Origin of the sequence: Novosphingobium sp., from assembly GCF_031417815.1 — a bacterium.
In the GTDB taxonomy this organism is placed as follows: domain Bacteria; phylum Pseudomonadota; class Alphaproteobacteria; order Sphingomonadales; family Sphingomonadaceae; genus Novosphingobium.
Genome location: NZ_JANOWI010000023.1, coordinates 1 through 55,973, shown reverse-complemented (window position 1 = coordinate 55,973; position 55,973 = coordinate 1). Strand labels below are relative to the sequence as shown.

Annotated in this window: 57 protein-coding genes and 1 other RNA gene (1 of these 58 running past the window's edge); 31 read left to right on the top strand and 27 right to left on the bottom strand. The window is 63.5% G+C overall.

Annotated features, from left to right (window positions below; genetic code table 11):
* Positions 1-333, top strand: partial view of a phosphoribosylformylglycinamidine synthase subunit PurQ gene (gene purQ, locus RMN99_RS06220; RefSeq protein ID WP_309622435.1) — the final stretch only. Its footprint begins 345 nt before the window's first position; 333 of the gene's 678 nt are visible here — the last part of the coding sequence; its start codon lies beyond the left edge, outside the window; it ends in the stop codon at positions 331-333.
* Here purQ and RMN99_RS06215 read toward each other — a convergent pair.
* From RMN99_RS06215 to glmU, 7 genes are all read right to left on the bottom strand, one after another.
* Positions 330-2,678 carry an EAL domain-containing protein gene (locus RMN99_RS06215; protein WP_309622434.1) on the bottom strand — a complete coding sequence of 783 codons (2,349 nt, stop codon included), beginning with the start codon at positions 2,676-2,678 and terminating at the stop codon, positions 330-332. The genes purQ and RMN99_RS06215 overlap by 4 nt on opposite strands.
* A gap of 107 nt (positions 2,679-2,785) precedes the next feature.
* Positions 2,786-3,064, bottom strand: a complete 279-nt coding sequence (locus RMN99_RS06210; protein WP_309622433.1) for a hypothetical protein — start codon at positions 3,062-3,064, stop codon at positions 2,786-2,788.
* A 25-nt stretch (positions 3,065-3,089) separates the two neighbouring features.
* The gene (gene glmS, locus RMN99_RS06205; protein WP_309622432.1) at positions 3,090-4,913 is read right to left on the bottom strand and encodes a glutamine--fructose-6-phosphate transaminase (isomerizing); all 1,824 of its coding nucleotides are present in this window, start codon (positions 4,911-4,913) and stop codon (positions 3,090-3,092) included.
* Positions 4,914-4,926: 13 nt separating this feature from the next.
* Positions 4,927-5,295, bottom strand: a complete 369-nt coding sequence (locus tag RMN99_RS06200; RefSeq protein ID WP_309622431.1) for a type II toxin-antitoxin system VapC family toxin — start codon at positions 5,293-5,295, stop codon at positions 4,927-4,929.
* A 3-nt stretch (positions 5,296-5,298) separates the two neighbouring features.
* On the bottom strand, positions 5,299-5,553 hold the full coding sequence (locus RMN99_RS06195) for a ribbon-helix-helix domain-containing protein (RefSeq protein WP_309622430.1): 255 nt from the start codon (positions 5,551-5,553) through the stop codon (positions 5,299-5,301).
* A 26-nt stretch (positions 5,554-5,579) separates the two neighbouring features.
* Positions 5,580-6,521 (bottom strand): hypothetical protein, encoded by a 942-nt coding sequence (locus tag RMN99_RS06190; protein ID WP_309622429.1) that lies wholly within the window; start codon positions 6,519-6,521, stop codon positions 5,580-5,582.
* Between the two features lie 5 nt (positions 6,522-6,526).
* Entirely contained in the window at positions 6,527-7,888 is a 1,362-nt protein-coding gene (gene glmU, locus RMN99_RS06185) for a bifunctional UDP-N-acetylglucosamine diphosphorylase/glucosamine-1-phosphate N-acetyltransferase GlmU (protein WP_309622428.1), read from the bottom strand.
* Between the two features lie 62 nt (positions 7,889-7,950).
* Between glmU and RMN99_RS06180 the strand changes: the two genes are divergently transcribed.
* The 4 genes from RMN99_RS06180 to RMN99_RS06165 all read left to right on the top strand — a co-directional run bounded on the left by RMN99_RS06180 (position 7,951) and on the right by RMN99_RS06165 (position 11,716).
* Positions 7,951-8,607, top strand: a complete 657-nt coding sequence (locus tag RMN99_RS06180; RefSeq protein ID WP_309622427.1) for an HAD-IA family hydrolase — start codon at positions 7,951-7,953, stop codon at positions 8,605-8,607.
* Between the two features lie 179 nt (positions 8,608-8,786).
* The gene (locus RMN99_RS06175) at positions 8,787-9,701 is read left to right on the top strand and encodes an SDR family NAD(P)-dependent oxidoreductase (protein WP_309622426.1); all 915 of its coding nucleotides are present in this window, start codon (positions 8,787-8,789) and stop codon (positions 9,699-9,701) included.
* Positions 9,702-9,942: 241 nt separating this feature from the next.
* Positions 9,943-10,995: a hypothetical protein gene (locus RMN99_RS06170; RefSeq protein ID WP_309622425.1), complete on the top strand. Its 1,053-nt coding sequence runs from the start codon at positions 9,943-9,945 to the stop codon at positions 10,993-10,995.
* Between the two features lie 64 nt (positions 10,996-11,059).
* A complete protein-coding gene (locus tag RMN99_RS06165; protein ID WP_309622424.1) occupies positions 11,060-11,716 on the top strand; it encodes a DUF4328 domain-containing protein in 657 nt (218 codons plus the stop codon).
* Here RMN99_RS06165 and RMN99_RS06160 read toward each other — a convergent pair.
* From RMN99_RS06160 to RMN99_RS06145, 4 genes are read right to left on the bottom strand one after another with little or no spacing between them, the layout of a single operon-like run.
* Positions 11,713-12,060, bottom strand: a complete 348-nt coding sequence (locus RMN99_RS06160; protein ID WP_309622423.1) for a DUF2794 domain-containing protein — start codon at positions 12,058-12,060, stop codon at positions 11,713-11,715. The two genes, RMN99_RS06165 and RMN99_RS06160, sit on opposite strands and share 4 nt — an antisense overlap.
* Positions 12,057-12,773 carry a serine O-acetyltransferase EpsC gene (gene epsC, locus RMN99_RS06155; protein ID WP_309622422.1) on the bottom strand — a complete coding sequence of 239 codons (717 nt, stop codon included), beginning with the start codon at positions 12,771-12,773 and terminating at the stop codon, positions 12,057-12,059. Before epsC ends, RMN99_RS06160 begins: the two co-directional genes overlap by 4 nt.
* A gap of 29 nt (positions 12,774-12,802) precedes the next feature.
* On the bottom strand, positions 12,803-13,417 hold the full coding sequence (locus RMN99_RS06150; protein ID WP_309622421.1) for an ATPase: 615 nt from the start codon (positions 13,415-13,417) through the stop codon (positions 12,803-12,805).
* A 1-nt stretch (position 13,418) separates the two neighbouring features.
* Positions 13,419-14,750 carry a heavy-metal-associated domain-containing protein gene (locus RMN99_RS06145; RefSeq protein WP_309622420.1) on the bottom strand — a complete coding sequence of 444 codons (1,332 nt, stop codon included), beginning with the start codon at positions 14,748-14,750 and terminating at the stop codon, positions 13,419-13,421.
* A 35-nt stretch (positions 14,751-14,785) separates the two neighbouring features.
* On the opposite strand from RMN99_RS06145, the gene purM reads away from it, so the two are divergent.
* Both purM and purN read left to right on the top strand, forming a co-directional pair.
* Positions 14,786-15,889, top strand: coding sequence for a phosphoribosylformylglycinamidine cyclo-ligase (gene purM / locus RMN99_RS06140; RefSeq protein ID WP_309622419.1), 1,104 nt, complete (start codon positions 14,786-14,788; stop codon positions 15,887-15,889).
* A 159-nt stretch (positions 15,890-16,048) separates the two neighbouring features.
* Positions 16,049-17,002, top strand: coding sequence for a phosphoribosylglycinamide formyltransferase (gene purN / locus RMN99_RS06135; protein WP_309622418.1), 954 nt, complete (start codon positions 16,049-16,051; stop codon positions 17,000-17,002).
* Here purN and mddA read toward each other — a convergent pair.
* A complete protein-coding gene (gene mddA / locus RMN99_RS06130) occupies positions 16,999-17,730 on the bottom strand; it encodes a methanethiol S-methyltransferase (protein WP_309622417.1) in 732 nt (243 codons plus the stop codon). The two genes, purN and mddA, sit on opposite strands and share 4 nt — an antisense overlap.
* A 341-nt stretch (positions 17,731-18,071) precedes the next feature.
* Here mddA and RMN99_RS06125 point away from each other — a divergent pair, with 341 nt between their 5' ends.
* Positions 18,072-18,248: a Flp family type IVb pilin gene (locus tag RMN99_RS06125; RefSeq protein ID WP_309622416.1), complete on the top strand. Its 177-nt coding sequence runs from the start codon at positions 18,072-18,074 to the stop codon at positions 18,246-18,248.
* Positions 18,249-18,251: 3 nt separating this feature from the next.
* Here RMN99_RS06125 and RMN99_RS06120 read toward each other — a convergent pair whose 3' ends face one another.
* From RMN99_RS06120 to RMN99_RS06105, 4 genes are all read right to left on the bottom strand, one after another.
* On the bottom strand, positions 18,252-18,497 hold the full coding sequence (locus tag RMN99_RS06120; RefSeq protein WP_309622415.1) for a hypothetical protein: 246 nt from the start codon (positions 18,495-18,497) through the stop codon (positions 18,252-18,254).
* A gap of 96 nt (positions 18,498-18,593) precedes the next feature.
* Positions 18,594-19,016: a nucleoside-diphosphate kinase gene (ndk, locus tag RMN99_RS06115; RefSeq protein ID WP_309622414.1), complete on the bottom strand. Its 423-nt coding sequence runs from the start codon at positions 19,014-19,016 to the stop codon at positions 18,594-18,596.
* Between the two features lie 169 nt (positions 19,017-19,185).
* A complete protein-coding gene (locus RMN99_RS06110; protein WP_309622413.1) occupies positions 19,186-19,620 on the bottom strand; it encodes a DNA polymerase III subunit chi in 435 nt (144 codons plus the stop codon).
* Positions 19,610-21,061 carry a leucyl aminopeptidase gene (locus tag RMN99_RS06105; RefSeq protein ID WP_309622412.1) on the bottom strand — a complete coding sequence of 484 codons (1,452 nt, stop codon included), beginning with the start codon at positions 21,059-21,061 and terminating at the stop codon, positions 19,610-19,612. The genes RMN99_RS06110 and RMN99_RS06105 overlap by 11 nt, the downstream gene beginning before the upstream one ends.
* A gap of 98 nt (positions 21,062-21,159) precedes the next feature.
* On the opposite strand from RMN99_RS06105, the gene RMN99_RS06100 reads away from it, so the two are divergent.
* The 5 genes from RMN99_RS06100 to RMN99_RS06080 all read left to right on the top strand — a co-directional run bounded on the left by RMN99_RS06100 (position 21,160) and on the right by RMN99_RS06080 (position 27,558).
* Entirely contained in the window at positions 21,160-23,481 is a 2,322-nt protein-coding gene (locus RMN99_RS06100; RefSeq protein ID WP_309622411.1) for an LPS assembly protein LptD, read from the top strand.
* Positions 23,482-23,635: 154 nt separating this feature from the next.
* Entirely contained in the window at positions 23,636-25,000 is a 1,365-nt protein-coding gene (locus RMN99_RS06095; RefSeq protein WP_309622410.1) for a peptidylprolyl isomerase, read from the top strand.
* Between the two features lie 8 nt (positions 25,001-25,008).
* Positions 25,009-26,022 carry a 4-hydroxythreonine-4-phosphate dehydrogenase PdxA gene (pdxA, locus tag RMN99_RS06090; RefSeq protein WP_309622409.1) on the top strand — a complete coding sequence of 338 codons (1,014 nt, stop codon included), beginning with the start codon at positions 25,009-25,011 and terminating at the stop codon, positions 26,020-26,022.
* A complete protein-coding gene (gene rsmA / locus RMN99_RS06085; RefSeq protein WP_309622408.1) occupies positions 26,012-26,860 on the top strand; it encodes a 16S rRNA (adenine(1518)-N(6)/adenine(1519)-N(6))-dimethyltransferase RsmA in 849 nt (282 codons plus the stop codon). Before pdxA ends, rsmA begins: the two co-directional genes overlap by 11 nt.
* Before the next feature lie 8 nt (positions 26,861-26,868).
* The gene (locus RMN99_RS06080; RefSeq protein ID WP_309622407.1) at positions 26,869-27,558 is read left to right on the top strand and encodes a CDP-alcohol phosphatidyltransferase family protein; all 690 of its coding nucleotides are present in this window, start codon (positions 26,869-26,871) and stop codon (positions 27,556-27,558) included.
* 55 nt (positions 27,559-27,613) lie between these two features.
* Here RMN99_RS06080 and RMN99_RS06075 read toward each other — a convergent pair whose 3' ends face one another.
* On the bottom strand, positions 27,614-29,671 hold the full coding sequence (locus tag RMN99_RS06075; protein WP_309622406.1) for a malate synthase G: 2,058 nt from the start codon (positions 29,669-29,671) through the stop codon (positions 27,614-27,616).
* Positions 29,672-30,234: 563 nt separating this feature from the next.
* Between RMN99_RS06075 and RMN99_RS06070 the strand changes: the two genes are divergently transcribed.
* The 5 genes from RMN99_RS06070 to RMN99_RS06050 all read left to right on the top strand — a co-directional run bounded on the left by RMN99_RS06070 (position 30,235) and on the right by RMN99_RS06050 (position 34,474).
* Entirely contained in the window at positions 30,235-31,446 is a 1,212-nt protein-coding gene (locus RMN99_RS06070) for a hydrolase (RefSeq protein ID WP_309622405.1), read from the top strand.
* Positions 31,443-32,474, top strand: a complete 1,032-nt coding sequence (locus RMN99_RS06065; protein ID WP_309622404.1) for an arginine N-succinyltransferase — start codon at positions 31,443-31,445, stop codon at positions 32,472-32,474. Before RMN99_RS06070 ends, RMN99_RS06065 begins: the two co-directional genes overlap by 4 nt.
* A gap of 2 nt (positions 32,475-32,476) precedes the next feature.
* On the top strand, positions 32,477-32,869 hold the full coding sequence (locus tag RMN99_RS06060; RefSeq protein ID WP_309622403.1) for a GFA family protein: 393 nt from the start codon (positions 32,477-32,479) through the stop codon (positions 32,867-32,869).
* A complete protein-coding gene (locus RMN99_RS06055; protein WP_309622402.1) occupies positions 32,869-34,119 on the top strand; it encodes an N-succinylarginine dihydrolase in 1,251 nt (416 codons plus the stop codon). The genes RMN99_RS06060 and RMN99_RS06055 overlap by 1 nt, the downstream gene beginning before the upstream one ends.
* Before the next feature lie 112 nt (positions 34,120-34,231).
* Positions 34,232-34,474, top strand: a complete 243-nt coding sequence (locus RMN99_RS06050) for a hypothetical protein (RefSeq protein ID WP_309622401.1) — start codon at positions 34,232-34,234, stop codon at positions 34,472-34,474.
* A gap of 192 nt (positions 34,475-34,666) precedes the next feature.
* On the opposite strand, the gene ssrA is transcribed toward RMN99_RS06050, so the two are convergent.
* Both ssrA and mscL read right to left on the bottom strand, forming a co-directional pair.
* Positions 34,667-35,013, bottom strand: a transfer-messenger RNA (tmRNA) gene (gene ssrA / locus RMN99_RS06045).
* A gap of 48 nt (positions 35,014-35,061) precedes the next feature.
* Entirely contained in the window at positions 35,062-35,463 is a 402-nt protein-coding gene (gene mscL, locus RMN99_RS06040) for a large conductance mechanosensitive channel protein MscL (RefSeq protein ID WP_309622400.1), read from the bottom strand.
* Positions 35,464-35,643: 180 nt separating this feature from the next.
* Here mscL and RMN99_RS06035 point away from each other — a divergent pair, with 180 nt between their 5' ends.
* The 8 genes from RMN99_RS06035 (at position 35,644) to RMN99_RS06000 (ending at position 41,086) form a co-directional block, all read left to right on the top strand.
* Positions 35,644-36,261: a LemA family protein gene (locus RMN99_RS06035; RefSeq protein ID WP_309622399.1), complete on the top strand. Its 618-nt coding sequence runs from the start codon at positions 35,644-35,646 to the stop codon at positions 36,259-36,261.
* 15 nt (positions 36,262-36,276) lie between these two features.
* Positions 36,277-37,101 carry a TPM domain-containing protein gene (locus tag RMN99_RS06030; protein WP_405029547.1) on the top strand — a complete coding sequence of 275 codons (825 nt, stop codon included), beginning with the start codon at positions 36,277-36,279 and terminating at the stop codon, positions 37,099-37,101.
* Between the two features lie 9 nt (positions 37,102-37,110).
* The gene (locus RMN99_RS06025; protein WP_309622398.1) at positions 37,111-37,794 is read left to right on the top strand and encodes a hypothetical protein; all 684 of its coding nucleotides are present in this window, start codon (positions 37,111-37,113) and stop codon (positions 37,792-37,794) included.
* A 191-nt stretch (positions 37,795-37,985) separates the two neighbouring features.
* Entirely contained in the window at positions 37,986-38,522 is a 537-nt protein-coding gene (locus RMN99_RS06020; RefSeq protein ID WP_409035236.1) for an NUDIX hydrolase, read from the top strand.
* A gap of 1 nt (position 38,523) precedes the next feature.
* A complete protein-coding gene (locus tag RMN99_RS06015; protein WP_309622396.1) occupies positions 38,524-39,306 on the top strand; it encodes an SDR family oxidoreductase in 783 nt (260 codons plus the stop codon).
* A 9-nt stretch (positions 39,307-39,315) separates the two neighbouring features.
* Positions 39,316-40,365 (top strand): substrate-binding domain-containing protein, encoded by a 1,050-nt coding sequence (locus tag RMN99_RS06010; protein ID WP_309622395.1) that lies wholly within the window; start codon positions 39,316-39,318, stop codon positions 40,363-40,365.
* Between the two features lie 65 nt (positions 40,366-40,430).
* Positions 40,431-40,691, top strand: a complete 261-nt coding sequence (locus RMN99_RS06005) for a type II toxin-antitoxin system prevent-host-death family antitoxin (RefSeq protein ID WP_309622394.1) — start codon at positions 40,431-40,433, stop codon at positions 40,689-40,691.
* On the top strand, positions 40,688-41,086 hold the full coding sequence (locus tag RMN99_RS06000; RefSeq protein ID WP_309622393.1) for a PIN domain-containing protein: 399 nt from the start codon (positions 40,688-40,690) through the stop codon (positions 41,084-41,086). The genes RMN99_RS06005 and RMN99_RS06000 overlap by 4 nt, the downstream gene beginning before the upstream one ends.
* 18 nt (positions 41,087-41,104) lie before the next feature.
* Here RMN99_RS06000 and ahcY read toward each other — a convergent pair whose 3' ends face one another.
* Complete coding sequence (gene ahcY, locus RMN99_RS05995; protein ID WP_309622392.1) at positions 41,105-42,511, bottom strand: adenosylhomocysteinase; 1,407 nt, start codon at positions 42,509-42,511, stop codon at positions 41,105-41,107.
* A 120-nt stretch (positions 42,512-42,631) separates the two neighbouring features.
* On the bottom strand, positions 42,632-43,084 hold the full coding sequence (locus RMN99_RS05990; RefSeq protein WP_309622391.1) for an S-adenosyl-L-homocysteine hydrolase: 453 nt from the start codon (positions 43,082-43,084) through the stop codon (positions 42,632-42,634).
* 180 nt (positions 43,085-43,264) lie between these two features.
* Here RMN99_RS05990 and RMN99_RS05985 point away from each other — a divergent pair, with 180 nt between their 5' ends.
* On the top strand, positions 43,265-43,744 hold the full coding sequence (locus RMN99_RS05985; RefSeq protein ID WP_309622390.1) for a peroxiredoxin: 480 nt from the start codon (positions 43,265-43,267) through the stop codon (positions 43,742-43,744).
* A 145-nt stretch (positions 43,745-43,889) separates the two neighbouring features.
* Here the strand turns inward: RMN99_RS05985 and RMN99_RS05980 are convergent, their stop codons facing one another.
* Genes RMN99_RS05980 through RMN99_RS05970 form a run of 3 tightly spaced genes read right to left on the bottom strand, consistent with a single transcriptional unit; the run spans position 43,890 to position 46,431 of the window.
* Entirely contained in the window at positions 43,890-44,300 is a 411-nt protein-coding gene (locus RMN99_RS05980) for a PaaI family thioesterase (RefSeq protein WP_309622389.1), read from the bottom strand.
* 26 nt (positions 44,301-44,326) lie between these two features.
* Entirely contained in the window at positions 44,327-44,935 is a 609-nt protein-coding gene (gene folE / locus RMN99_RS05975) for a GTP cyclohydrolase I FolE (protein WP_309622388.1), read from the bottom strand.
* On the bottom strand, positions 44,932-46,431 hold the full coding sequence (locus RMN99_RS05970; RefSeq protein ID WP_309622387.1) for a phospholipase D-like domain-containing protein: 1,500 nt from the start codon (positions 46,429-46,431) through the stop codon (positions 44,932-44,934). Before RMN99_RS05970 ends, folE begins: the two co-directional genes overlap by 4 nt.
* A gap of 128 nt (positions 46,432-46,559) precedes the next feature.
* Between RMN99_RS05970 and RMN99_RS05965 the strand changes: the two genes are divergently transcribed.
* Genes RMN99_RS05965 through RMN99_RS05950 form a run of 4 tightly spaced genes read left to right on the top strand, consistent with a single transcriptional unit; the run spans position 46,560 to position 51,831 of the window.
* A complete protein-coding gene (locus tag RMN99_RS05965; protein WP_309622386.1) occupies positions 46,560-47,729 on the top strand; it encodes an acyl-CoA dehydrogenase family protein in 1,170 nt (389 codons plus the stop codon).
* The gene (locus RMN99_RS05960; protein WP_309622385.1) at positions 47,726-49,327 is read left to right on the top strand and encodes a carboxyl transferase domain-containing protein; all 1,602 of its coding nucleotides are present in this window, start codon (positions 47,726-47,728) and stop codon (positions 49,325-49,327) included. Before RMN99_RS05965 ends, RMN99_RS05960 begins: the two co-directional genes overlap by 4 nt.
* An 8-nt stretch (positions 49,328-49,335) precedes the next feature.
* Entirely contained in the window at positions 49,336-49,917 is a 582-nt protein-coding gene (locus tag RMN99_RS05955) for a hypothetical protein (protein ID WP_309622384.1), read from the top strand.
* Positions 49,918-51,831, top strand: a complete 1,914-nt coding sequence (locus RMN99_RS05950; protein WP_309622383.1) for an acetyl/propionyl/methylcrotonyl-CoA carboxylase subunit alpha — start codon at positions 49,918-49,920, stop codon at positions 51,829-51,831. It abuts the gene before it with no gap.
* 135 nt (positions 51,832-51,966) lie between these two features.
* On the opposite strand, the gene RMN99_RS05945 is transcribed toward RMN99_RS05950, so the two are convergent.
* The 3 genes from RMN99_RS05945 to RMN99_RS05935 all read right to left on the bottom strand — a co-directional run.
* Positions 51,967-52,662, bottom strand: a complete 696-nt coding sequence (locus RMN99_RS05945) for a DUF3142 domain-containing protein (RefSeq protein ID WP_309622382.1) — start codon at positions 52,660-52,662, stop codon at positions 51,967-51,969.
* A complete protein-coding gene (locus RMN99_RS05940) occupies positions 52,659-54,788 on the bottom strand; it encodes a hypothetical protein (protein WP_309622381.1) in 2,130 nt (709 codons plus the stop codon). Before RMN99_RS05940 ends, RMN99_RS05945 begins: the two co-directional genes overlap by 4 nt.
* 153 nt (positions 54,789-54,941) lie before the next feature.
* The coding region (locus RMN99_RS05935; RefSeq protein WP_309622380.1) for a S1 RNA-binding domain-containing protein at positions 54,942-55,973 on the bottom strand (1,032 nt) is incomplete at its 5' end.

Genomic DNA, 55,973 nt, shown 5'->3' with positions numbered 1-55,973 from the left:
CGCGAGGTGGCGCTGACGGTCGAAAACAACCAGAGCCTGTTTACCGCAGGCTATGAAGCCGGCCAGCAGATCACGATCCCGGTAGCGCACCATGATGGCAACTATTTCGCCGATAATGCCACGCTCGACCGGCTTGAAAGCGAAGGCCGGGTGGCGTTCCGCTATGCCGGTGAAATCAACGGATCGGCGCGCCGGATCGCCGGCGTCCTGAATCAGGCGGGCAACGTGCTGGGCATGATGCCTCACCCCGAGCGGATGATCGAAACCGCGCATGGCGGCAGCGACGGCCGCGCGCTATTTCAAAGCGTGGTAAAAGGGCTGGTGTCGGTTTAAGCCGAGGCGCGGTTCAGGTTGGCGTGCTGGAACAGCGCGCGGGCTTCGGCAGACGGCATCGGGCGCCCGAAGTAATAGCCCTGGATCTTGCGGCAACCAAGCTGGCGGATCACTTCAAGCTCGTGCTCGGTTTCAACGCCTTCGGCCGTGGTCGACATCTCAAGGCTTTCCGCCATTGCAACCACGGCGCGGATGATCGCCAGGCTTTCGGGCGCGCCGGTGGCCGCCCCTTGGACGAAGCTGCGATCAACCTTGATCGTCGAGAAGCGCAGGTTGCGGATATAGGCCAGGCTGGAATAGCCGGTGCCGAAATCGTCAAGCGCAATCCCGCAGCCCAGCGCCATGATCTGCTCCAGCGCGTTGCGCGCGGTGGTGGCATCGCGCACGAAAATTGACTCGGTCACTTCGATTTCAAGCCGGTGCGCCGACAGCCCGCTATCGCTCAGCGCTTCGACCACGGTTGCAACGAAGCCGGGATCAAGCAGCTGTTCGCCCGAAGCGTTGACGGCCACCTTGACGTTATTGGGCCAGCGGGTCGCCTCGCGGCAGGCTTCGCGCAGCACCCATTTGCCGATCGGCACGATCAGGCGGGTATCTTCGGCCAGCGGAATAAACTTGGCCGGGCTGACCAGGCCGTGGTCGGCACTGTTCCAGCGCAGCAGCGCTTCGAAGCTGACGATCGTTTCGTCCTTGGCATCGACGACCGGCTGGTAATGCAGCACGAATTCGTTGCGTTCCAGCGCCTGGCGCAGTGAAAACTCCAGCTTGCGGCGTTCCTCGGCCAGGGCATGGAGCGCCGGCTCATAGCCAAAGTGCTGGCCGCCGCCTTCTTCCTTGGACCGGTAGAGCGCAAGATCGGCATTGCGCATCAGCGTTTCCACAGTCGTACCATCGCGCGGGCCGATCGCCGAACCGACCGAGGCACCGATATACAGCGTGTGGTGATCAACCTCATAGGGCCGCGAGAGCAGCTCGATCACCAGTTCGGCGACACGGATGACCCGGTTGTGATCGGACGCATCGCGGATCACCACGGCGAATTCGTCGCCGCCCAGACGGCCGCACAATTCGTTGTCGGTGACCAGGCTCTTGAGCCGTTCCGAGACGCGCGCCAGTAGCTGATCGCCGACCAGATGCCCCAGCGTATCGTTGATCGCCTTGAACCGGTCGAGATCAATCATCAGGAAGGCACAGCGGGTGCGCCATTGATCGGCATAGCGCATGGCTTCGCCCAGCGCTTCGGTGACCATCATGCGGTTGGGCAGGCCGGTCAGCGTATCGAAGCGCGCCATGTGCGCGATCTTTTCGCTCGATTCGCGCTGTTCGGTAACATCCGAACCGACCCCGCGGAAGCCATCGAAGGAACCGCTGTCGGTCAGCTTGGGGGTGCCCGAAATTTCCCACCAGCGCTGCTGGTTGTTGATGTTGACGCGCACCAGCAGGTTGGAAAAGCTCTCGCGGCGCTTCAACCGTTCGGCCAGATCGTGGAGGCTCGACGGGAACTGCCCGGTTTCCCACGCCGGGCCGGCAATCAGCTGGATAAACGGCTTGCCATCGATATCTTCGGGCGCAACGCCCAGCGCATAAGCAAAGCGCGGGCTGATCGCGCGGACCCGCCGCGCTGTATCGATCTGCCACAGCCAATCGGCTTCGTTTTCCTCGAATTCGCGCAGCAGCATCGACACCACTTCGTTCTTTTCAGCCATCGCGCTTTCGGCGATCCGCGCGATCAGGAACGAGCGGGCATTGCCGATCACGCCCATCGCCACCACCCCGCCAAACAGCGTGGCCAGCAGCGCCATCACGTAGTTCCCGGCAAAGGCGAAGCTGGCAAGCGAGCCCGAACCAACGATCCCGGCGAAGACCAGGTTGGCCAGCGGGACCGCCGGCAGCATTACCGCACCAGCTGCCATCACCACGCCGACCACGGCCCACAGTTCCAGGCTCTGGGTCGAATCGCCGAACGGCAGGAAGCCGGCCAGCGGCACGACCCAGACCAACGCGTTGATCACCGCCGACATTGTCTGCTTGTTGACCTCGTCGCGCGAAATGCGCCGCCGGTCCACGTCGATCAGGGCCTTGTCGATCGTCGCCCCGTAATAGAGGCTGCCGCACATCGCGATGAACCAGCCGGCCAGCGCGGCCGGATGGATCGCGCTAAAATAGATCCCGATTGTTGCCAGGGCGGCGACGACATGCGCCACGATCCGCGTTATCGTCACGCGTGCCAGGCTGGAATACTGCAATCCGCGCAGCCGTTCCCATTCGCCGTTGGCCGCGGGCTCTGCAAGGCCCAGCACCGCCATTACGGGCAATGCCTTGGGCAAGATGGTGGATTGTTGCATTGGATCGGTCACCCGCCGGGACATAACGGGCAAACGTTAGCAGCGCGTAAAGCACGCCGGGGCTATCTGGACTGGAGCCCTGTTCTTTGGGCCTTTGGCGGGGATCGTCAGCGCTTGCCCTGCAGCGTCTGATTGATATCGGGCAGTTCCGCCGCGCGCTTGTCGGCCGAGGACAAGCTGGGATCGAAATCCATGGATTTGGCGTAAATCAGCCCGTCCTGGCCGCGAACTTCGTCAACATAAGGCGTGAATGTCGGCACCGGTTCGGGATCGGTTTCAAGCCGCGACTGTGTCCCATCACGCACCGCGATCATGCGGTGATAAAACAGCGGCAACAGCAGAACGAGCGGCAACACGAACAGGACCACAAAGACAACCACCAGCATCGTTCATCTCCCACCCGGCGAGAGGTTACTCGACCGTCACCGACTTGGCCAGATTGCGCGGCTGGTCAACGTCAGTGCCTTTGACGCAGGCGACGTGATAGGCCAGCAGCTGCACCGGTACGGCATAGACCAGCGGCGCGATCAGCGGGTGGACCTTGGGCATCTCGATCGTCGCAAGGCAGCCCTCGCCCGCTTCATCGAGCCCGGCCTTGTCGCTGATCAGCACCACCTTGCCGCCGCGCGCGCGCACTTCCTGCATGTTCGATACGGTCTTTTCAAACAGCGGCCCAGAAGGCGCCAGAACGATCACCGGCACCGCTTCGTCGATCAGCGCAATCGGCCCGTGCTTCATTTCACCCGAAGCATAACCTTCTGCGTGTATGTAGCTTATTTCTTTCAGTTTTAGCGCGCCTTCCAACGCCAGCGGATAGTCCTGCCCGCGGCCCAGATAGAGCACATCGCGGGCCGGTGCGATCAAGTGCGCCATCGCCGCGATCTCGTCATCGTGGGCCAGCGCAGCGTTGAGGCTGGCGGGCGCTTCGAGCAGGTGCTTGACCACCTCGGCTTCCTCGGCCCGGTCCATCAGCCCGCGCTTCACCGCCATGTGCGCGGCAAGTGCAGCCAGCACAGCCAACTGGCAAGTGAAGGCCTTGGTGCTGGCCACACCGATTTCGGGACCGGCGTGGGTGGGCAGCAGCAGATCGGCCTCGCGCGCCATCGAACTTGTCGGCACGTTGACCACCACCGCAATCGTCTGCCCCTGCGTTTTGCAGTGCCGCAGCGCGGCCAGGGTATCGGCAGTCTCGCCGCTTTGCGAGATGAACAGCGAGAGGCCGCCCGCTTCCATCACCGGTTCGCGGTAACGGAACTCGGAAGCGAAATCGATGTCGGCCGGCAGCCGCGCGAACTGTTCGAACCAGTACTTGGCGACCATCCCGGCGTAATAACTGGTCCCGCAGGCGACGATGGTGACGCGGTTGATGCTGGAGAGATCAAAATCGAACTGCGGCAACGCAACGGTCTGATCGACCTGGCGGATGTAGCTGCGCAAAGTTTGCGCCACCACGGTCGGCTGCTCGAAAATCTCCTTCTGCATGAAGTGGCGGTAATTGCCCTTCTCGATCTCGGCGGCGGATGCGCCCGAGGTGGTGATCTCGCGCGTGACGGGATTGTTGTCCTTATCGAAAATCTTTGCGCCATCGCGGGTGATCACCACCCAGTCGCCTTCATCGAGATAGGCGATCTGCTGGGTCAGCGGCGCGAGCGCCAGCGCATCGGACCCAAGGTAGGTTTCCCCCTCCCCATAGCCCACCACCAGCGGCGAGCCGAGCCGCGCGCCGATCAGCATATCGGGATAGTCCTTGAACGCGATCGCCAGCGCGAACGCTCCGCGCAGCTGCGGTAGCGTAGCCTTGACCGCCTCTTCCGGGCTTTTGCCGGCCTCAACCTGTTCGGACAGCAAGTGGGCGACCACCTCGCTATCGGTATCGCTTTCAAAAGTCCGCCCGCGTGCGGACAGCGCATCCTTCAACTGGCGAAAATTCTCGATGATCCCGTTGTGGACCAGCGCCAGCTTTGCGGTGGCATGCGGGTGAGCATTGGCCGCGGTTGGCGCACCGTGGGTGGCCCAGCGGGTGTGGGCGATCCCGGTGGTGCCGGGCGCCGGATCGCGCGCCAGTTCGCGCACCAGCCCGATCAGCTTGCCCGGCGCGCGGCGGCGGATCAGCTGGCCTTCATGAACGGTGCAAACCCCGGCGCTGTCATAGCCGCGATACTCCATCCGCCGAAGCCCATCGACCAGACGGTCCGCGACCTCTTCCTTGCCGACGATGCCGATAATGCCGCACATCCGTTTCTTCTTTCTAAGGAGTTATGTAAGGGACCCTGATCCCCGGCATTTGCGCCGGGAAATCCTTTGTGTTTCGGGTTACGAGAATCGAGCCGTTTACCTGCGCAGTCGCAAAGATGTACGCGTCGAGCAATTTGATCCGCATCCGATAGCGAATGTCTGCCGCAGCCATTGCGATCCGCGTATCGAGTTCAACGACCTCGAATGGCGCGATCAGGCGTTGAACCTTGTCGCGGCTTTCGAGCGGTTCGCCCGCCAGAACTTCGGTCCAGACGATCCGGCTGATGCGGTGGCGCGGATAACGCTCAAGCTCACTCGTCGCGGCCTGAGAATCGTTCAGCCAGTCGATCACGATGTTGGAATCGAAAAACGGATCGGACACCTCTTACAGGTCTTCGTAGGGTGTGCGATCCTCACGGATTGCCTGCTGAAATTCGAGACCGTCGCCGATATCCTTGCGATCTTTCCAATAGCCCCGCCCGCGCTGGATCCAGCTCTTGTTGCCCTGCGCCGGCGACTGCGCCTTGTAAGCGCTCACCGCCTCACGCAACACCGAGGCGCGCGACTTGCCCTGCTCATTGGCAAGCTGGTCAAGCCACTTGACGTCTTCTTCGGGCAGATCGGCGAGAATGCGAGTCATTGATATACTGATATCATATCATGATATCATGTCAAGCACATTGCTCGGGCTGCAGCAAAATCGGAGCCAAAGTAGCAGGGTCGGCCCAGACCGGCATTGAGCGCAGGTTGAAGGATTGCAGCATGACTTCCTCCGAACACCACAACCACCGATTTGGCCTCGAACAGTTGACCCTCAATCACTTTCAGCAAATGCGAATCCCGGGCTTTGGAGATCGACCAGGCAATACGGTTGCTTGGCCACGGGCCATCGGACAGTGGGCCAACTTCCTCGATATCCAGGCCATCGCCGATTAGCTTTCCGTTGGTCCTGCGATACCATTCGGCCCAGCCGCCAAAATCGGAAAATGGCGCGGCAGCCATACCGAGACCGCGCAGGCTACGCGCGAGTTGCCGATCGACAAGTCCCGGTAGCTTGGCATCGCGAACTCCGGAAAGCGTTCCATCGCGCAACCATTGTGGAATCACCCGCAACACATAGAAGCCCAGGACATCTGCCTGCTCGATGCCATTTGCCTGTGCCAGTCGTAACACATCCGTGTCATTCGCTTCGCCGCCCCAAACCTTGGCCCCAACCCGCCTAGCGCCTTGTATGGCGGGGACGGTCTCGCCCCCGGGCTGTTGCTTTTCGGCATTAAGCGGTTCGTCGGCCAGTGCCATGAGCGATAGCGAATTGGGGCCTGCATCGCTTGCCGCACCTTCGACAATCACACTGTCGACTGGCCATATGTCGAAGGCCGAACGAACCAGTCTGAAGGTCGCGCCAGCAGGATCGTTGTCGTGCTGCGCCGCGACCAAGATCAGACGGCGATTACCTTTATGGTATACCAGAAGATACGGCTCATCATTTTGGCTGTCGCGCAAGCTCTGAGTCCAATCCGCCAGACGCGCAGGTTCAAGCCGGATGGTGCTAGACGTCGCGCAGCTGCCAAGCGCGATTGCTGCAAAAAGCAAGATCCGTTTGGCCAAGTGGATTACCCCTTCTTCTCCGCTTTCTTCTTCTTCATCGCGTCGTGGAACCGGTCAGCCCAGCCGGGCTTGACCAGCTGCTCTCCGCGCACGATCCTGAGCTCACCTGCGGCGACATCGCGGGTCACGGTGCTGCCTGCGCCGACAATCGCGTCCGCGCCGATCTTGACCGGGGCGACCAGTGCGGAGTTGCTGCCGATGAAGGCGCGTTCGCCGATCACCGTTTTGTATTTGAAGTAGCCGTCATAATTGCAGGTGATCGTGCCCGCGCCGATGTTGGCCCCGGCGCCAACTTCGGCATCGCCGATGTAGGTCAGGTGATTGGCCTTGGCGCCATCGCCGAGCACCGATTTCTTGACCTCGACGAAATTGCCGATCTTGGCCTTCTTGCCCAGCACTGTGCCGGGCCGCAGCCGGGCGAAGGGGCCGACTTCGCAGCCCTCCCCCACCACAGAACCTTCGAGATGGCAGTTGGCGCGAATCTTTACGCCATCGGCAAGTGATACACCGGGGCCGAAAAACACGTTGGGTTCGATCAGCACATCGCAGCCCAGCTTGGTATCCCAGGCGAACCACACCGTTTCGGGCGCGATCAGGCTGGCGCCCTCGTCCATTGCGGCCTTGCGGCGGCGGCTTTGCCAGCGGTGTTCGGCACTGGCCAGTTCGGCGCGGGAATTGATCCCTTCCACTTCGTGCGGATCGGGCGTGACCACCACCGCGCAGGTCCGGCCATCGGCATTGGCAATGTTGACCACGTCGACGAGGTAGAATTCGCTCTGGCTGTTATCATTGGTGACGCGCGCCAACAGGCCGAACAGATCGGTGCTGCTCACCGCCATCAAGCCTGAATTGCACAGGCGACAGGCGCGTTCAGCCTCGCTGGCGTCCTTGTGCTCGACCATCTTCGCGATCCGGCCGTTTTCGGCAATCACCCGGCCATAGCTGAGCGTGTCGGCGGGTTCGAAGCCCAAAACAACCACCGCGGGATTGTCTGCACCGTGGAGCCGCTCGATCATCGAACGCAGCGTTGCCGCGCTGACGAACGGCACGTCGCCATAAAGGATCAGGACATCACCATCAAAGCCTGCCAGCGCGGCTTCGGCCTGTTGCACCGCATGGCCGGTGCCGTGCTGCGGGTCCTGTACTGCGATCACCGCACGGCCGTGCAACTGCGCTTCAAGCTGCTCGCGCCCGTGTCCTGCCACCACCACCGACCTTGCCGGGTTCAGCGCGGCTGCGCTGGCCAGCAAATGCTCGATCATCGGCCGCCCGGCGATCGGGTGAAGGACCTTGTGCAGGTCGCTTTTCATGCGGGTGCCCTTGCCGGCAGCAAGCGTGACGATGGCGAGAGGTGTAGAAGCGCTCATGGTTAATGCCCATGCCACCAAATGCTTGCCGATTCCACAACGTGCGTGCGATGGGCGCGGCAATGACCATTCCTTTTGATATCGTCGGCTTCGATCTTGACGGCACCCTGCTCGATACTTCGGGCGATCTGGGTGCCGCGGTGAACCATGCGCTGGGATTGGCCGGGCGCGCAGCAGTGCCGCATTCCGCCGTCTCCGGGCTGATCGGCGGCGGCGCGCGGATCATGCTGGCCCGCGCTCTCGATCTGACCGGCGGCGCTGACGGGGTCGATCAAGACGGGCTGTTCGGCGAACTGCTGGCCTATTATGATGCCAACATCGCGGTCCACACCGCGCTCTATCCCGGCGCGGCAGAGATGCTGAATGCGCTGGCCGCCGCCGGGGTCAAGCTGGCGGTGGTGACCAACAAGCGCGAGCCGATGGCACGCAAGCTGTTTGGCGAACTGGGGCTGAGCGGCCGCTTCACCAGCATCATCGGCGCGGGCCGCTTTGCGCTCAAGCCCGATCCGCAGGCCCTGCACGCGATGGTGGCGGCATGCGGCGGCGGGCGCGCGGCCTTTGTTGGCGATACCACTTTCGATATCGGCGCGGCGCGGGCGGCAGGGCTGCCGTGCGTTGCGGTCAGCTTTGGCTTTTGCGATGCACCGCCACAGGAATTGGGCGCGGATGCGGTGATCGATCATTTTGATGCGCTGATACCCGCGCTGCGCCGGCTCTGACCAGCCCGAGTCGCGCGCAGCCCCGCGCATTTGTCCCCAAGCCTGGCCCCGCCTGACGCTAGGGAACAGGCCGCTGCACGCCCGCATATTGCCAGCCCCCGCGCCCCGTGCCATGCCGCGCCCGCTTCCCGCCCGATAACACATGGCGGGATCAACCTTTTTCAGCGGAGTAAACGCGCATGACCATTTCGTTCAAAGATCGCGTCGCGATTGTCACCGGGGCCGGCGGCGGCCTCGGCCGCGCCTATGCGCTCGAACTGGCGGCGCGCGGTGCCAAGGTTGTCGTCAACGATCTGGGCGGCAGCCGCGATGGCACCGGCCATTCGGATGCCGCGCTGAAGGTGGTCGAGGAAATCAAGACGGCCGGCGGCGAAGCGATGTCGAACGGCGGCTCGGTGACCGAATACGAACAGATGACCGAAATGGTCGCCAAGACCAAGGAAGCCTGGGGCGGGGTCCACGTGCTGATCAACAACGCCGGGATCCTGCGCGACAAGAGCTTTGCCAAGATGGACATGACCGATTGGAAGCTGGTGATCGACGTTCACCTCAACGGCAGCGCCAACTGCACCAAGGCGGTATGGGACATGATGCGCGAGCAGACCTATGGCCGGATCCTCAACACCGCCAGTTCGACCGGGCTGTTCGGCAACTTCGGCCAGGCCAATTATGGCGCGGCCAAGCTGGGCCTGGCCGGCTTTACCAAGACGCTGGCGCTCGAAGGCGCGAAGTACAACGTCCGGGTCAACACGCTGGCCCCGGTCGCCGGCACCCGGATGACCGAAGATCTGGGCATGCCCGATGCGCTGTTCCATGCGCTCAGCCCTGAAAACGTCGCCCCGATGGCGCTGTATCTGGTCAGCGAAGACGCGCCGACCAACATGATCTGCGGCGCCGGCGCGGGCGCCTATCACGCCGCCTACATCACGCTGACCCCGGGCGTCGCCCTGCCTGCGGACGAGCGCACCCCCGAAGGGATCGCCGCGGTGTGGGATCAGATCATCGACCGCACCGGCGAGATCGTCCCCCAATCGGGCGGTGAGCAGAGCCAGGTGGTGATGGCGGCGCTGGCCAAGATCGGCGGTCTGGGCTGACAGCAAAGGTCCTCTCCATTTTTGGCGAATGCCACAAATGGGGAGGTGGCATTCGCGCCCGCGATTGTCGGCGGGGTATCAAGGCCTGCCCAGAAACCCCTTCGTCAGCCGCTTCGCGTCTGCCACCTCCCCATTTGGCTTCGCAAAATGGAGCGGACCTCGCGGATTGTGTCGCTACACCGTATTGACACACTAATACACTTCAGGCATTCTCCTCACCATTCGAAGGGGAGAATGCCCGATGTATTCCGAAAACGACTTGCAAAGCGCGGTCAGCGCCGGGGCGATCAGCCACGAAGCGGCCGAAGCTTTTCGTGCCCATGCTGCTGGCATGCGCAGTGCCCCGGTGGCGGATGAAGAACATTTCCGCCTGATTACCGGCTTCAACGACATCTTCGTGACCATCGCTGCCGTCCTGCTGCTGGCCGCCGCTGCGGGCATCGGCGATGCGATCGGCCCGGGCGTGCCGGGTTTGCTGGTAGCAGGCGCGGCCTGGCTGCTGGCTGAATTCTTTACCCGGCAGCGGCGCATGGCTCTGCCTTCGATCGTGCTGCTGCTCGCCTTCATCGGCGGCGTGGCAGCGGTGCCGATCCACTTCCTGGCGGAGACCGAACCGCAGATGTCAGAGGCCACGGCCAGCCTGATCGGCGCCGGCATCGGGCTGCTGGCGGCGATAGCTGCCTGGATTCACTGGCGCCGCTTCATGGTGCCGATCACCGTTGCGGCCGGTGCGGCCGGCGTTGCCGGAACGGTCCTCGCGCTGGTCCTATCGGGCTGGATGTCGGTTACCGGCAACACCGATCCGGAGCCGCTGATCCTGCCGCTGGTGTTTATCGCAGGCCTCGCGATCTTCGCCTTCGCAATGCGCTGGGACATGACCGATCCCAAGCGCGAAACCCGCCGCAGCGACGTGGCCTTCTGGCTGCATCTGCTGGCCGCGCCGATGATCGCCCACCCGCTGTTTGGCTGGCTGGGCGTCAGCGAGGGTGAGAACATCGGCGCTGCATCGGCGCTGGGCGTGCTGGCGATCTATATCGGCATGGGGATGGTGGCGCTGGCGGTTGATCGCCGCGCGTTGCTGGTTTCGGCGCTGGCCTATGTGCTGATCGCGCTCAGCCTGCTGTTCCGCCAGTTCGGCGCGGTAGAGCTCAACGTGGCACTGACGGGCCTTGTGATCGGATCGGCGCTGCTCGCGCTGTCGGCCTTCTGGACCCCGATCCGTTCTGCGCTGGTGCAGCGTCTGCCGGGTTCGGTGCAAAGCCGCCTGCCGCGCGGAGTGCTGCTTTCCGTCTGAACTTGCCATCACAACGCAGCTTGTTAGGTTCCCCCCGTAAGCCACGCTTGCGGGGGGAATTTCTTTGGCATCTAATTATCAGCACAATGCCGGATCGTTGCGCGCACTTGGCCTGCTGTGCCAGGCGCTGCTGGCCCTGTTCATGGCCGTGACTGGCGTGCTGGCGGCCCTCTCGCTGTACACGGCTGCACGCGAGATGCGCGAAGGGTTCTCGATGCATCTGTTCACCCTGCCGCTCTACGCTTCGTTCATCGCCCTCGTCTTTATCCCCGCAGCGCTGACGCTGACTTTGTGGATGTGGCGCGCCCATGCCAACCTTCATGCCGACCGGCTGGAGGAACTTCGGTTCAGCCCGTGGGGCGCCGCGCTTGGCCTGTGGGTGCCCTTCGCCAACCTCTACCTGCCCAAGGGCGCGATGCGTCAGCTGTGGAACCGCAGCCACGGCGAAGAGGTCTGGTTCGCGGACCAGAGCGTCGACAAGATCAATGCCTGGTGGACCTGCTATGTCGTGGGGATCGTGATCATGACCACGCTGACTGCCTTCGCCCTGGTCGATCGCTTCAGCAACCTGGAAATCCTGACCCCGCCGGGCACAAATTCGGCCGGCTTTGCCTTTGCCAGTGCGCTGCTGGCTGCATCATCCTGGCTTTTGCTGCAGATCGTCGGCGCAATCACCCGTGCCCAGCAGACGGTGGTGGCGGTGGGCAATACCTTCGCCTAGCCCTCGACCACTTTGAGGAGCTTGCGTTCGAGCGGAAACAGCACACCGGCCAGTTCGTGGCCGCGCTTCAGAACCTGCCCGGCCTCACCGTATAGCGCCCACATGCCCTGCTTGGTGTGCAATGCGGGCCGTTTTTCAATCCGTACGGCGGGGCGCTCTGCCGCGCGGCGAAAAGCGGAGAAGACGGCCGCGTCGCGGGTGAAATCCATCGCATAGTCACGCCATTCGCCCGCCGCGACCATCCGCCCGTAGAGATCGAGGATGCGCAGCAGTTCGGTCCGTTCCAATCCCACCTGCGCCGCGCGTGCTGCCGGTGTGGGAAAGGGCGTGACGACCGCGCTCAAGCCTGCTTCGTCCCCGACCGCTTGCGTGCCGAACTTTGCTTGGCGGCTTTAGCGTCGCGTTCTTCCAGCAGGCTGTTGAGCCGTAGCTGCATCGCCAGCATTTCGCATTGCAGCAGTTCCAGCTTTTGCGTCGCCGGATCAAACCGTTCGCTGCACGGGGTGCCATAGGGCACGAAGTTCTGCGTCTCCGAATTGACCTCAACCAAGGTCGATTTGGCCGGAATGCCGACCATCGTCGCGCCTTCGGGCACATCCCTGGTGACCACCGCATTGGCGCCGATCCGTGCGCCCTTGCCGATCATCAGCGGGCCAAGGATCGCCGCGCCCAGGCTGACGATCACATCGTCGCCGAGCGTCGGGTGGCGTTTGCCGCCAACACCGTTGGTCGGGTTTGTCCCGCCCAGGGTAGAGCCCTGGTACATGGTGACGTTATCGCCAATCTCCGCCGTTTCGCCGATCACCACGAAGCCGTGGTCGATGAAGAAATTGCGTCCGATCTTCGCGCCGGGATGGATATCAATTGCCGTCAGAAAGCGGCTGATGTGATTGACCGCCCGGGCCGGGAAATACAGTTCGGCTTCAAACAGCCAGTGCGCCACACGGTGCAGGCCAAGCGCCCAGACGCCAGGATAGAGCATAACTTCCCAGCGCGAACGCGGGCTGGGATCGCGGGCCACCACGGAATCCAGATAACGGGTCAGTTCTTCCAGCATCGTGCCCTCCTTGTCCCACGCGTCGCGCGCTAAATCAAGCGCGGTTCATCGGGGCCCAGCAGCTGTTCCAACGCCTCGCGCCAGATCGCGGGACCGGGCGGAGCCTTGCGTTCAAGGCTCAACCGGTCGATCGCTTCCACCACCTGTTCGGCGGCAAGATGGGAACGCTCGCTCCGCGCTGCAAGGTATGTGCCCGCATCAGGGCCGAGCGGCAGCGCCCGCGCCTCGCCGTGCAGCGCGATCAATTCGGCCATCATGGCATCGTCGGGAACCCCGATTTCCAGTTGCAGCGCGGCTTTGATGCGCGAGGCCAGATCGGCCAGCGCGATCGTCCAGCCGCCTTCGTGAAGCCCGGTCACCAGCAGCAAGGGGAGCGCGGCTTCCTGCGCCCGGTTCCAGCGGTGAAACAGCTCGGTTTCGTCCATCCGGTCAGCATCGTCGATCGCCTCGCCCCCGCCGCTTTCGGCAAACCAGCGCGCCAGCAACGATTTTCCCGAGCGCGGCGGACCGGCCAGCACCGCAGTGCGGAATGGCCAGGCTTGCGGGGTGGCCAAGGCTTCCACCGCAGCCGTGTTGGCATTGCCCAGCACGATCCGCGAAGGGCCCGAAGCCCCCACTTTGAGGGGGAGCGCGATCTGCGACATATCAGCGCTTGATCGAAAGCGCGTTGGCGCCGACCGAAACTTTCCACCCGCGCGCCCGCAGCGATGCGGCCAGGGTGTCAAGATCGCCTTCGTAGGTCACCCGCATAACCGATGTGCCGCCCATCGCCAGACTGGTGGTCGACGCGCCCTTGACCCCGGGCGCTGATCGCACCGCGCCCAACGCAGAATCGACCGCGGTCGCATCGGGCGAGGCGAACTGCACCGTGAAGGTGCGCGTTTCGGCCTGGATGGGCGTCGGCGTCGGCGTCGGGCTCGCGCTGGCACCATCGTTGGGGGCAGAGCTGGGCCGGGCGGTCGGCACGGCGGTCTGCTCGGGCGCCTGTCCGGCCGCGATCAGTGCGGCGATGCCGGGATCGATCTGGCCGGTCACGTTAAGCGAGGTATCGACCTTCAGCTTCCCTTCGGCCAGTGCCTGGGCATAGATCTGGTCAAGCCGGATGACGGCTTCGGCCAGCATCTTGGGCAAGCCGGCCTCATCCTTGGCGGTCAGCGTGAAGCTGTCGATATAGGCATTATCGGGGCCGAAGCGCGCGGTGAAGGTGCCGCGCACCGGGCCGCCGGGCCACTGCCGTTCAAGCCGCGCTTCGGGGATCAGCACGCCGGCGGCACCGAACTGATCCAGCACGTTGCGCCACCAGGCGCGGCTGCGACGGCCGGGCTGACCTGCGGTGATGACCAGCGAATCGCCGCCTGCGCCGACCGGCCGGACATAGTCGATCGGGCTGTTGCCAGCGCGGAAATGCGCCCAGGCCAGCTGCCACGGCCCCTGAACCTCGTAAACCTGCGCAACCCCGCCCGAATGGAGCACCGGGATCACCAGCAGCGGCGACGAATGCTTGCGTCCGCCATTGGTGCCGCCAAGGTACTGGCCAGCGCGCGAACGATCGAACACCACACCCAGCGTGGCGATATAGCGCCTGGGGCCGATCTGTTCGCGCTGCACGACGATCGCCGAGACCATCGACTGGATCACGCCATCGGCCATGGCCGGGCCGCCAGCTTTCTTCCAGGCCAGCCGCGCGGCCTCATCCCAGCCTTTGGCGCGGGCTTCGGCAGCGTCCGCTCCGGTAGAGTTCACCTCGATATCGCTGATCTGGATGTCCGAGGTGCTGGCCACCGGCACAATTCCGCGGTCGCCTTCAACCTGGGCCCACAGCCGCGCCGGGCCAAGCAGCGCCAGCGCTGCCACCAGCGCAAGCGCAAGCGTCCCCAGCACCCAGACAAGCGGGCGGTTGCGCGGGGCAAAGCGGGGGGAAGATCGGAAAAACATAGTCATCGGGGAAAACCACAGGTCTTTTGCCCAATCACTCATGGAAATCCAAGCACGAAAGCGTTAGGCGCGTGGCAATGCCAAATAATCCGCCCCCGAAGAGCTATTCCTACGCGCAGGCCGGCGTCTCGATCGCGGCGGGCAATGCGCTGGTCAAGGCGATCGGCCCGCTGGCCAAATCGACCGCGCGGCCCGGTGCCGACGCCGAACTTGGCGGGTTCGGCGGGTTCTTCGATCTGAAGGCTGCTGGCTATGCCGATCCGCTGCTGGTTGCGGCCAACGACGGGGTGGGAACCAAGGTCAAGCTGGCGATCGACCATGACCGGCACGACACCATCGGGCAGGATCTGGTGGCGATGTGCGTCAACGATCTGATCGTGCAAGGCGCCGAACCGCTGCTGTTCCTCGATTATTTTGCCAGCGCCAAACTGGACAATGCCGTTGCCGTGCGCGTGGTTGCCGGGATCGCGGCTGGCTGCAAGCTGGCCGGCTGCGCGCTGATCGGCGGCGAAACCGCAGAAATGCCGGGGATGTATGCGCCGGGCGATTATGACCTGGCGGGATTCTGCGTCGGTGCGGTCGAACGCGGTGAGCAGTTGACCGGGGACCGAATCGCGGCAGGCGACGTGCTGCTTGGCCTTGCCAGCAGCGGGGTCCATTCGAACGGTTATTCGCTGGTGCGGCGGCTCGCGGATGATCTGGGCTGGCGGATGAATCGCCCTGCGCTGTTCGATCCCGAACGGCTGCTGATCGACTTTCTGATCGAACCGACCCGGATCTATGTGAAGAGCCTGCTGCCCCCTATCCGTGCAGGCCGGATCCACGCTCTTGCTCATATCACCGGCGGCGGCTTGCTTGAAAATGTACCCCGCGTACTGCCCGATGGGCTGCACGCACGGATCGATGCCGGTGCCTGGGAGCAGCCGCGCCTGATGGCATTCCTGCAGGCGCAGGGCAATATCGAACCCGCTGAAATGGCGCGCACGTTCAACTGCGGGGTCGGCATGGTGTTGGCCGTAGCGGCGGATGAAGTGGCGACGCTGATCGCCGATCTCGAAGCCGCGGGCGAAACGGTTTACGTGATCGGCGTGGTCGAAAAAGGTCCGCGCGGCTGCACCGTCCAGGGCGCCGCTGAAGTGTGGTCTGCGCGCGAAGCCTGGGAGGCCGCCCATCTTGGCTAACTTCGGTCCTCTCCATTTTTGGCGAATGCCACAAATGGGGAGGTGGCAGCGGCGTTCAGCCGCTGACGGAGGGGTTTCTGGGCGAGCGCCAACACCTCTCCGTCTCGCCTTCGGCGATCCACCTCCCCATTTGCACTTCGTGAAAATGGAGAGGATCTGATGGCGCAGCGCACACCCGTCGCCGTGCTCATTTCGGGCAGCGGCACCAATATGGCGGCGCTGCTTTATGCCAGTCGCGCGGCGGACTGTCCTTACGAGATCGTGCTGGTGGCCAGCAATAATCCCGCTGCCAGCGGGCTGAAACTCGCCGCAGCGGAAGGCGTCGCGACTTTCGCGCTGCCGCACAAGGGCATGGACCGGCGCGATCACGAGACGGCGCTGGATGCGGCGATCCGGAAAAGCGGTGCGCGCTATGTCGCGCTGGCTGGGTACATGCGGATCCTCACGCCGGAATTCGTCGCCGGGTGGGACGGCCGGATGGTCAACGTGCACCCTTCGCTGCTGCCCAAATACACCGGGTTGCACACCCACGAACGCGCGCTGGAGGCGGGCGACGGCCACGGCGGCTGCACGGTTCACCTGGTTACTGCGCAGCTCGATGACGGACCGGTGCTGGGCCAGACCGCGGTGGCGATCCAGCGCGGTGACACCGCCGAAACGCTGGCCGCGCGCGTGCTGATTGCTGAACATCAGCTCTATTCGCGCTGCCTCGCCGCGCTTGTTTCGCGCGCTACGTCGCCCGAGCATCTGATCGGAGAAGTCCGCTCCCGCGCGCTAGCCCTGCCTGAGGCCGACGAAGTGCTGAGCCACGGGATGCCCTGCTTCGGGATCATCAAGGGCAAGAAGTTCGCCTATGTCTCGAACGATCATCACGGCGATGGCAAAGTGGCACTGCTGGTCAAAGTAAGCGGGCCGGACGAACAGGCCCAGCTGATCGAGAACGATCCGGCGCGCTATTACCGTCCGGCCTATTTCGGCGATGGCTGGATCGGGCTGCGGCTGGATCTGGGCGATACCGATTGGGATGCGGTTGGCAGCTGGCTGGCCCGCTCGTGGCGCAGTGTCGCGCCACGCAAGCTGACCAGCCTGATCGATGCCGCAGACGCGTTCTAGCTTTTGCCGATACCCGGGATGAGCTTGCCGACCTTTTGCCGGTAGTCAGCGTATTCCTTCCCGAAGGTGTCCATCAGATCGCGTTCTTCATAGTGGATTCCGATAAACAGATAGATCGTCATCCCCACGGTAAGCAGCAAGTGGCCGGCGGTCATCGACGGCGTGGCCCAAAACGCGATCAGAAAGCCGAAGTAGATCGGGTGGCGCACCAGCTTGTAAAACAAGGGGGTTTGCAGTTGCGGCGCGGCGGCGGGCGTACCACGCCAGTTGTGCCACACCTGCGCCAGGCCAAACAGTTCGAAATGATTGAGCAGCCATGTGCTGATGAACACGATGCCAAAGCCGCCAAGGAACAAGGCCCAGATCAGGGTCCGCAGCGCCGGATTGCTGACTTCCCAGATCGCGGCCGGAATCGGATGCCAGAAGCAATAAAGCAGGCCCAGAACGAGGGCCGCAGCGAGGCAATAGAGACTGCGTTCGATCGGCTGCGGAACGAACTGGGTCCAGGCGGTTTTGAAGCCCTTGCGCGCCATGACGCTGTGCTGAATCCCGAATATCGAAATGAGGCCAAGGTCCCAGAGCGCCGCCGTTCCGGTATCCGCGACCATGCCCTTATCGACATGGCTTGGCAAAGCGTCGAGCCCGGCCAGGAAGCCGACCAAGTAGACGAATGACACAAAGAATGCCGTATAACAGGCCAAGGCGACCATTAGGTAGATGGCGCGCATCGTGATTCTCCCCGCGTTGCAATCCGCCGTCACCAGTGTCAGCCCCGGCTGAACTGGGTGACAGCCCTTGCCTTTACGCGACCCGTCCACTCCGCACGCCGGTTACGGCGCGGCGATCTGGCTGAAACAGCATCAACCTGTCCGAACAAAGAGTCAATTTGCTTTGAATGGCGTTCGAGCCGGCGGCGAGCCGGGATCCGCTCGCTTTTTGTGACAGTGACCGGGCATGTCTGCAGCCAATCTGCTGCCGCTCTTCCGATCCATTAACCAGATCCGGCAAGTCCGCCTAAGCCATTTCCGTCTATCCCGAATTACCGATGATTGGGGTGAGGAGACCGAAAATGGCATTCATGCGCAAGCTCTTGGCCGACCAGACCGGCACTTCGGCGGTGGAATATGGCTTGATCTGCAGCCTGATGGTGGTTGGCCTGGTCGTTGGCGTGCAGGGGCTTGGTGCCTCGGTCGGCAACAGCTTCGAGACCACCAAGGTCAAGATGGCCGCTGCGACGCTGCCCTGATTTTCAGATCTCGCTGCCGTCCACCAGCGGGCGCTCTTCGCGCGTTGCCACATAGCGGGCATCGGGTTCCGCGGGGCCCGGCGAAATCACCACGTGATCCTGATGCACTTCAAGCAGCGTGCCCACAAACGGCCAGTCTTCCATCGTGCTGACCCGGTAGCTGACTGTATCGCCGACCTTGAATGTGGCCGGATCGAAATTGAAACTGAACGGGCAGTCCTCGCCGCCCTCGCCGCCCATGCCTTTCATGCCCGAACTCCTTTGCCGCCACTCTAGGCGCAAGCCGCCCAAACGAAAAGAGCCGCCGGATTGCTCCGACGGCCCTTTTGCAAACTGTTACGCGGCCTAACCGACGATTTCTTCGGGCGTGAAGAAATAGGCGATTTCGATCGCGGCGTTTTCATCCGAATCCGAACCGTGGACCGAATTGGCTTCGATCGATTCGGCCAGTTCCTTGCGGATCGTGCCGGGTTCGGCATTGGCCGGGTTGGTTGCACCCATGATGTCCCGGTTGCGCTGCATCGCCCCTTCGCCTTCAAGCACCTGAACCACGACCGGGCCGCTGATCATGAAATCGACCAGCTCGCCAAAAAACGGACGCTCGGCGTGAACCGCATAGAAGCCTTCAGCCTGCGCGCGGGTCATGTGAATGCGCTTCGAGGCAACGACCCGCAGCCCGGCTTCTTCCAGCATCTTGGTGACCGCGCCGGTCAGGTTGCGGCGGGTGGCATCGGGCTTGATGATCGAGAAGGTGCGGGTAACCGCCATGTCAGGTTCCTTGGGCAAAGTTGGGGTATGGAAGAGGTTGGCGCGCCCCTAGCGGGGATTATGGTGCACTGCAAGGCACCGTCGTCCCGGGCTTGATCCGGGACCGCTGGCCTTTGGACGCAAGCTCGCGGCAAGCCGGCAGCGGCCCCGGATCATGCCCGGGACGAGGTCACCCCGCCTTGACCCAGCCCTTGCCTTCCTGACGCCAATAGTTGCGTTCAAGCCCGTCGATCTCGCCCAGCTTGCGCCACGTGGCGCGTGCATCGTCGATGGTTGAGCCGTCGAACAGCAAAAACACGCGTTCGAATGTTTCAGCGCCGTCAACCCATTGACCGTCAGCAAGCGCCAGATAGGTCGCGCCATTTGCAGCATCGAGGAGATTGCCGATCAAAATCGGCTGACGCGCATCGTGTTCGCCGCCGTATAAACCATGGGCCAGAAACTGGTCTTTCACCCCCCACAGCGCGGCACTGATCCGCCCTTGCAGCAACTCATCGCCCGCAATCACCAGCACTCGGGCCCCGGCATCGATCATCTTGGCCGCCAGCTGCGGCAAGGCGATCTCTACCGGGGAATGGCTGAGCTGGTAGAAATCAACCCTCAAGGTTGTCCCTCACATAGCGGTCAAGCAGCCGCACACCGTATCCGGTTGCGCCCTTGTCCCAGGTCTGGCCGGGCTTGCTGGCCCAGGCCATGCCGGCAATATCGAGATGCGCCCAGGGCGTGCCCTTGTCGACGTAGCGCTGGATGAACTGCGCCGCCGTGATCGAGCCGCCTTCGCGCGGGCCGACGTTCTTCATGTCGGCAATCGGACTGTCGATCAGCTTGTCGTATGCCGGGCCCAGCGGCATCCGCCATAGCTTGTCGCCCGATACATTGCCCGCCGCGATGAGCTTTCCGGCCAGCCCTTCATCGTTCGAGAAAATCCCGGCCTGTTCGTGGCCGAGCGAGATCAGGATCGCGCCGGTCAGCGTGGCCAGATCGACGATTGCGGTGGGCGAATATTCCTTCTGCACCCAGGTGACGCAATCGCACAGCACCAGCCGCCCTTCGGCGTCGGTGTTGATCACCTCGACCGTCTGGCCCGACATGGTGGTGACGACATCGCCGGGGCGCTGGGCATTGCCATCGGGCATGTTTTCAACCAGTCCGCAGACCCCGACGACGTTGGCCTTGGCCTTGCGCCGTGCAAGCGCCAGCATGGCCCCTGCCACTGCGCCCGCGCCGCCCATGTCCCACTTCATGTCTTCCATGCCGGCCGGCGGTTTGAGCGAGATCCCCCCGGTATCGAAGGTCACGCCCTTGCCGACGAAGGCCACGGGCTTTTCGCCCGCCGGGCCGCCGTTCCATTCCATCACCAGGATGCGCGGCTTGCGGACCGAACCCTGCGCCACGCCCAGCAGCGCGCCCATGCCGAGCGCCGTCATCTCGGTTTCATCGAGCACGCGTACTTTTATGCCAGTGCCGTCCAGCCGCTGGCCAACGCGTTCCACAAAGCTTTCGGGATAGATGATGTTGGCCGGTTCGGTGACCAGTTCGCGGGTCAGTTCGACCCCGTCGGCCAATGCATCTTCAACCTTCCAGGCGGCTTCGGTGCCATCGGGCGCGCCGACCACGCGGATCGCCTTGAGCGAGGCCTGCTGATCGGCCGGCAGCTTGGTGCGGTAGACATCGTGGCGCCAGCCGCGCAGCCGTGCCCCCAGGATCACCGCAGCGGCTTCGGTTGCTGACAGGCCTGCATCGGCAAAGTCGATCGTCACCGCAACTTCGCCCGAGGCGATGTATTTTGCAGTGATCGCCGCACCGGCGCGTTCCAGCGCCGCGCTGCGGTCTTTTGCGCCCTTCTCGCCGGAGCCGGCCAGTGCCACGCGCACCACCTTGCCATCGCGGCTGATGAAGCCCTCATGGAGCTGCCCGGCTTTTCCGCTAAAGCGGCTGGCCCTGGCGCCTTCGGCCAAAGCCGGTTCTAGGCTGGCGGGCAAGGTATCCTGGTTGACTAGGTGTGCCACCGGGCTTTCCACAGTGGCGACGAATTCGATTTTCATGGCTGCTCCCAAAGCGAAGAAGTCAGGCTGCGCCAAACCGTTCGTGGGCAGCCTTCAGATGGATTGCAGTTAGGCGTGAGCAGTGCGATAGGCAAGCCATGCTCCCCCCGGCACGGCACTTTGCGCCGCTTCATTTTCTGCATCCGAACCGCCAGCAGATTGCCGGAGCAGCGTTGCTCCTTGCCCTGATCGCCAGCCCGGCCATGGCGCAGGATCAAGCGCAGTCACCGCCCAGTTTCGAAGACCAGGTCCCGCAGCCCAGCGCTGAGGCCGAACAGACCTCGACCTTGCCCGAACCCAGCCTGCCTGCGCCCGGCGAACAGGTTTCGTTCGAGGCGGACGGGGCGACTTACAACGACAAGACGCAGGAACTCAAAGTGTTCGGCAATGTCGTGCTGCGCCAGAAAGGCCAGTCGGTCCGCGCCGATGCGGTAACCTGGGACCGCACCAGCGGGCTGATCGTGGCCGAAGGCAACGTCCGGTTTGTCGATACCGAAGGCAACCAGCTGTTCACCGAACGGCTGGAACTGTCCGACGAATTCAAGGCCGGGGCGATGCAGGACCTGCTGATTGTGCTGCGCGAAGGCGGGCGCCTGGCCGCGCGGCAGGGCCAGCGCGGCGCAGACGGCAAGATCGAGCTGAGCCAGGCCGCCTATACCGCCTGCGCGGTGGAAGATAGCACCGGTTGTCCGCGCGAGCCCAGCTGGCGAATCACTGCCAAGCGGGTGGTTTACGATCCCGAAGCCAAGACCGTGCGGTTCTATGGCTCGCGGATTGAACTGTTCGGCATTGCCCTGCTGCCGCTGCCGCCGATCACACTGGCGACCGATGGCCGTCCGATTTCGGGCCTGCTGATCCCTGACGTTCAGCTTTCGGCCTCGAACGGGGTGCAGCTTTCGGAAACCTGGTACCAGCGGATCGGCCCCAACCGCGACCTCTCGGTTACCGGCTATGTCTTTTCCAAGGCGCTGCCGATGATTTCGGCGCAGTACAAGCAGCTTACCGGGACCGGCGCGTTTCAGGTGACCGGCTATGCCACGCGGTCATCGCGCATCCCGATCGGCGGGGTTCCGGCATCCAGCCAGAAGGATTTCCGCGGCTACTTCTATGGCAACGGCAAGTTCCAGTTCACCCCCAACTGGGGGCTGACCTTCTCGGCCCGGCTCACCTCTGACCGCACCTTCCTGCGCCGCTATGATATCAGCCGCGATGATCGCTTGCGCTCAACTGCCGAGCTGGAGCGGATCGACAACAATTCGTATTTCTCGGTGTCGGGCTGGGCCACGCAGACGCTGCGGGTCAACGATGTGCAAGGCCAGGTGCCGTTTGCGATCCCGGTGCTCGATTACCGCCGCCGGCTTGATGATCCGCTGCTGGGCGGGCGGGTTCAGCTGCAGGTCAATACCATGGCGGTCACCCGCAGCACCGGCCAGGATACCCAGCGCGGTTTCGCCAGCGCGCAGTGGGATCTGCGCCGGCTGACCCCGTTCGGCGTGGAACTCAGCGTTACCGGCCTGGTGCGCGGCGACATTTATCATTCGGATGAAAACGCGCTGACCAGTACCGCCAGCTATCGCGGCAATCCCGGCTGGCAAAGCCGCGGCGTCGCCACGATTGCCTTTGATGCCAAATATCCGCTGGTCGGTTCGCTGTGGGGCGGCACGCAAGTGCTTACCCCGCGCTTTCAGGTGGTCGCCAGCCCGACACTGCGCAATCTGGCCGTGCCCAACGAAGATGCCCGCGCGATCGATCTGGAAGATTCGAACCTGTTCGCACTCAACCGGTTCCCCGGATACGACCGGGTTGAGGACGGTGTGCGGTTCACTTACGGGATCGACTGGCAGTTCGAACGGCCCGGCTGGCGCGTTCACAGCACGATCGGCCAGTCTTACCGGCTGACCGTTCTGCCCACGCTGCTGCCCGACGGCACCGGCCTTTCCGAGCGGACCTCGGACGTGGTCGGGCGGACCGAGATCCGTTATCAGAATTTCATCCAGTTCACCCACCGCTTCCGGCTCGACAAGGACAATTTCGCGATCCGGCGCAACGAGTTCGACGCCGCGATCGGCAGCCAGTCAACCTACCTTGAAGTCGGTTATCTGCGCCTCAACCGCGATGTCGGCGGCGGGATCGAGGATCTGAAAGACCGCGAGGAACTGCGCGTGGCGGGCCGCGTCGCCTTTGCCGGCAACTGGTCGTTCTTCGGTTCGGGGGTGTTCGATCTGACCGGGATCAGCGATGATCCGACCTTGGTGGGGGTTGATGGCTTCCAGCCGATCCGCACCCGGCTGGGTGTGGCCTATCAGGACGATTGCCTTGAATTCGACGTAACCTGGCGGCGCGACTATGTGACCACGGGTGATGCGCGGCAGGGCAACATCTTCCAGATCCACATCGCCTTCCGCAATCTGGGCTTTTGAACAGGGCACTTGGCCGCAAGGGCGCTTGGCCGTTGGCAGTGTGCCGCAAAAGCGCTATCCGCGCTGCTCAGCCAAGGTTAAGCCGCCACCCGGCAACAGCCACGGCAGTTCTGGCGCCAGTCTATCCGGCGCGTTATTCGGGAATCGTATCACGGTGACTTCACGTTTGTTCCGCCGCTTTTCGCACCGCCTGATCCTCGTCCCGCTGACCGCGGTGGCTATCGCCCTGTCGGGTGCGGCCACCGCGCAGGACGAACCCGGCGCCGGCAGCCAGGGCAGTCTTTCGCTGCCCGAAAACCCGCATATCTTTGGCAAGCAGGATCCCAATCGCCGCACCGCGATGGTCATCATCAACGGTGAAGTGATCACCGGCACCGATGTCGATCAGCGCGTGGCGCTGGTGGTCGCGGCCAACGGCGGCAAGGTTGCGCCCGATGAAATGGAGCGGCTGCGCCTGCAGGTGCTGCGCAACCTGATGGATGAAACGCTGCAGATCCAGGAAGCCAAGGCACAGGACATGGACGTGTCCGACGCCGAGGTTGACGAGACTTACAACCGCATCGCCCGCCAGAATTTCGGCCAGGATCCCAAGGCGATGGACGCCTATCTCGTCAAGATCGGTTCTTCGCCCAATTCGCTCAAGCGCCAGATCCGCGGCGAACTTTCGTGGCAACGCCTGCTGCGCCGCAACGTCACGCCGTTCGTCAACGTGTCGGACGATGAAGTGCGTGAAGCCATCACCCGGATGGAACAGGCCAAGGGTACCGACGAATATCGCGTCGGCGAAATCTTCCTCTATTCGAACAGCGAAAACCGCGATGCCGTGGCGCAGAACGCTCAGAAAATCGTCACACAGATCAAGGGCGGCGGCAATTTCGTCGCCTATGCGCGCCAGTTCTCCGAAGCCTCGACCGCGCCGGTTGGCGGCGATCTCGGCTGGGTCCGGCTGGGCATGCTGCCGCCCGAACTGCAGGAAGCCGTGGCCGGTCTTGAAACCGGCCAGATGGTCGGCCCGATCGAAGTGCGCGGCGGCTTTTCGATCATTCTGCTGATCGACAAGCGCAAGGTGCTGTCCGCCGATCCGCGCGATGCGGTGCTCAGTCTCAAGCAGATCGCGCTGAAGTTCCCGGCCGGCACCAGCGAGGCGGCAGCCAATACCCAGGCGCAAAGTTTTGCGGCGGCAATTGGCGGTGCCAAGGGCTGCGCTGCAGCCGATGCCATCGCCCAGCAGATCGGCGCCGAAGTAATCACCAACGATCAGGTCAAGGCGCGCGACCTGCCCGGGCCGCTCGCGGCGATGGTGCTGGGGCTCAATGTCGGTCAGGCGACACCGCCGTTCGGCTCGCTGACCGATGGAGTCAGCGTGCTGATGCTGTGCGGGCGTGACGATCCGAAAATGGCCGGCGATCCGACCTTTGAGGACGTCGAAGGCCAGATCCTCGACGAGCGCATCAATCGCCGCTCGCAGGCCTACTTGCGCGATCTGCGCCGCGATGCGGTGATCGATTACGGCAACTGATTTCGGCAATGGATTTCCCGCCCCTAGCAGTATCGCTGGGCGATCCTGCCGGGGTCGGTCCTGAACTGATCGCGGCAGCCTGGGCCCGGCGCGAAGCGGAAGAGCTGCTGCCCTTCTTCGTCGCCGGCGGTGCAGAGATTTTGCGCGCCGCGGCGCAAACACGCGGCCTTTATCTGCCCGTTACCGAGATATTTCACCCCGCCGAAGCGCTCGACCTGTTTGACCATGCGTTGCCGGTGCTAGCCGGGGCCGATGGTGATTATGCCGCCGGTCTGCCCGATCGCGCGGGCGCCGAACTGGCGCTGGCCTCGCTGTCAGAGGCGACCGAACTGGTTCGCGCAGGCGAAGCCTCTGCCCTGATCACCGCGCCGATCGCCAAGGCGCGGCTGGCCGAAGTGGGCTTCGACCATCCCGGACAGACCGAATTTGTCGCCGCCGCCTGTTCCTATGCGCCGGGCGATGCCGTGATGATGCTGGCGGGGCCGCAGCTGCGCACGGTCCCGCTGACCGTCCACGTCGCACTGAAGGACGTGCCCGGTCTGATTACCCCTGCGCTGATCGAGCGCAAGGCGCGGATCGTCGCCATGGCGCTGTACCGCGATTTCGGGATCGCCAAGCCGCGCATCGCGGTCGCTGCGCTCAATCCCCACGCTGGCGAAGGCGGGCGGATGGGCCGCGAGGACATCGATGTGCTCGCCCCGGTGATTGCCGCGCTGGCCGCCGAAGGGATCGCCATTACCGGCCCTCATCCGGCCGACGGCCTGTTCACCGCGCATGCGCGCCAAAGTTTCGACGTGGCACTGTGCATGTACCACGATCAGGCGCTGATCCCGCTCAAAGCGCTTGATTTCGATTCGGGCGTTAACGTCACGCTGGGGCTGCCGGTGGTGCGCACCAGCCCCGATCACGGCACCGCTTTCGGGATTGCCGGGCAGAACACGGCCGATCCCGGCGCGACCATTGCCGCCATCCGCATGGCGGGCCTGTGCGCGCTGCGCCGGGCGGGCCTTTATGAGGACTGAGCTGCCCCCTTTGCGCGAAGTGATCGCCCGCCACGGGCTGCAAGCCAGCAAGGCACTGGGCCAGAACTTCCTGTTCGATGAGCAACTGCTGGGCCGGATCGCGGCGATTCCGGGGCCCTTGAAGGGTGCGCAGGTGCTCGAAGTCGGCCCCGGCCCGGGCGGCCTGACCCGCGCGCTGCTGCACGCCGGGGCGCAGGTTACCGCAATCGAGATGGACAAGCGCTGCCTGCCCGCCTTGGCTGAACTGGGGGAGGCCTTTCCCGGCCAGTTGCGCGTGATCGAGGGCGATGCGACCAAGGTCGCACACGGGATCGAAGGCCCCTACCACATCGTTTCCAACCTGCCCTACAACGTCGGCACGGCGCTGTTCGTCGGCTGGCTGGGGGGTGAGGCCTGGCCGCCGCAATGGGCCAGCCTGACGCTGATGTTCCAGCTCGAAGTGGCCAACCGGATCATCGCCGCGGCGGGCAGCGACGCCTATGGCCGCCTCGCGGTGCTGGCGCAGTGGCGCGCGTCCGCCAAGATCGCAATGAAAGTCCACCGCAGCGCCTTCACCCCGCCGCCCAAGGTGATGAGCGCGGTGATCCACGTCACCCCGGCTGCGATGCCCGCCGGGGTCAGCGCCCGCAAGCTTGAACGGCTGACCGAGGCCGCGTTCGGCCAGCGCCGCAAAATGCTGCGTCAAAGCGTCAAGGGCCTTCCTGGCACGCTGGCCGCGCTGGATTCGCTCGGGATCGACCCCCAACGCCGCGCAGAAACGCTCACCGTCGCTGAATTTATTGCTGTAGCACAATTGCTTAGCATCCCGGCCTTGCCTCTGATCGAAGGCCGGGAGTAAAGCCAGCCATGACTGACGACAATTCCGAGCCCCTCCAGCCGCTTGATCGTATCCAGCAGAACGTGCTGGCCAAGGCCGAACGCCGCTTGCTCAACTGGATTTGCGCGCGTCTGCCGCTGTGGGTCACGCCTGACAAGTTGACCGGTTTTGGCGTGCTCGGCGCCTTGGTCGTGTTCTTTGGCTATGCGCTGTCCGGCTGGTCGCTGCACACCATGTGGTGGTGCATTCTGGGCTATGCGATGCAGTGGTTCGGGGATTCGCTCGATGGCAGCCTGGCCCGCTGGCGCAAGATCGAGCGGCCCAAATATGGTTACTTCATCGATCACAGCGTCGATGGCCTGGTGATCCTGCTGATCATGGCCGGGATGGGGCTTTCACCCTATGTCCGCATGGATGCCGCGGCCTTTGCCACGATCGGCTATCTGTTGCTGTCGATCCACGCCTATCTGGGCGCGCGGGTGCTGGGCGAATTCAAGCTGTCCTACTTCAATTTCGGCCCGACCGAGCTGCGTTTCGTGCTGATCGCGCTGACCCTGGCGATGATGGTGCTGGGCCCCGATGCCGGCCGCATCGGTAAGCTTTCGGGCTTCGATTTCTTCGTCGGCGCGGCGGCGGCGCTGCTCAACCTGCTGTTCATCTGGCAGACGCTGGTCACCGCGCGGCGGCTCGACCTGATGGAGCGGCCGAAGGCAAAGTAGCCAATTCCTCTCCATTTTGGGCGAAGGCCATAAATGCGAAGGATCTGGATTTGGCCTAAGTCTTCTTCACCCGCCGCCAGGCATGCAGCAGCGGTTCGGTATAGCCGCTGGGCTGTTCGGTGCCCTTGAACACCAGATCAAGCGCGGCGCGGAACGCAGGTGCATCTTCGTTGCCGGTCAGCGGCTGATAGGCCGGATCGCCCGCGTTCTGGGCATCGACCTTGGCGGCCATGCGGCGCAGGCTATCCATCACCTGGTCCTTCGTGCAGGCCCCGTGGAGCAGCCAGTTGGCCATGTGCTGCGATGAAATGCGCAAGGTGGCGCGGTCTTCCATCAGGCCAATGTCGTGGAAATCGGGCACCTTGGAGCAGCCGACCCCGGCATCGATCCAGCGCACGACATAGCCGAGCAGCCCTTGCGCGTTGTTATCCAGTTCCTCGCGCACTTCGTCTTCGGACCAGTTGGTGCCAAGCGCCAGCGGCACGGTGAGCAGTGGTTCGAGCCCCGGCGTGGGCTGGCTGGCCAGATCCTGCTGCACCGCAAACACATCGACCGCATGGTAATGCATCGCGTGCAAAGTCGCGGCGGTGGGCGATGGCACCCAGGCGGTGTTGGCGCCGGCCCTGGGATGGCCGATCTTCTGGACCATCATTTCGCCCATCAGATCGGGCGCGGCCCACATCCCCTTGCCGATCTGTGCCTTGCCGGAGAGCCCGCAGGCAAGGCCAATCTGAACGTTGCGCTTCTCGTAGGCATCGATCCACGCCGATTGCTTCATCGCGCCTTTGCGGATCATCGGCCCGGCGCGCATCGAGGTGTGAATCTCATCCCCGGTGCGGTCGAGGAAGCCGGTGTTGATGAACACGATCCGGTTGCGCACCGCATGGATGCAGGCAGCAAGGTTGGCCGAGGTGCGGCGTTCCTCATCCATCACGCCGATCTTGATCGTGTGGCGCGGCAAAGCGAGCAGATCTTCCACCGCATCGAACAGCTGGCTGGTGAAGCCGCATTCCTCCGGCCCGTGCTGCTTGGGCTTGACGATGTAGATGCTGCCGGACTTGCTGTTGCGATAGGTGCCCAGCTCCGCAACGTCGTGCGCGCCGATCGCGCTGGTCAGCACCGCGTCCATGATCCCTTCGGGGATCTCGCCGCCATCGGCCAGCAGGATCGCCGGGTTGGTCATCAGGTGGCCGACATTGCGAACGAACAACAGGCTGCGGCCGGGCAGGGTCAGATCGCCCCACTGCCGGTCCGCGTTCAATGTGCGGGTCAGCACCTTGCCGCCCTTTTCGAAGCTTTCCGAAAGATCGCCGCGGATCACGCCCAGCCAGTTGCGATAGGCATTCAGCTTGTCCTCAGCGTCGACCGCCGCGACCGAATCTTCCATGTCGCAGATCGTGGTCAGCGCGCTTTCGAGCAGCACGTCGGCGATGTGCAGCGGATCGTTTTTGCCAACCGGGTGCGCCGGATCGATCACAACTTCGATGTGCAGACCATTGTTACGGAACAGATAACTGCCATCGCGCCGGGCTACGAGGTATTCACTTTCCCCGCCTTCAAGCACCGCTTGCCAGCCGGGCACCGCGCCATCGAGGAACGTGCGCACCGCTGTGATCACCGCAGCCCCGCGCACCGCGTCATAACCGCCGGGCCGCGCCGCTGCGGCATCCAGCGCATCGGTGCCGTAAAAGGCGTCATACAGGCTGCCCCAACGGGCATTGGCGGCATTGAGCAGGAACCGCGCGTTGAGCACCGGCACCACCAGCTGCGGCCCGGCCATCGTCGCGATTTCCGGATCGACGTTCTGGGTGCCGATCTGGAACGGTGCGGGTTCGGGGACCAGATAGCCGATTTCAGTCAGGAAGGCCTGGTATTCGCCAGGGTCGATGGCTTGTCCGGCGCGCGCCAGGTGCCAGGCGTCGATCCTGGCCTGCAGATCATCACGTTTGGCCAGCAGCGCCCGGTTTTCAGGAACGAACTTCGCCAGCAGAGCGGCAAACCCCGCCCAGAACTGCGCGGCGTCTTTGCCCAACGGGGCCAGCACTTCGCCGTCAATGAAGGCGGCCAGCGCGGCATCAACCTGAAGGCCCGATTTCTCAACCCGATCGCTCATTCTACCTCACAGTGCATTGCGCCGGAGCGCGGCCGCGATCCGGTTTGGTTTCTGCTGATTCCGGGGAGGAACGCAGGCGCATCTGCCGCATTGCAGCACGATTGGCAACCATGCTCTCGCGCCAATCGAAGTTGACACAGTTGACACTGAGTCCGCTTCTTCCAACATCGGCGCAGCGGCTGAAATGCTGGGGTTCCGGGCCGGTTACCGTCGTTTGGCGCAGTGGCGGAATAAAAAAAGCTCCGTGGCCGGAAAGCGCCCGGTCGGTTCAGGCTGGAGCTGCCGTGGGTATGATCGGAAGCACACATCACTGCCGCTTGTGGCAGTTTGCCGCCATGTAGGACAGCCAGGATTGGTCGCGACGGATTGCGCCGACTGATCTCCCCGCCGGGGAGCGGTTAGGGGTGGGGGTTCGACGCCAGCGTGGACGCGCTGCCTTCCGGCCTCGCTCCCCTAGCCCTAGCCCCTCCCCGGCGGGGAGGGGAACCTGCCCCAATTCAACCGAAGTCGGAAAAACGCTAGGGGTTGGAAGCCCACCCTGCCTCGGCTAGAGGTTGTTCCATATGCAACAGCTTACGCAACTCGAGACGACGCTGATCGAAAGCGTCGATGCCACGCCAATGCTGGGCCAGGTGCAGGCGTGGAGCGCGATCAACACCGGCACCGGCAACCTTGCGGGTCTTGCGAGCCAAGCCGCTGCGCTGGCCGATGGCTTTGCTGCCCTGCCCGGCGCGGTAACGCTGGAACAGCCTTCACCGGTCAAGGCGATTTCCCCCGGCGGGGCCGAACTGCCAGTCGCATACGGCCAGCATCTGGTGCTGCGGGTGCGGCCCGCGGCAGAGCGCCGTTTTCTGCTGACCGGACACATGGACACCGTCTTCCCGGTGCACGATCCGTTCCAGGACCAGGTCTGGCTTGACGACCAAACGCTGAACGGCCCCGGCGTGGCCGATATGAAAGGCGGGATCAGCGTGATCCTTGCCGCGCTGAAAGCCTTTGAAGGCAGCGCAGCGGCGGCCGCCGTCGGCTATGACGTGATGATCAATGCGGATGAGGAAACCGGCAGCCTGTCCTCCGCCGCGCTGATCGCGCAGTTGGCGCGCGGCAAGGCGGCGGCGCTGACCTATGAACCCAGCGCACTGCCCGATGGCACGCTTGCGGGCGCGCGCGCGGGCAGCGGCAACTGGTCGCTGACGGTGCGCGGAAAATCGGCCCATGCCGGGCGCAATCCCGATGATGGCCGCAATGCGATTGTAGCCGCCGCCGCATTGGCGCTGGGCCTCAAGGCACTGCACCGCGACGGACTGAGCGTCAATCCGGCCAGGATCGACGGCGGCAGCGCCAACAACGTGGTGCCAGATCTGGCCGTGTTGCGCTTCAACATTCGCCCACGCGAGATTGTAGCGGCCGACGAATTCCTGATCGCACTCAAAGTTTTGATCGCGCAAATTGAGCATGAACACGAAGTCAGTGTGCACCTGCACGGCGGGATCAGCCGTCCGCCCAAGGTGCTTGATGCCCGCGCCGAAAAGCTGTTCGGGATCGTGGAAGAATGCAGTGCGTTGCTGGGCCAGCCGATCACCCGCGTCGCTTCGGGCGGGGTCTGCGATGGCAACAACATCGCCGCCTGCAGTGTGCCGGTGGTCGATACCATGGGGGTGCGCGGCGGTGCGATCCATTCATCTGACGAGTTCCTGATCGTCCCCAGCCTTGCCGAGCGCGCGAAATTGTCTGCGCTGGTCCTTCACCGTCTTGCCATCGGAGCACCGCTTTGACTTTCGTGATCCGCGCCGCGCGCGCCGACGATCTGCAACACCTGTACGAAATGGCCAAGAGCACCGGCGGCGGCTTCACCAACCTGCCACCCGATCGCAAGGCGCTGATCGCCAAGCTCGACCGGGCGGCCGAGGGATTTGCCCGGACTGAAGAAACGGTTGGTGACGACCTGTTTCTGTTCATGCTGGAAAACACCGAAACCGGCGATGTGCGCGGTACCTGTCAGATCTTTTCTGCGGTCGGGCTTAAAGGACCGTTCTATTCCTATCGGATCGGGGCATTGACCCAGCACAGCGAAGAGCTGGGCCGCACCTTCCGGGCCGACATCCTCAACCTCTCAACCGACATGGAAGGCCTGTCTGAAGTGGGCGGGCTGTTCCTGCATCCGGGCGAGCGATCGGGCGGCCAGGGCATGCTGCTGGCGCGCAGCCGCTATCTGTTCATCGCCAAGCACCGGGCGCGCTTTGCCGACAAGACCTTCGCCGAACTGCGCGGGGTGATCGACGAGGCTGGCGGATCGCCCTTCTGGGACGGGGTTGCGGGGCGCTTTTTCGGGATGAGCTTTCAGGAAGCGGACGAATTCAACGCCAAATACGGCAATCAGTTCATTGCCGATCTGATGCCCAAGCACCCGGTCTATATCGCGATGCTGAGCGAGGCTGCGCGCCATGTGATCGGCTTGCCCCACCCCAGCGGCCGCGCCGCGATGCGGATGCTGGAAGGCGAAGGCTTCTCCTGGGAAAACTACATCGATATCTTCGATGGCGGCCCGACCATGACCGCGCGGACCGACCAGATCCGCTCGATCCGCGAGGCCAGGGACGATATGATCGTCGCCATCGAAGATGGGCTGGGTGATCACAAGGCGGGCGAAAAACGCCTGTTTGCCAATGGCCAACTGGGTCAGTTCCGCGCCGCCTATGGCTGGATGGATGCGCGCGACGACGGGATTGCAATCGATCCTGACTGCGCCCGTGTGCTGCGGGTCGAACCCGGCCAGAGCCTGACTCACGTGGCCCGGTGGTGAGCGTGGAGCTGACCGCCACCTGTCGCTGCGGACAACTCGCCGTGCGGGTCTCGGGCGAACCGCTGCGCGTATCGGTGTGTCATTGCCACGAATGCCAGCGCCGCAGCGGCAGCGCCTTTGCCTGGCAGGGCCGCTGGAACGAGGACGCCGTGGCCAGCGCCGGCGACGTTGCCAGCTGGCGCAACACCGGCACAAGCGGCGGCGCGGCGACGTTCAATTTCTGCCCGCATTGCGGCAGCACGCTGTTTTACACCAACGATAGCCTCCCCGGGCAGATCGCCGTGGCGATGGGCGGGTTTGCCAGCCAGCCCCAGCCCGCACCGCATTTCTCGGTCTATGAAAACCGCCGCCAGCCGTGGCTCGCGGTAAACGGCGACGATGTGGAGCACATGTAGTGAGCCTGGTGGAAATCAATTTCGACGGGATCGTCGGCCCCAGTCACAACTATGCCGGGCTCAGCCTCGGCAATCTTGCTTCGGCCAGCCACGCGGGCGATCCTTCCTATCCGCGCGCAGCAGCGCTGCAGGGCCTGGCCAAGATGCGGCACAACATGGCGCTGGGCCTCACCCAGGGCTTCCTGCTGCCCCTGCCCCGCCCCAATAGACGGTTCCTTGAAAGCATCGGCGCCGATGGCAGCGAGGACCGGCGACTGATGGCTGCGGCCTGGTCGGCCAGTTCGATGTGGACCGCCAATGCCGCCACGGTTTCGCCCGCGCCCGACTGCGCCGATGGGCGTTGCCACCTGACCGCGGCGAACCTGGTCACCATGCCGCACCGCAGCCAGGAATGGCCCGATACGGTGCGCCAGCTGCGACTGGCCTTTGCCGATGCCGCGCATTTTGCAGTGCACGATGCGGTTCCGGCCTGCTTTGGCGATGAAGGTGCGGCCAATCACATGCGGATGGGCACCGGGCATGATGCGTCGGGGCTTGAGATCTTCGTTTACGGCAAGACCGGCGGGGCCTTCCCGGCGCGCCAGCACGTTGAGGCCAGCCGCGTTGTGGCACGCCTGCATGGGCTGGATCCGGCGCGCTGCCTGTTTGCCGAGCAAAACGCCGAGGCAATCGCGGCTGGCGCGTTCCACAACGATGTGGTGGCGGTGGCCAACGAACGGGTGCTGTTTACGCATGAACAGGCCTTTGCCGATCCCGAGGGCACCTATGCAGCAGTGCGTGCCGCGCTTCCCGAAGCGGAGATCGTGGTGGTCCCGGCCGCTGCGGTCAGCCTGGCCGAGGCGATCAAATCATACCTGTTCAACGCCCAACTGCTCACCTTGCCCAGCGGCGAGATGGGTCTGGTGATCCCGCTTGAAGCCTGGGAGCATCCCAGCGTGCGCGGCTGGCTTGATGGCATGCTCGCCGCGAACGGCCCGATTCGGCGGGTGCTGCCGGTCGATGTGCGCCAGTCGATGGCCAATGGCGGCGGCCCCGCCTGCTTGCGGCTGCGGGTGGTGGCCGATCCTGCCACGGTCGATCCGCGCTTCCTGCTCGACAGCGATAAGGCCACCCGGATCGAAGCTATCATCGCCGCGCACTGGCCCGAAACGATTTCTCCGGCCGATCTTGGCAACGAAGACCTGGCCCGGCGCGTTATGGTTGCGCGCAGTGCCTTGCTGGATGCGCTGGACCTGGCCGAACTGGCCTGATCGCGCTGTCGGAAAAGCTTACAGATGCCGCGCGCGGTAACCATCGTCTTGCATGGAAATCTGCGGCTGGCATGATCGTTGCTCTACCAGGTGTTAACGAATCGGGGAATCCATGTTCGAGAAGATCAAGCGCCTGTTTGTGATCAAGACCCCGGTCGAGGCGTATCTCATCATCTATGCGCTGGCGCTTGGCGCGATGGAGCGCGGCAAGCTGTACCTCGATCTCTACCCCGGCTTTGGCGGCAAGCTGCTGTTTGTGGCCTGCAGCGGCGCGGTGTTCATGGCCGGCGGCAAGATCCTCGACTGCCTCAAGCACGAGAAGCGCCTCAAAGAGCAGGTCGAAGCGGTGTTTTGAGCCCCGGAGCGGTCAGCCGCTCCTGAATTGCTCCAGGCCGGAGCGAAAATGGTCAGGATCGAGAACCGGCGCGCAGCGTACTTCAGTACGTGAGCACCGGAAGCGCAGCTCGTGGCATTTTGCAGCTCGGCATGGGGCAATTCAGGAGCGGCTGAAGTGGGGGTTTCTGTTGCTACGTACCCCCGGACGCCCGGTTTCCGATTCTGTTACCCGGTTCGGTCCGAACCGTGCTGTCGTTTTGTAAATTCAGGCCGTGAGGCCGTCACATTACGCCGCGAGAGCAAGTGCTTCGTTGTCGTTGGCACTTGTGAGTTTTGAGCCTTGAAGCGGGTTACTCAGCCCGGGTAAAAACTGCGCTTTTCAACACACGTCGATCCTAGTTCGGCCCCAACATGACCCCTGCGACAACAGGAGAGGTGGTGGAGCCGCCGGGTACCGCCCCCGGGTCCGCTGCATCTATTGCACGCAACAATTTATCACCATATCCGGGCAGGCCCGGCACCGCTCAATATAGGCGCAATCGGGTAAATGAAAAGGGCGGAGGAAGCCTGTGCTTCCCCCGCCCCGGGTTTTCCATTGGAAATCCGCTATTTCTTCAGCGAGTCACGGATTTCGGTGAGCAGATCGACTTCGCTCGGTCCGGCAGCATCGGGCGCCGGCATCACCTTGTTTGCCTGGCGCACGATCAGGAAGATCACGAAGGCCAGAATCACGAAATTGATCAGCGCGGTAATGAAGCTGCCCCAGGCGAGCACATTGGCCCCGGCTTCCTTGGCCGCAGCCAAAGGTGTGCCTTCAGCGACGTTGCCGCTGAGCACCATGTACTTGTTCGAAAAATCGGTGTCCCCGACCACGGCGCCGATCAACGGCATCAGCACATCATCGGTCAGCGAGCTGACGATCTTGCCAAATGCGGCACCGATGATCACACCAACCGCCAGATCGAGCACATTTCCGCGTGCGATGAAGGTCTTGAATTCACTGAGCATGGCGCATTTTTCCCTCTGATATTGTCCCGGGAGCGTGACTGCCATCGATTGCAAAGCCCCGCAAGCTTTCATGACGCCAATGATATTTCAAGGCCTTGCGCTTGAAGTGGGGCTGCTTCACGCTACATTCCCTGCCAGCCGCGGATGCTCGATCCGCCCATGACAAGGAACCTCAGGCCCATGTCCGCATCGTTTCCCACCCAGTTCTCGCGCGCGATGATCGTTGCCGTTGGTGCCGCCGCGGTAGCAGGTTGCGGGGTCAATTCGATCCCGACCGCCGAAGAAAAAGCCAAGGCCAAATGGGCCGACGTCCAGGCCGCGTTCCAGGAACGCGCCAACCTGATCCCCAACCTGGCCGCTGTGGCCAAGGGCGCCGCCGCGCAGGAAAAGGGCATCCTGACCGGCGTGGTTGAAGCCCGCGCCAAGGCCACCAGCATCCAGCTGAGCCCCGGCGATCTGACCGATCCGGCCAAGATGAAGGCCTTCCAGGACGCGCAAAACGGCTTTTCCACGTCGATGATGGGTTTTGGCCGCCTGCTCTCCAACGTCGAGGCCTATCCCGATCTCAAGTCGATCGAGAATTACCAGACGCTGCAAAGCCAGCTTGAAGGCCAGGAAAACCGCATCCGTGTGGCGCTGCGCGATTATAACGAGGCGGTGCGCCAGTATAACACCGAAATCCGCACCTTCCCCAGCGTGATCGGCGCCAAGGTGATCTATGGCTCGAAGCCGATGGTGCCCTACCAGGCGGTGACCCCGGGGGCTGAGGCCGCACCCAGCCTCGAAGGCAAGATTTAGGACGCGAAAATGACCATGGGGCCCCGCCCCTTCGCCGCTTCGGCTCCCGTACTGGCTCGCATTTTGGGCGGCCTGCTGATGCTGGCCGCCCTGCTCGTCCCCGGCTGGGCGGCCGCGCAGACCTTTCCGCAATTGACCGGTCCGGTAGTCGATGCCGGCAACGTCATCCCCGATGATGTCGAGGCGCGGCTGATGCAAAAGCTGACGGCCTTCAACCAGCAAAGCGGACGGCAATTGCAGGTGGCGACCGTGCCCGACCTGCAAGGCTATGAAATCTCGGACTATGGCTACCAGCTGGGCCGGGCCTGGGGGATCGGCGACAAGGACAAGAACGACGGCGCCATCCTGCTGATCGCCCCGGCCGAGCGCAAAGTGCGGATCGAGGTGGGTTACGGGCTTGAAGGCACGCTGACCGACGCGCTGTCATCGCAGATCATCCGCCGCGATATTGTCCCAAGGTTCAAGGCCGGGGACATGCCCGGCGGGATCGAAGCGGGTGCCGACGCGCTGATCGCGCAATTGCAGCTTCCCCCGGATCAGGCGCAGCAGGTGGCCGCACAGGCCGCCAAGGCGACGAAATCGAGCGGAATCGATCCCGGCTTCATCATCTGGCTGATCATTTTCGCGCTGTTCTTCGTGATCCCGATGATCCGCCGCCTGGCCGGTGGACGGCGCTATCATTCGAGCGGGCTGGGGCCGATTATCCTGTGGAACGTGCTTGACGGGATGAGCCGCGGCGGTGGCGGCGGCGGAAGTGACTGGGGCGGCGGCGGTGGCGGCGGCGGCTGGGGCGGCGGCGGCGGCAGCTTCGGCGGCGGCGGCTCGTCGGGCAGCTGGTAGGAGGCGCACATGGCAGCCAAATTCATTCTGACCGAGGCCGATCGCAGCGCCGTCAGCGCAGCGGTCGCCCGCGCTGAAGAGCAGACCGCAGGCGAGATCGTGACGATCATGGCCGACCGGTCAGACCAGTACCACGATGTCGCGCTGTGGTGGTCGGCCTTTGCGGCCTTTGCGGCGCTGGCCGTGCTGGGCTGGTTCTCGCCGTTTTACCTCGCGCTGATCGATCGCTTCACCGGCGGGTGGCAGACAGACTGGCACCCGGGCGAGGTGCTGGGTCTGGCACTGGTCGCGGTGGTGCTGAAATTCATCGGCATGTACCTGATCCTGCTGTGGAAGCCGCTGCGATTGGCGCTGGTCCCCGGCGCGCTCAAACATCGCCGGGTGCGCGCCCGTGCGGTGACCAGTTTCAAGATCGGCGCGGAACGCCGCACCCATGGCCGCACCGGGGTGATGATCTACCTCAGCCTGGCCGAACACCGTGCCGAGATTGTCGCCGATGAAGCCATTTCCAGCCAGGTTCCGCCCGAAGTATGGGGCGCGGCGATGGCCAGCCTGATCGGCGAAATCCGCCAAGGGCGCGCCGGACATGGTCTGGTGCTGGCGATCGAAGCGGTTGGCGCCGTACTGGCGCAGCACTTCCCGCGCGCTGAAGGCGACATAAACGAATTGCCCGACCGGTTGATCGAGGTTTAGCGCCTCCCCCTCACCGGGAATTCCCACCAGAATCGTCACCCTGAACTTGTTTCAGGGTCCATTTCTCCGCACAGACCGATGCGTGTCGCGTAGCCATGTCGCACCGTCTGGCGCTCCTCGGCGAGCGATGGGCAACTGGCGCGATGGACCCTGAAACAAGTTCAGGGTGACGGCGTTGGCGGTGAGGAGTGATGATGACCGACGAACCCGAGGAAGTGCGCTGGGCGGGCAAATTCATCACCGCGCGGACCCGCGGCAAGTGGGAATATGTCACCCGTGCGCGCGGCATCCGGGCTGCGGTGATCGTTGCGATCGATGATGCGGACCACGTGCTGCTGGTCGAACAATACCGCGTGCCGCTGCAGCGCCTTTGCCTCGAACTACCAGCCGGTCTGATCGGCGATGATGATGGCGGCGAAGGTGAAGACGCGCTGGATGCCGCCGCGCGCGAACTGGAAGAAGAAACCGGCTACCGCGCCGCACGGATCGAGAGCCTGGGTGAATTCTATTCCTCTCCCGGCATGGTCAGCGAAAGCTTCTCGCTGGTGCGCGCGCACGGCCTGACCAAGGTTGGCCCCGGCGGCGGCACCGAGGGCGAGAATATCACCGTCCACCGCGTTGCCCGCGCGCACTTGCCGCAATTCGTGGAAATGGCCCGCGCGCGCGGATTGGGGATTGACGTCAGGCTGCTGATGCTGCTGGCTCCGCATCTACTGGAAGGAAAATGACATGAGCGGACGCGTTGCAGGCAAAAAGGCTTTGATTACCGGCGCGGCACAGGGCCTTGGCGCAGCGCAGGCGATGATGCTGGCGCGCGAAGGGGCGCAGGTGCTGCTGGCCGATATCAACGCCTCGGGCGCCGCGGCGCAGGCCGATGCGATCAACGTGGCGCTGGGGGCCGGGCATGCCCACGCCGTGGCGCTCGATGTGACGCAGGAAGACCAGTGGGTCGAAGCGATCGAGGCTGCGGCCGAACTGATGGGCGGCCTCTCGGTGCTGGTCAACAATGCCGGGGTGGGCGTGCGCGGCAATATCGAGACCTGCACCCTGGCCGATTGGCAGCGCGGCTTTGCCATCAATGTCGAATCGGTGTTCCTCGGCTGTCAGAAGGCATTGCCGCTGATGAAGGAAAGCCAGCCTGGATCGATCGTCAACATCTCATCCATCGCCGGGCTGATCGCCAGCGATACCATGCCCGGATACAACGCCAGCAAGGCGGCGGTGTGGATGCTGAGCAAATCGGTAGCGCTGTACTGCGCCAAGATGGGCTGGGATATCCGCAGCAATTCGGTCCACCCGACCTTTATCGATACCCCGATCCTCGATGGCATGGTCGCCTCCACCGGCAAATCCAAGGAGGTGATCATGGACAAACTGGCGCGCCAGATCCCGCTGGGGCGTGTTGGCCAGCCCGACGATATCGCCAATGGCGTGCTCTATCTGGCGAGCGACGAAAGCCGCTTCATGACCGGCGCCGAGCTGAAACTCGACGGCGGCATCTCGGCGATGTAAACGGGGTCAATGGGAGAGAACACCACCAAGCCGCGCCCGCGCCAGATCCGCGTTACATCGTTCGATGTCGCGGCCGAAGCAGGGGTCAGCCAATCGACCGTCAGCCGCGCGCTGGCGGGCGATCCGGTGGTGAGCGAAGCGACCCGGCTGCGCGTGACCGAGGCGGCCCGCAAGCTCAACTATTTCGTCGATGAAAACGCCGCGCGGCTGCGCACCGGGCGCACCGGCACGCTCGCCGTTGTGGTGGTCTGCCGCCCCGGAGAAGACCGCAAGGACCTCAACCCGTTCCACTCCGCGCTGCTCGCCTCGCTGTGCGGCGCGGCATCGCTGCGCGGATACGAAACGCTGGTAAGCTTTCAGGACGGGCCGGAAAACTTCAACGGCCGCTATCAGGAACAGCGCAAGGCCGATGGGCTGGCGGTGATCGGGACGACCGAGAACTATTCGGCGTGGGAATATTTCCGCGCGCTCAGCAGCCAGGGCATGCATTGGGTGTGCTGGGGGGCACCGTTTGACGATGTTGAATGGATCCGCTCGGACAATCACGGCGGGGCACGGCTCGCCACCCGCCACCTGATCGAACAGGGTTGCCGCAAGATCGTCTGCATCGGTTCGGAAACCTCGCCTCAGCGCCAGTTCGGCGAACGTTATGACGGCTATGCCGAAGAAATGCGCGCCGCCGGGCTGGAACCGGTGCTGATCGCGATCGACAAGGGCCACGCCCGCGAGGAACAGGGCCAGCGCGCGGTGGCGGCACTGATCGAGCAAGGTACCGAATTCGACGCCCTGTTCGCGGTCTGTGATCCGATCGCGCTGGGCGCGCTGGATGAATTGCACGCCCGCAGTCTGGCCGTTCCCGCCACAGTAGCGCTGGTCGGTTTCGACGGGATCCGCGCCGGAGCCTATTCGGCCCCGCCGCTCACCTCGGTCGAACCCGATTTCCGCGCCGCGGGCGAAATGATGGTCGACAAGCTGATCGCGGCCATCGCCGGCGAACCCCACGAAGCCCGCCGCGTGCCGGTGCGGCTGCTGGTGCGCGAGAGTTCGCGCAAGGCGTAGAGCAAAGTGTGACTACTTGTAGTCACACTTTGCCAGTGCTACCTTGCAGCCAAGGAGCAAGTCCGATGGAAATGTCGATCCGCGAATTCAAGGCCAAGATTTCGGCTGCGGTTGCTGCGGTTGAACGCGGCGAAGAAGTCATCATCACCAAGCATGGCAAGATCGTGGCTGAAATGATCCCTGCACGAGCCAAGAAGTGCAAGCTAAATTTCGAGGCACTCGACGCCTATTTGAAGGAACAGGGGCTCGACGATATTGAGGTTGAGCTTCCCGACTATTTCGATGATCCAGTCTATAGCCGCAAGGTGCTGGGGCTTGAAGATTGAGGCTGCTGCTCGATTCGCATTATTGCTTGTGGTTAACGCTCCGGCGCGATCGTTTACGCCCCGCCGAGTTCGGTGTCCTTGTCGATCCCGACAACGAACTGGCGTTTGCGAGCGCATCGATCTGGGAACTACAGATCAAATGGGAACGGAGATTCGTCTCGGGCGAGCGCAAGGGCGAAGCTAGTCCGCTACAGATCCTGCGCGGGCTGCGTTCGGTCAACATCGCTTGCGTTGATCTAACCGCTGAAATCGCCGCCAGCGAATTACGTTCGCCGATCCAGCACGGCGATCCGTTCGACGCATTGCTGCTAACCATCGCGCAGGAAACCGGCCTCAAGCTGTTCACTCGCGATGAAAAGCTGCGCGGGCACCCTTTGGCGTATCACGCCGAGTAAGCGCCCGCGCGGTTTTGTTTAATAGCGGTAGTGATCGGGCTTGAACGGACCCTGCGCCGGAACGCCGATGTAGTCAGACTGCTTCTTCGACAGCGTGGTCAGCTTGACCCCCAGCTTTTCCAGATGCAGCGCCGCAACCTTTTCATCGAGGTGCTTGGGCAGCACGTAGACGCGGTTTTCGTATTCGTCGTTCTTGGTGAACAGTTCGATCTGGGCGAGCGTCTGGTTGGTGAAGCTGGCGCTCATCACGAAGCTGGGGTGGCCGGTGGCGCAGCCCAGGTTGACCAGCCGGCCCTTGGCCAGCACGATGATCTGCTTGCCGTCAGGGAACTCGACCAGGTCGGTGCCGGGCTTGACCTCGGTCCACTTGTAATTGTCGAGCGCGGCGATCTGGATCTCGCTGTCGAAGTGGCCGATGTTGCAGACGATGCTCATCGGCTTCATCGCCTTCATGTGCTCGGCGGTGATCACGTCCTCGTTGCCGGTGGCGGTAACAAAGATATCGGCGCGGGTTACCGCTTCTTCCATGGTTACGACTTCGTAGCCTTCCATCGCCGCCTGCAGCGCGCAGATCGGATCGATTTCGGTCACCATCACGCGGGCGCCGCCGTTGCGCAGACTGGCCGCACTGCCTTTGCCGACATCGCCGAAGCCGGCCACGCAGGCAACCTTGCCGGCCAGCATCACGTCGGTGGCGCGGCGAATCGCGTCGACCAGGCTTTCCTTGCAGCCATAAAGGTTGTCGAACTTCGACTTGGTGACGCTGTCATTCACGTTGATCGCGGGGAACGGCAGCTTGCCGTCCTTGGCGATCTGATAAAGCCGGTGCACCCCGGTGGTGGTTTCTTCCGAAACACCCTTGATGTGCGCGACCGACATGGTGAGGTAGCCCGGCTTTTTCCTGAGAAACTCCTTCAGCGCGCGGACGAATTCAATTTCTTCGGCATTGCTGGGCTCGAGCATCGGTTCGCCCGCTTCGACCCGCGCGCCCCACAGCGCGAACATGGTGGCATCGCCGCCATCGTCGAGGATCATGTTGGCGGTGTGGTCCCCCCAATCGAAGATCCGGCCGACATAGTCCCAATAGTCGGTCAGGCTTTCGCCCTTGATCGCAAACACCGGCACCCCGGTGGCAGCGATTGCGGCGGCGGCGTGATCCTGGGTCGAAAAGATGTTGCAGGTCGCCCAGCGCACTTCGGCACCCAGCGCGGTCAGCGTTTCGATCAGCACCGCGGTCTGGATCGTCATGTGCAGCGAGCCGACGATGCGCGCGCCCTTCAAGGGCTGCGAGGCGCCGAATTCTTCGCGCAGGGCCATCAGCCCGGGCATTTCGGTTTCGGCGATGCGGATCTCGGCGCGGCCGAAATCGGCCAGCGACAGGTCGGCGACGGCATGATCCGGGGCGGTAATTGCGGCAGTGGCCACGGGCAAACTCCTGGGTTCGAAACAAACTAAGGGCCTGCGCCCAATGACGCCGCCCTTAGCCGCTCGCCCCTTCGGAGGCAAATATAAAGAATTCCTTATGTGTTTTTGCGCGGAGCGCGATCAGCGCAGCCAGGCGAGGCTCCGCGCGCGATTGTCGAGCAGTTCGTCAGCGGCGGCCTGCAGCGGTTCTACCCCGCGCATGTCGGCCAGCGACCCTGCCACCTGCTTGAGCTCGCGGCAGCCCAGCCACGGATGCCCCTGCCCATACTGGTTGGCCATTTGCGTGCTCAGCCGGTCAAGCGCCCGGTTGGCCGCAGCTGCACCATAACGGGCGACCATTTCCTTCTTCATCGTCGCGGCGGCGGCGTTGAGTTCGGACAGGTGATTGGTGGTGAAGCGGCCGTATTCGCGGTTGAAATTGTCCGAAGTGGTGCGGCAGCGCAGCCCCGTCACCATCAGCATGATGTCCAGCTTGCGCAGCTTTTCAGCCTGGCTGAAGCTTCCGGCGCTGACCGGAAACGATACCAGCAGTCCCGCTGCGGCAAGGCATGCCGCGACCCGATTGAAGTTCATGTGCAGTCTCCCTCCGGGGTGTTCCCCGCAAGACTCACTGTGCCCAAACACGTTTACCGCTTGTTGAAGCGGGGCGGTAAAGCGAAATTAACCGCGATTTGGGCCGTTGCGGCGCGCCAAAGCCGCCCTATATGCTGATCTCGACAGGCATTCCCCCCGCACCTTTGAAGGAGAACGAACATGGCCATTGCAGTTGGCGACAAACTGCCCGACGTGAAGCTGGTCAAGGCGACCGAACAGGGCCCCGAAGCCGTGCAGAGTGCGGACTATTTCGCCGGCAAGCGCGTGGCGTTGTTCTCGGTCCCGGGCGCCTTCACTCCAACCTGCTCGGCCAAGCACCTGCCCGGCTTCGTTGATAAGGCGGCTGATCTGAAGGCCAAAGGGATCGACGAAATCGTCGGCACCGCGGTCAACGATCCGTTCGTGATGGGCGCCTGGAACAAGGCTTCCGGGTCTGACCAGATCACCATGCTGGCCGATGGCAATGGCGATTTCGCCGAAGCGCTGGGCCTGACGATGGACGGCAGCGCCTTTGGCCTCGGCAAGCGCGGCCAGCGTTTCTCGATGGTGGTAAACGACGGCACGGTCGAACAGCTCAACGTCGAAGCGCCGGGCGAATTCAACGTCTCGAGCGCGGAACATATGCTGGGTCAGCTTTAGGCTTGGCATTCACTTCCCCCCTCCCCAGCGGGGAGGGGCTGGGGGTGGGGGCTCAAGGTTTCGATTTGATTCCTCGGTCGAACCCCCATCCCAACCCTTCCCCAATGGGGAAGGGTTCTTTGCGCTTTGAAGCGATCCTGCAGGCTCAGCCGCCCGGCAACGCGTAAGTCACCGTCGATTGCCCAACCAGGTTGTCAGGCTCGTCCTGCCACAATTGCACATCGACCGTCGCCAGCCGCCGCCCCAGCTTGAGCAGCCGCGCATCGGCGTGGAGCGTGCGGAACTGCACGCCGCGCAGGAACGAGAAATTGAGGTTGCTGGTCACCGCCATGGCGACCGGGCCGATGTGCGCGAGGATCACCGCATAGGCGGCGCGGTCGGCCAGCCCCATCTGGGTTGGGCCGGAGACGAGGTTGCCCGGGCGCAGGTTGCGCGCCACCGGATCGAATTTCAGCCGCGCCCAGCCCTGCCGGATCTCGATCACATCGTCATGCGGGGGACCCTCGTCACCAGGAAAGGCCTCGCGAAAGAACGCCGCCAGATCGGCAGTGCTCATTACGGGATCCGGCAGCCCGGCCACGCTCAGTACCCCATCAGACTGAGCACTTCCTTGCGGCTGCTCTGATCGTCAAGGAAACAGCCCATCAGCCGGCTGGTGACCATGCCCACGCCCGGCGTCTTGACGCCCCGCCCGGTCATGCAGCCGTGCTGCGCTTCGATCACCACCGCCACGCCTTGCGGGTGAAGGTTGTCCCAGATGCACTGCGCCACTTCGGCGGTCAGCCGTTCCTGGATCTGCAGACGTTGGGCAAAGCCCTGAAGCACGCGCGCCAGCTTCGAAATCCCCACCACTTTCTGGTGCGGCATATAGGCGATGTGGGCCTTGCCGGTGATCGGCGCCAGATGGTGTTCGCAGTGTGACTGGAAGGGGATGTCCTTCAGCAGCACCAGTTCATTATAGCCGCCCACTTCTTCGAACTGGCGCCCCAGGTGCTGGGCCGGGTCGCTTTCATAGCCGCCGCAGTATTCCTTCCACGCACGCGCCACCCGCGCCGGCGTATCGATCAAGCCTTCGCGCGCGGGATCATCGCCCGACCAGCGGATCAGCGTGCGGATCGCCTCCTGCACATTGTCGGGCACCGGGATCTTGTCCATCGGGCCTTCGTCGGGTCCATCGTGATCACAGCTCATTTGCGTCTCCATTCGCGGGCACGGCTCAGCAATCCGCTGCGGCTGAACAGCCCTCGGCGCTTGCTGAAAGGCTCGAACAGCTGTTCGGGCCGTTCGGGATCGAGCAGCGCCTGGTCTGCCACGGTCCGTTCGGTTTCGGTCAGTTCGCGCAAGGCAAACTGTTCCAGGCGCTTGCCGGTCCTGGGCGCACCCTCGATCAAGGCAATCATCGACGGATTTTCGGCCAGCGCCGCTTGCACTGCCTTTACCGTCATGCCGGTGTGTTCAGCCAGCAGCTTGAAGCGTAGCCGCTCGATTGGCTTGGCCGCATGCGCATTGCCCGCGCGCGCTGCATCGATGAACATATCGCATTCGCTATCCAGCCCCATCGACCGGTTGTTCATATTGGCCGAGCCGATCCGCAGCACTTCATCATCGACGATCATCACCTTGGAATGGACATAGATCGGGGTGCCGGCGGCATTGTGCGGCACAAAGATGCGGAACCGGTTGCCGGGATCATAAGCGCCGATCGCGTGGCACAATTGCACCCGCGCACCGTCCATCGCCGCCTGTTCAAGCCACCCTTCGGCGCTGACCGGGTTGATCAGCACGATCTCGGGCGGATCGGGCTGCGCCATGCGTTCGGCAATCGCTTCGGCCACCGCGCGCGAGGCGAAATACTGGCTTTCAGCATAGATGAGCTTTTTGGATCGGGCGATATGCTCGACAAACAGGCGCTCGATTTCGCGCTGTTCGGGCGCGCCGCGCCACGCCGCCCGGGTCCGAGCAATGCCGATCTCGACGTCTTCGAATTCGGCCTTCAGATGAACCGGCCACGCCGTTTCGCGCTGCGGCTGACACGGCTTGATCGGATCGCCGCCAGCAATCACCCAGCGCATCCGGCCAAGGTCACCAAGCGCGCCAGCCGCCGCTCCCTCAACCAGCATGGTCAGGTCGTGCCACGGGCCATAGAGCTTGTTGCTGTAGGGCCGCCGGCGCCGCGGATCCTGCTCACGGTGTTCCGGCGTGTCCCAGCGATCGCTGGTCATGTCGATCCCGCCGCACACGGCAAACGTATCATCGATAACCACGATTTTCTGGTGATGGCTGCAGCCCAGCGGATGCGCGCCGTCAAATTTGAACACGATCTGGCGGTGCAGCAACCAGCGCAGCAGATCGATGATCATGGTGCCGCGAAAAATGAACTTGAGCGCGCCGAAGTTCCATTTGAGCACGCGCACATCAAGGTTGCGGTTGCGTTCGCACAGCCAGATCATGAAAGGCCCCAGCCGGGCCGGAGCCACCGCCCGGCGCGGCAGGTTCCACAGCCGCCGGCCCGGCCCCAGATGCATGCGCGTATCAAAATCCCAGCCGATCAGATGGATCTGCTGGCGCGCTGCAATCATCGCCTTTTGCATCAGCGCATAATAGTCCGCCGCATCGACAACGACATGCGCCCGGCTCGCCCGGGCGAAGCGCCAGACCGATGGCGATGCGGATTCGTCTGGCTCCATGGGCCACCTCTTATCGGCACCGGGCGGCTTCGTCACCTGCGCGTTTGGCGCTGCATTGAATGGTTGCGCCCGGTGCAAGGGTGCTGTTAACCTGCGCAATAAAATTACTCACCTGCAGGAGAGCGGCCTTGCGCGCCACCCCCGATTTCGATTTCGACCTGCCCGAAAGCGCGATGATGATCCGCGCGGCGGCGGGCCGCTTTGCCGATGAAAAAATCGCGCCGCTGGCCGCGCGCGCCGACGCCGAAGACTGGTTCCCGCGCGACGAATTGTGGACCGCGATGGGCGATCTTGGTCTTCACGGCATCACCGTTGAAGAGGAATGGGGCGGGCTGGGCCTGGGCTATCTCGATCATGTGATCGCGGTGGAGGAAGTCAGCCGCGCCAGCGCCTCGATCGGGCTCTCCTATGGGGCGCACAGCAACCTGTGCGTCAACCAGATCCGCCGCTGGGGCAATGACGAGCAAAAGGCGAAGTACCTCCCCAAACTGGTCAGCGGCGAACATGTCGGCAGCCTCGCCATGTCGGAAGCGGGGGCCGGATCGGACGTCGTCTCGATGAAATTAAAGGCTGAAGCAGCGCAGGGCGGATATCTGCTCAACGGCACCAAGTTCTGGATCACCAACGCTGGCCACGCCGATACCCTGGTGGTCTATGCCAAGACCGCGCCCGAAGCGGCGAGCCGGGGGATCACCGCCTTCCTGATCGAGAAGGACGACGAGGGTTTCAGCATCGGCCAGAAGATCGACAAAATGGGCATGCGCGGCAGCCCCACGGCGGAACTGGTGTTCACCGATTGCATCATCCCTGAAGACCGCATCATGGGGCCCTTGCACGGCGGCGTGGGCGTGCTGATGAGCGGGCTGGATTATGAGCGTGTGGTGCTCGCGGGGCTGCAGCTTGGCATCATGCAGGCCTGCCTCGATGTGGTCATTCCGTACCTTCGCGAACGCAAGCAGTTCGGCAAACCGATCGGCGCGTTCCAGCTGATGCAGGCCAAGGTGGCGGATATGTACGTCGCGCTGCAATCGGCCCGGGCCTACACCTATGCCGTCGCCAAAAGCTGCGATGCCGGGCACACCACCCGGTTCGATGCGGCCGGCGCGATCCTGCTCGCCAGCGAAAATGCCTTCCGCGTTGCCGGCGAAGCGGTGCAGGCGCTGGGCGGCGCGGGCTATACCAAGGACTGGCCGGTCGAACGCTATCTGCGCGATGCCAAACTGCTCGACATCGGCGCGGGGACGAACGAGATCAGGCGGATGCTGATCGGGCGCGAATTGATCGGGGCGGCAGGATGAGCGCCCCCGTCCTTACCACCACACTCAATCCCGATGACCCGCAGGCGCAGGCCCGCGCCGCGCACAACCGGGCGCTGGCCGAAGAACTGCGCGCAAAGGTGGCTGCGGCCGCGCTGGGCGGCAACGAGAAGAGCCGCGAGCGCCATACCGCGCGCGGCAAGTTGCTGCCGAGGGAGCGCGTCGAACGCCTGCTCGATCCCGGCTCCCCCTTGCTCGAGATCGGGCAGCTGGCGGCAGGCGGGATGTATGACGATGAAATCCCCGGGGCCGGGATCATCACCGCGATCGGCCGGGTTTCGGGCCGCCAGTGCATGATCGTGGCCAACGATGCCACGGTCAAAGGCGGCACCTATTACCCGATGACGGTCAAGAAGCACTTGCGCGCGCAGGAGATTGCCGAGGCCAACCATCTGCCGTGCATCTATCTGGTCGACAGCGGCGGGGCCAACCTGCCGCACCAGAGCGAGGTTTTCCCCGACCGGGATCACTTCGGGCGGATTTTCTACAATCAGGCCCAGATGAGCGCCAAGGGCATCCCCCAGATCGCCTGCGTGATGGGCAGCTGCACCGCTGGCGGCGCTTACGTTCCGGCGATGAGCGATGAAAGCGTGATCGTGCGCGGGCAAGGTACGATCTTTCTGGCCGGGCCGCCCTTGGTCAAGGCCGCGACCGGCGAGGAAATCAGCGCCGAGGATCTGGGCGGCGGCGATCTCCACGCACGCAAGTCCGGCGTGGTCGATCACCTCGCCGAAAACGACGAACACGCGCTGACTATCGTCCGCGATATCATTTCACACCTCGGCCCGCGCCACGAGCATGGCCTGCCGCTTAAAGACCCGCGCGCGCCCAAGTACGACGCCGAGGAACTCTACGCGGTTGTGCCCGACGATGTCCGCGCACCTTACGATGTGCATGAGGTGATCGCCCGGCTGGTCGATGGCAGCGAATTTCACGAATTCAAGGCGCTCTACGGCTCCACGCTGGTCTGCGGGTTTGCGCATATCTGGGGCATGCCGGTGGCGGTGCTCGCCAACAACGGCGTGCTGTTCTCCGAAAGCGCGGTCAAAGGCGCGCACTTCATTGAACTGGCCTGCCAGCGCAAGATCCCGCTGCTGTTCCTCCAGAACATCAGCGGCTTCATGGTCGGCGGCAAGTATGAGGCGGAAGGTATCGCCAAGCACGGCGCCAAGCTGGTCACCGCCGTCGCCACCGCCTCTGTGCCCAAGCTGACCGTGCTGATCGGCGGCTCATTCGGCGCGGGCAACTACGGCATGTGCGGCCGGGCCTATTCCCCGCGCTTCCTGTTCACCTGGCCCAACGCCCGCATTTCGGTGATGGGCGGGGAGCAGGCGGCGTCTGTGTTGGCGACCGTCCACCGCGATGCGGAGACTTGGACCCCCGAACAGGCCGAGGCGTTCAAAGCCCCGATCCGCGCCAAATACGAGGACGAAGGCAACCCCTATTACGCAACCGCGCGGCTGTGGGATGATGGGGTGATCGACCCGGCGCAGACCAGGGATGTACTGGGGCTGGCCTTGGCGGCGGCGCTGGAGGCTCCGATGGCGGAGCGGCCGGCGTTTGGGGTGTTCAGGATGTGAGGAACGATATGAAAATTGAAGATGAAGAACTGGAGTCTTTCCCTACGAAAGACGACGAGTATAGTTTCTCGGATTGGCTCCGCGACAAAATGGCTGAAAAAGATGTGAGCATTGCCCGCCTGGCAGAGATGAGTGGAATTACTTATGTCGGTATTTGGAACATCGTTGAGGGCAATACGCGCTCGCCTCGTGATGAAACGAGAAAAAAGCTTGCCAAAGCGCTCCAATCAAAGATTCCAAAGGCCGTGGAAGAGGTGAGCGAGACGGAATCAAAGACGATTCCAGGATACGAGTGGTCAGATTTTACCCCAAGTGATTTAGAAACTGTGCCTGAAGAGTCAGGCATTTACGTTTTCTACGACATCACTGATCGGCCTGTATATGTCGGAAAATCCACCAAGAGTGTCAGACTGCGCGTTAAGGATCACATGTCACGGTTTTGGTTTAAAGAGCCGCTGGTTGTACGGGGAGCATTTCTCCATGTGCCTGATGCTGACACTTGTAACAAAATCGAAATGATCCTCATAAAATTCTTGGGCAAACACGCTCTCCTCAATACCAAGGGCGCGGTGCGGGATTTCGAGGATTAAATGATCCAATCCCTCCTCATCGCCAACCGCGGCGAAATCGCTTGCCGGATCATCCGCACGGCGCGCCGCATGGGCATCCGCACCGTGGCGGTCTATTCCGATGCTGACGCCAAGGCGCTACATGTGCGGCAGGCCGACGAGGCGGTGCATATCGGCCCCAGCCCGGCGCGCGAAAGCTATCTGGTGGGGGCGAAGATCATCGCTGCGGCCAAGGCCACCGGGGCTGAGGCGATTCATCCGGGTTATGGCTTTTTGTCCGAGAATGCTGAGTTTGCGCAAAGCGTGATCGATGCCGGCCTGATCTGGGTCGGGCCGAAGCCCGCCAGCATCACCGCGATGGGGCTGAAGGATGCGGCCAAGAAGCTGATGCAGGCCGCCGGGGTGCCCTGCACGCCGGGCTATCTGGGCGAAAATCAGGACCCCGCACACCTCGCCGATGAAGCCGCCAAGATCGGCTATCCGGTGCTGATCAAGGCGGTGGCGGGTGGCGGCGGCAAGGGGATGCGGCTGGTTGAAGCGCCGGCGGACTTCGCCGACGCCCTCGCCTCATGCCAGCGCGAGGCTGCCGCCTCGTTCGGCAATGACCACGTCCTGATCGAGAAATACGTGCTCTCCCCCCGCCACATCGAAGTGCAGGTGTTCGGCGATGCCCACGGCAACGTGGTCCATCTGTTCGAGCGCGATTGCAGCCTGCAGCGCCGCCACCAGAAAGTGATCGAGGAAGCCCCCGCCCCCGGCATGGACGAAGCGACCCGCGAAGCCGTCTGCGCCGCCGCCGTCCGCGCGGCAAAGGCGGTGGACTATGAAGGCGCGGGCACGATCGAATTCATTGCGGACGCCAGCGAAGGCCTGCGCGCCGACCGGATCTGGTTCATGGAAATGAACACCCGGCTGCAAGTGGAACACCCGGTGACCGAGGAAATCACCGGGGTCGATCTGGTCGAATGGCAACTGCGCGTGGCCAGCGGCGAACCGCTGCCGTTGCGGCAGGAGGAACTCAGCATCAACGGCTGGGCCATGGAAGCGCGGCTTTATGCCGAAAACCCGGAAACCGGTTTTTTGCCTTCGACCGGGCCGCTAGATCTGCTGCGGTTCGGCGAAGGCACCCGGATCGAGACTGGTGTCGAGGAGGGCGATGCCGTTAGCCCGTTCTATGATCCCATGATCGCAAAGATCGTAGTGAAAGCCTCTGACCGGAACTTGGCCATCGCCGATTTGGCGCAGGCGTGCCGCAGTGTTTCGATCGAGCCGGTCAAAACCAATGCCTGGTTTCTTGCTCGGCTATTGGATCGGCCCGAGTTCGTTACGGGCGATGTGACAACGGGCTTTATCGCGGCCAACCTTGATGTACTGACCGAGGCACCAAAGCCGCCTGGAGCCTTACTCCAGGCAGCGGCTGACAACGCGATATTCCACGATGATTTTGTGCAGGGCCGGGTAGGTGATCCAGACTTCGACAGACTCAGCGGACTGCTCGGCTTTCGGCTCAATGCCCCACTTAATTGCAAAGCTCGACTGCTCGTGAACGGGGACGAGACCACTGTCGACTACCAACCTGATGGCGGATGGGACTATTTGAATGGGCCGGGCGGCTGGTCTCAACTGGGACAGGTTACGATGCTGTTCGCCGACGGAGCAGCTTTCGAAACGCGCCCCTTCCGGCACGATGGCGGTGCCCACCATTCCGCCCACGATGGCGATATCCTCTCCCCCATGCCGGGCAAGATCATCGCGGTTGAGGTGAGCGAAGGCCAGGCGGTGACCAAGGGCCAGAAGCTGCTGACGCTTGAGGCGATGAAGATGGAGCACACGCTGACTGCGCCGTTCGATGGTGTGGTGACCGAACTGAACGCCACGCCCGGCGGGCAGGTGCAGGTTGAGGCCTTGCTGGCGCGGATCGAGGCGGGGGAATAGCCTCCCCGTAACGGGGAGGGGGACCATGCGCAGCATGGTGGTGGGGGCTATCGTCCTTGCGCCGCGTGTTTCGGCCAACCCCCTCCACCGCCGTTCCGGCGGTCCCCCTCCCCGTTCCGGGGAGGATCTGCCTCGCTACTTCGCGTTGACCAGAAACACCACATAACCGCGGAACAGCGGATCGCTTATCAACGCCGCAGGCTCGCGCCATTCCCCGCCCTGAACCAAGGCAACCTTGTGCGGCACCGGCACTCGGGCGAGTTTGGCGAGGTAGGCTTCGTAATCGGGGATCGTGCTGCGGCCCTGATAGCTTTGCACCACCACTTCATCGACCACGCCGCGCAGCAAGCCCAGCGCAGCGGGATCAGCGTTGGCGCTCCAGTCCATCAGTCCGGTGATCGACAGTTTCTGTCCGGCGGGAAGTCTGGCTTTCAGGGCCTCGAGGAACGCCGCATAATCTGCCAGCCCTTTGGCGGAGCTATCAAAATCGATCTGCAGCCCGGCCATGCGGTTGCCCGCTGCCTGCCAGCGCGCCAGTTCGCGCAGCACCCGCGTGGTAACCGCCGCGTCCCAATCAAGCCGTGCCGTGCGTACCACCAGCCAGACCTCGGCCTGCTTGACCTTCGGCACGCCGCGCAGCGAGACGAAACCGCTGGTCCGCCGCACTTCACCGGCCAGCAAGTAAAGCGTCTTGGCCCGCGCCAACTCCGGCCTTGGCTTGACCCCGGCCCACAGGAAAAACGCGTCGTAGTCCGCCGGATCGACCCGCGCGGGGGCCTGTCCGCTACAGGCGGTCAGCAGCGCCAGCAGGGAAAGCGCAGCGCGTTTCACCAGAAGTAGCGCAGCTTCCTGGCCCATTGGCTTGAGGGGTAATCGCGCTTCAGCTGATCGTACCACGCCTTGCGCTGGCTTTTGGGCACATCCGCCCCGCCGCAGGTGTTGTTGCCGCCCGGCGCATAGCACATCACCGCGCGGTACAGCGCATAGGCCTTGTCCGGGCCAGCCGCCTTGGGATTGGCGATCACGCTGGTGTAGATCGCACTGCGCGGCGTGGACTTGCCCGGGAACAGATCGGCAAAGCCGCCCAGTTCATCCGCCTTGCGCGGCGTATCGCCGATGTCCACCTGATCGAAGCCGTTGAGCCGCCAGAAATCGCCCAGGCACAGCCGCGCACTCACCGCCTGCGGATTGACGGCCAGCGCCTTCGCGGTCTGCGCCAAAGCCTGGCACGAATAGCCATCGGACCACTTGCCCTTGGTGAACAGGCCAAGTGGCAGATCCTGCTGATCGGGCAGGTAATACATGTAGCCATCGGTGCCCGCGCCGGGCCGGACCAGCGCCTGATCCTTGCCGAAGGCGGCGAAGTCACCGTGGGTCAGATCCTTGTGGAGTAGCGTAAACACCGCGAGATCGCGTTCGTACTGCGGCCGGGAGCTGTCTGCCGCGTTACCGCGCAGCATATCGGGAGCGGCAGCATTGAGAATCAACTGGCGGCGGATCAGGCTTTCGGTGATTGGCGATTCCTTGGCGAACACCGAAGCCAGCTTGCCGCTGCGCTCCCAGTTCATCGCCAGCCCCAGTTCTACCGTGGGGCGTTGCCACTGGCCCTTGGCTCCGCCCAGCAGATCGAGCCAAAAGCCCTCCTCGTTACGATCCTTGAGAGAAGCCAGCGCCTGCCCGCGCAGCACCTGGCGGCTGAACGCAAGGTTGGTGTAGCGGGCCTGCTTGGCATCATCGGGCAACAGCGTCAGCACCTTGCGCGGGTTGCCCCCGATATAGAACGCGTGGGTGGCCTGCAGGAACGAGAACAGCTCGGGCTGCGCGGCGAAGACCTCCTTCTGGGCATCGAGCTGCGCGGCGGAAAGCGTTGGCGAGAGCCACTCCTTGCCGCTCGGATCAGCCGCGCGGCGCATTTGCATCAGATCCTGCACCGCCAGCACCATCGCGCCTTGGGGCGGCACTGCACTGGCCGATGGGCTGAACAGCCACTTGTTGTCCACTTCATACACCAGATCGCCCGCTGCCGGATCGAATGGATCGATGGTGGAGAGCACGCGTTCGTATTCCCTGGCCAGCGAGGCGTTGTCCCCCGCCAGCCACAGCCCGCGCCGCACCAGTCCTTGCGCCGAGGCAGCATAGCGCCCGCTGGGCCAAGCCTTGAGATAGGCGGCATTGGCCACCAGTCCGCGCCTGACCGAAGACCGATCAACCTTGGCGAGATCGAAATCACCGTATTCGCTGAATGCGCCAGCCTGCGCGGCGGCATATTCGGTCCGGATCGAGAGATATGCGGCAGTTTCCCTGACCCACGGATCGCTGGCACTGCCGATTGCGGCCAGAGCGCTGCGAGTCTGGTCCCACTGCCCGGCATAAAAGGCATCGGCGGCCTGGATGTAGCCGAGGAATTCGCGGCCGGGCCGGCTTGATACAGTAGGCCAAGCGTCCAAGCCCGCCCTTGCGACGCCATCATTGCCACTGGTGCAAGTTACTTCGGAAACCGACCGCGCGGCCTTGAGGGCAGCGGCTTCGGCTACTGGCAAGCCTTTGCTGGCCTGCATGGCTGCCGCCAAGGCTTTGCTGGCCGCCGCAAACCCTGCGCAGCGGGTTCCGGCATAGGGTGCTGTTTCGCTGGCCTGCTCGCCCTCTTTTCCGGTCCTGACCGCATAATAGGCCGCCGCTGCGGGATCGAGAAATACGTCCCCGTACCCGGCGGTATCATAGCTGTCCTTCGGATAGGGCCGCGAGACCGTGTTCGGCCCGCCGCGATCGGCCAGCAGGAACGCAAGGTTGATCCGGGTATCATTGCCCGGGGTCAGAAATCCGCGGCCCTCACAGCTATTGCCGCTGCCGAACAGTTTCCAGGTGGGATAACAGCTGCTGTCCGAACAGGCCAGAGCGGCTGTTGAACCGGCGATCAGGCTTGCCGCCAGCAATGCCTTGTAACCAAACGCCTTCATCCCCGCCTCCATCCGCATGCCAGGCCGCGATGATTCCCGCGTTTGCGCCCCACGCGCAAGCAAAAAGGGGGCCGCCGCAGCAGCCCCCTTCATGTGTGTTTGCGCAAGACCCACCCCAACCCCTCCCGCAAGCGGGAGGGGCTAGAGTTGTTATCAGTCGTCGTTCTTGAGGAACGCCGGGATGTGGCTGGGCGCCGGGCCATCATCGCGATCGGGGCGAGGACCGCGATCGCCGCCGCCTTCGCGCCGGGGTCCACGATCACCGCCGCCATCACGGCGCGGACCACGATCACGATCACCGCCGCGGCCACCGCCACTGCCGCCGCCAGGGCGACGATCACCGCGATCGCCGCTGGGGCGATCACCGCGCGGTTCGCGCGCCGGACGGGTATCTTCCAGCTCGGCACCGGTTTCCTGATCGACGACGCGCATCGACAGGCGAACCTTGCCGCGCGGATCGATTTCGAGAACCTTGACCTTCACAGCCTGGCCCTCGGAAACCACATCGGTCGGCTTTTCGACGCGTTCGTTGCGCATTTCAGAGACGTGGACGAGACCGTCCTTGCCGCCCATGAAGTTCACGAAAGCACCGAAATCGACGATGGTGACAACCTTGCCGTCATAGACCTTGCCGACTTCGGCTTCTTCGACGATGCCCAGGATCCAGGCGCGTGCGGCCTCGATCTGTGCCGGATCGCTGCTGCTGAGCTTGATCAGGCCTTCATCGTCGATATCGACCTTGGCGCCGGTTTCAGCGACGATTTCGCGGATCACCTTGCCGCCGGTGCCGATCACTTCGCGGATCTTCGACTTGTCGATCTGCAAGGTTTCGATGCGCGGCGCGTGGGCCGAAAGCTCAGTCCGCGACGTGCCCAGTGCCTTGGTCATTTCGCCCAGGATGTGCGCGCGGCCGTCCTTGGCCTGATGCAGCGCGGCTTCGAAGATTTCGCGGGTGATCCCGGCAACCTTGATGTCCATCTGCATCGTGGTGATGCCTTCAGACGACCCGGCCACCTTGAAGTCCATATCGCCCAGATGATCTTCATCACCCAGGATGTCAGACAGCACGGTGAAATTGTCGCCTTCGAGGATCAGCCCCATCGCGATACCCGAAACCGGGCGCTTGATCGGCACTCCGGCGTCCATCATCGACAATGCACCGCCGCAAACGGTGGCCATCGACGA

Coding starts and splice junctions, on each gene's coding strand:
- RMN99_RS06215 (WP_309622434.1), bottom strand. CDS start 2,678: ATGCAACAATCCACCATCTTGCCCAAGGCATTGCCCGTAATGGCGGTG.
- RMN99_RS06210 (WP_309622433.1), bottom strand. CDS start 3,064: ATGCTGGTGGTTGTCTTTGTGGTCCTGTTCGTGTTGCCGCTCGTTCTG.
- glmS (WP_309622432.1), bottom strand. CDS start 4,913: ATGTGCGGCATTATCGGCATCGTCGGCAAGGAAGAGGTCGCGGACCGT.
- RMN99_RS06195 (WP_309622430.1), bottom strand. CDS start 5,553: ATGACTCGCATTCTCGCCGATCTGCCCGAAGAAGACGTCAAGTGGCTT.
- glmU (WP_309622428.1), bottom strand. CDS start 7,888: ATGAGCGCTTCTACACCTCTCGCCATCGTCACGCTTGCTGCCGGCAAG.
- RMN99_RS06180 (WP_309622427.1), top strand. CDS start 7,951: ATGACCATTCCTTTTGATATCGTCGGCTTCGATCTTGACGGCACCCTG.
- RMN99_RS06175 (WP_309622426.1), top strand. CDS start 8,787: ATGACCATTTCGTTCAAAGATCGCGTCGCGATTGTCACCGGGGCCGGC.
- RMN99_RS06170 (WP_309622425.1), top strand. CDS start 9,943: ATGTATTCCGAAAACGACTTGCAAAGCGCGGTCAGCGCCGGGGCGATC.
- epsC (WP_309622422.1), bottom strand. CDS start 12,773: ATGCTGGAAGAACTGACCCGTTATCTGGATTCCGTGGTGGCCCGCGAT.
- RMN99_RS06150 (WP_309622421.1), bottom strand. CDS start 13,417: ATGTCGCAGATCGCGCTCCCCCTCAAAGTGGGGGCTTCGGGCCCTTCG.
- RMN99_RS06145 (WP_309622420.1), bottom strand. CDS start 14,750: ATGAGTGATTGGGCAAAAGACCTGTGGTTTTCCCCGATGACTATGTTT.
- purM (WP_309622419.1), top strand. CDS start 14,786: ATGCCAAATAATCCGCCCCCGAAGAGCTATTCCTACGCGCAGGCCGGC.
- purN (WP_309622418.1), top strand. CDS start 16,049: ATGGCGCAGCGCACACCCGTCGCCGTGCTCATTTCGGGCAGCGGCACC.
- mddA (WP_309622417.1), bottom strand. CDS start 17,730: ATGCGCGCCATCTACCTAATGGTCGCCTTGGCCTGTTATACGGCATTC.
- RMN99_RS06125 (WP_309622416.1), top strand. CDS start 18,072: ATGGCATTCATGCGCAAGCTCTTGGCCGACCAGACCGGCACTTCGGCG.
- RMN99_RS06120 (WP_309622415.1), bottom strand. CDS start 18,497: ATGAAAGGCATGGGCGGCGAGGGCGGCGAGGACTGCCCGTTCAGTTTC.
- ndk (WP_309622414.1), bottom strand. CDS start 19,016: ATGGCGGTTACCCGCACCTTCTCGATCATCAAGCCCGATGCCACCCGC.
- RMN99_RS06105 (WP_309622412.1), bottom strand. CDS start 21,061: ATGAAAATCGAATTCGTCGCCACTGTGGAAAGCCCGGTGGCACACCTA.
- RMN99_RS06100 (WP_309622411.1), top strand. CDS start 21,160: ATGCTCCCCCCGGCACGGCACTTTGCGCCGCTTCATTTTCTGCATCCG.
- pdxA (WP_309622409.1), top strand. CDS start 25,009: ATGGATTTCCCGCCCCTAGCAGTATCGCTGGGCGATCCTGCCGGGGTC.
- rsmA (WP_309622408.1), top strand. CDS start 26,012: ATGAGGACTGAGCTGCCCCCTTTGCGCGAAGTGATCGCCCGCCACGGG.
- RMN99_RS06080 (WP_309622407.1), top strand. CDS start 26,869: ATGACTGACGACAATTCCGAGCCCCTCCAGCCGCTTGATCGTATCCAG.
- RMN99_RS06075 (WP_309622406.1), bottom strand. CDS start 29,671: ATGAGCGATCGGGTTGAGAAATCGGGCCTTCAGGTTGATGCCGCGCTG.
- RMN99_RS06070 (WP_309622405.1), top strand. CDS start 30,235: ATGCAACAGCTTACGCAACTCGAGACGACGCTGATCGAAAGCGTCGAT.
- RMN99_RS06050 (WP_309622401.1), top strand. CDS start 34,232: ATGTTCGAGAAGATCAAGCGCCTGTTTGTGATCAAGACCCCGGTCGAG.
- mscL (WP_309622400.1), bottom strand. CDS start 35,463: ATGCTCAGTGAATTCAAGACCTTCATCGCACGCGGAAATGTGCTCGAT.
- RMN99_RS06035 (WP_309622399.1), top strand. CDS start 35,644: ATGTCCGCATCGTTTCCCACCCAGTTCTCGCGCGCGATGATCGTTGCC.
- RMN99_RS06030 (WP_405029547.1), top strand. CDS start 36,277: ATGGGGCCCCGCCCCTTCGCCGCTTCGGCTCCCGTACTGGCTCGCATT.
- RMN99_RS06025 (WP_309622398.1), top strand. CDS start 37,111: ATGGCAGCCAAATTCATTCTGACCGAGGCCGATCGCAGCGCCGTCAGC.
- RMN99_RS06020 (WP_409035236.1), top strand. CDS start 37,986: ATGATGACCGACGAACCCGAGGAAGTGCGCTGGGCGGGCAAATTCATC.
- RMN99_RS06015 (WP_309622396.1), top strand. CDS start 38,524: ATGAGCGGACGCGTTGCAGGCAAAAAGGCTTTGATTACCGGCGCGGCA.
- RMN99_RS06010 (WP_309622395.1), top strand. CDS start 39,316: ATGGGAGAGAACACCACCAAGCCGCGCCCGCGCCAGATCCGCGTTACA.
- RMN99_RS06005 (WP_309622394.1), top strand. CDS start 40,431: ATGGAAATGTCGATCCGCGAATTCAAGGCCAAGATTTCGGCTGCGGTT.
- RMN99_RS05990 (WP_309622391.1), bottom strand. CDS start 43,084: ATGAACTTCAATCGGGTCGCGGCATGCCTTGCCGCAGCGGGACTGCTG.
- RMN99_RS05985 (WP_309622390.1), top strand. CDS start 43,265: ATGGCCATTGCAGTTGGCGACAAACTGCCCGACGTGAAGCTGGTCAAG.
- RMN99_RS05980 (WP_309622389.1), bottom strand. CDS start 44,300: ATGAGCACTGCCGATCTGGCGGCGTTCTTTCGCGAGGCCTTTCCTGGT.
- folE (WP_309622388.1), bottom strand. CDS start 44,935: ATGAGCTGTGATCACGATGGACCCGACGAAGGCCCGATGGACAAGATC.
- RMN99_RS05970 (WP_309622387.1), bottom strand. CDS start 46,431: ATGGAGCCAGACGAATCCGCATCGCCATCGGTCTGGCGCTTCGCCCGG.
- RMN99_RS05960 (WP_309622385.1), top strand. CDS start 47,726: ATGAGCGCCCCCGTCCTTACCACCACACTCAATCCCGATGACCCGCAG.
- RMN99_RS05955 (WP_309622384.1), top strand. CDS start 49,336: ATGAAAATTGAAGATGAAGAACTGGAGTCTTTCCCTACGAAAGACGAC.
- RMN99_RS05950 (WP_309622383.1), top strand. CDS start 49,918: ATGATCCAATCCCTCCTCATCGCCAACCGCGGCGAAATCGCTTGCCGG.
- RMN99_RS05940 (WP_309622381.1), bottom strand. CDS start 54,788: ATGAAGGCGTTTGGTTACAAGGCATTGCTGGCGGCAAGCCTGATCGCC.